Here is a 57671-nt window from a genome sequence, read left to right on the forward strand (position 1 = left end):
CCGTTTCCTGCCGGTTACAAAATCAATGCCCAAGGAAATGTTGCCGATAATTGACACTCCCGTGATCCATTATGTGGTGCAGGAAGCCATTGAATCCGGAATCGATGACATCATATTTGTAACCGGGCGTAACAAGCGGGCAATCGAGGATTATTTTGACGGCTGTCCTGAACTGGAGATGCATCTGCAGGCCCGGGGCAAGTATGATATGCTGGAAATGGTTCAGGAGATCTCTTCCATGGTGGATATCCACTACATCCGCCAGAAGGAGCCCATGGACTGGGGGATGCCATAATGACCGCTCGCAAGCATGTCAGCGGGGATCCTTTCGCAGTGCTGCTGGGGGATGATATCATTGTCAATGAAAAACCCTGCACACGTCAGTTGATCGATGTCTTCCGCAAATACGGTCGCTCCACGATCGCGGTGGAGGAAGTGCCGCAGGACAAGGTCAGCAGTTACGGGATAATAAGCGGCAGTCCTGTGGATGACCACCTGTATGCCCTGGATGATATCGTGGAAAAACCTTCTGTGGAGGAGGCTCCCTCCAATATCGGTGCCATCGGGCGTTACGTCTTCACTCCGGAGATCTTCGATTGCATAGAGCAGACCTCCAAAGGTGTGGATGGCGAGCTCCAGCTGACCGACGGGATCCGGTTGCTCAATGATTCACAGAAGGTTTATGCGCACCAGTTTACCGGCCAGCGTTATGATTCCGGCAATAAGGTGGAGTATGTGAAGGCTGTACTGGATTTTGCCCTGAAGGATGAAGGGATGAGGGACGATATTCTGGGGCATTTGGAGAAGCTGGGCTGAAGCGGTTATTGATTTTATGGAATGTATTCCCTGCAGCACATCAGGACCTTTGTGCTAAAAACCTCATTTTCTCATTCCCTTTTTTTGAAATCAAAAGATAGGCTTCGGCAAGAAGTAGCAATCCAATGCAGACAATTGTGGATAATCAGGGGATACTGCCCTCCAAAACCATCAGTTGAGATGTGTTTGGACAATATGCTCGCATATGCCCACACAATAACAAGGCCATAGGCAACACCCCTGTTTTTCAGTAAAGCTATCGGGAGGTGTTGTTAAGTTCAGGTGCTCAAAATTAGCTAAGTACTGTAATTAACTTTTAGATTTTTGCTAACCCAAATGAAGTCACAAAAAAATATAATATTAATTATGGCGTAAACTGCTTCTGTGGAGAATTACACTTCACCAAATGTATTTATATAGCATGCAACCAGAAACGCATGTACTAAATTGGGGTATAACATGTCAGAACATGAAGAACTTGAACATGAAGAATTACTGGACAGTATGAGCAACAAACTGGGTTTCACTCCTCAAATCCTGAAAACATTGGGTGAGATCGATCCGCATTTCCTGAAAAAATACAATCATTGCAATCAGAAACTCCTATCCGATGGTGCGCTGCCTGCAAAGATGAAAATTCTTATGGCACTTGCAGTGGTGGCATCCAAGCAATGTGAACGATGCACGGTTGTACAGATGCAGAGTGCCTTGAAAAACGGGGCCACTGCTGAAGAGATTATGGAGACCATGGAAGTCATATCCATAACCTCGGGTGCACCCGCTGTAGCTGCCTGCAGGGATGCTTTGAAACTTCTCAAGGAATAATCCCGAATTATTCCGGTTTTTCAATTTTTACGGGGGTACATTTGAATGAAAGTTTTGGTTTTTGGGGCTGATGGTTTTGAAGATCTCGAGTTGTTTTATCCTTTGCACAGGTTGAAAGAGGAATGTATCGATGCGAGGGTGGTATCTGTTTCCCGTGGGACTATTGAGGGTAAACATGGCTATCATGTTGAAGCGGACCTGTCTTTTGATGAGGTCGATCCCAATGAATACGATGCACTGGTAATTTCCGGTGGCAAGGGGCCTGAGATAATGCGGCTGAATGAATATGCGCTGGATATAGTGAAGCATTTCATGAATGAAGAAAAACCTGTGGCTGCTATCTGTCACGGCCCTCAGCTTCTGATCTCCGCCCGGGTGCTGGATGGTCGCAAGGCCACCTGTTGGCCCGGTATCAGGGATGACCTGATCGTAGCAGGTGCAGATTACAGGGATAGTGAAGTAATAGTTGATGGCAACCTTATAACTTCACGTCATCCGGGTGACCTTTTCGCCTTTGGACGTGAGTTGCTTGGTTTGATTAAAGGATGAAATAAGGTTTCCGGGATTCCCGGATCCTGTTTTTTGCTATAATTCGTCTAATTTTCAGTTTGATTTATTGAATTCGAAATGTTGTAGGTTTGTAAATCTGTCTGAAAATAATTAACTATATATTAAAATAATATCTTTTTTTAAATTCTGTCGGTCATATTTATATATACCTTTCTTCATCACCCCGGCTAATAAGTGATCATTATGAGTAATGAGAAAAACAACCTTAAATCGTTGAAGAATAATGGTTTTCTGCCCCAGAAACAGGACCACAAATTTTCAATGCGTACACATCTTGTTGGCGGGTATGTAGAGGCAAACCAGTTGCGTGCCCTTGCCGATGCTGCAGAAAAATATGGGGCAGGGCATATCCATATTACCTCGCGGCAGGGTGCGGAGATTCCTTTTGTGGATTTGGATGATGTTGCAAATATAAGTGAAGAGATGAAATATTCAGGTCTCTTTGGCGGGGCAAGTGGCCAGAAGGTACGGGGTGTAGTGTCATGTCAGGGTAACACCGTCTGCAACCACGGTCTCATTAACTGTCCTGAACTGGCTGCAAGAATCGATGAGATATATTTTGGAACCTACGTTCCCAAAAAATTCAAGATTGCAATAACCGGCTGTCCTGCATCCTGCATGAAACCTCAGGAAAATGATTTCGGTATTATGGGGGTGGTACGACCTGAATGGGTGGAAAACAATTGTGTGGCCTGTGGCCTCTGTGAAAAGGTTTGCAAGGCCGGTGCCATAACCATTGATAACGGCCAGGTAGACATCGACAGTAACAGTTGCATATATTGTGGTGAATGCATCACTTCCTGCAAAAAAGATGCAATCCTGGGAGTAGAATCCGGTTACACTATATTTGTAGGAGGCAAGGTTGGACGCTTCCCTCGCGCCTGTGACAAACTCATAGAATTAACCGATGAACAAAGCCTGTTCTCTATTCTCGAAAAGACGCTTGCCTATTACAGGAAATACGGACAGGATGGAGAACGTTTTGGTGACCTGCTTGACAGGCGGGGATTTGCTGAATACAGGGATGCGGTCCTTTAATTCCATTATTTTTTACGGGCGACACCACTCTTTATAGCCGCATCTGCAACAGCCTTTGCCACAGCAGGGACAACTCTCCTGTCAAGAGGATTGGGTATTATGTAATCTTCTTCAATGCCGTCCTCTTCTACAATTGCAGCAAGGGCATTAGCGGCTGCAAGTTCCATCTCCAGATTGATCTGGATGGCCCTGGTGTCCAGTGCACCTTTAAAGATCCCCGGAAATCCCAAACAATTGTTGATCTGGTTGGGACAATCAGATCTTCCGGTTGCCACTATACGAGCGCCTGCTTCAAAGGCTTTAAGGGGCATGATTTCAGGTATGGGATTTGCCATAGCAAAGATAATGGCGTCATTGTTCATGGAAGCAACCATATCTTCTGTAAGGATTTCGGGAACAGAAACGCCTATAAATACGTCAGATCCAGCTACGGCGTCAGTAAGACTTCCCTTTTTTTCTTCAGGATTTGAAAATTCAGCGATTTTCACTTTTTCAGGATTCATCCCCTCTGTACGTTTTTTGCGAATAATTCCATGTCTGTCACATACAAGCAGGTTTTCAGATCTCACTCCTGTATGAAGGAGTTTTCTGGCAATGGCCATGCCGGCAGCACCGGCCCCAGATATAACGAGTTTAATCTCGTTGATTTTTTTGCCGGTAAGTTTAAGTGCATTCAGCAGGCCTGCGATTGTAACAATTGCGGTTCCATGTTGATCGTCATGTATTACGGGTATTGGCAATTCCTTTTTGAGCCGCCTTTCAATTTCAAAGCAGCGGGGTGCACTTATGTCTTCGAGATTGATCCCTCCGAAAACCGGGGCGATATTTTTGACAGTTTTAATAATTTCTTCGGTGTCCTGGGTATCAAGACATATCGGGAATGCATTAATTCCTGCAAGTTCCTTGAATATGATAGCTTTACCTTCCATCACAGGTAAACCTGCAGATGCACCGATGTTTCCCAGCCCCAGAATAGCTGAGCCGTCTGTTATGATTGCGACGGTGTTCTCTTTCAGTGTATATTTATATACATCATCATTGTTTTCAGCGATTCGTTTGCAGGGCTCGGCAACACCGGGAGTATAGGCAATGCTTAAGTCCCGGGTATTGTCCAGACGGACTTTACTTGCCACTTCAAGGACACCATGATGTTTTTCGTGTAATTGGAGGGACTCCTCTCCCAGTGAGTCATCGGCTTGTATGCACGATTTTACTGTCAATTTTTTCAACTTTTACTCTCCTTTATACTGCTTAATTCCCGGATTTATAATTATGAAAGTTATCTACTTATAATCTCGCTAATGTGAATTTCACCCAAAACACCTAAGTAAGGTAGACAACCTCGGTTGGCTATGAGATGAGTGAGAACTCGTTTTTATACAACACTGAGTTGATATATTGTCAATAAAAGATGGCGACACAATAAAGATCGATTATACAGGCACTCTGGATGATGGCACAGTTTTCGACAGTTCCGAAAATCATGAGGAGCCTCTTGAATTTACTGTAGGGGCAGGTCAGGTTATTCAGGGATTTGACGATGCTGTCAGAGATATGGAAGAAGGTGAAGAAAAAGAGTTCAGACTTGAGCCTTCTGAAGCCTATGGTGAATACAAAGATGGTCTTTCCCAACCAGTACCTAAAGACAACATTCAGTCAGATATTGACGTTGAAGTTGGAATGATGTTGCTGGTAAAAACACCAGATGGCCAGGAACTTCCTGCAAAGATTGTCGAAGTGGGTGATGAGGAAGTCATACTCGATATGAATCATCCCCTCGCCGGTAAGGCATTGAATTTCAATATACAGGTCAAAGAGATATCAGCCTGATATCTCTTTTTATCTAATTTCCTAATTCCTTTCCTGAAATTACTGCTGACTGATTAACGTTTTTTATCGATATTTTCTACCTAGGGAAGGCTCTGGAAATGTATCGCTTAGGTAGCAAAATATTATGTGAATCAAATATAGGTATAATTTTCTGGAAAAATATGAAAAAAGGAGAAGAGGGGATTATTCCCCTTTTACCTTATCTCTCAGGAACTTGTGCAGAATTCCACCGTTTTTGCAGTAGTCCACCTCTATATCGGAATTGAGGTTTACAGTTACATTGAATGTGACTTCTTTTCCATCTGGATTACGGGCTACAACCTCGAGTTTTCCACCCGGTTTCATTCCTGAGATGCCCTTGATGGTGTAGGTTTCATCGCCTTTAAGCCCCAGGCTTTCTTTGCTTTCGCCTTCCCTGAACTGCAGAGGGATTACCCCCATTCCTACAAGATTACTGCGGTGAATCCTTTCGTAGGACTGTGCGATCACAGCTTTGACACCGAGCAGTTGTGTGCCCTTGGCTGCCCAATCACGGGAACTGCCTGTTCCATATTCCTTGCCTGCAATTACCACCAGAGGTATGTCATTTTCCATGTATTTCATGGCAGCATCATAGATTGGCATCTCTTCTCCGTCAGGTAGGTAAACTGTCCATGAACCTTCCTTACCAGGTACAAGCTTGTTTTTCAGGCGCACGTTACCGAAGGTTCCACGCATCATTACTTCGTGGTTACCCCTTCTGGACCCGTAGGAATTGAATTCTTCTTCCGCTACACCGTGTTCCATCAGGTACCTGCCTGCTGGATAATCTGCGGGAATCGAGCCTGCAGGTGAAATATGATCGGTGGTAATGCTGTCATCCACAACCACAAGTGCTCTTGCATCCTTTATGTCTTCCATATTCCCAATATTCAGCGGGAAATCCTGGAAGAAAGGAGGTTCCTGGATATAAGTGGATTCATTGTTCCAGTCATAAAGCAGTCCTTCCGGTGCATCGAGTTCCTGCCAGCGTTCAGTTCCCTGAAATACATTGGCATATTCTTTCTCGTACATTTCTGGCTGCACATATTTACCACAATACTGCTCGATCTCACCGTTTGCAGGCCATATATCCTTCAGGTAGACTGGTTCACCGTTCGGGTCACATGCAATAGGTTCTTTTGTGAGGTCAATATCCACCGTACCTGCCAGGGCAAAGGCAACCACGAGCATAGGGGATGCCAGGTAATTGGCTTTTACATGGGGACTAATCCTGCCTTCGAAATTCCTGTTTCCGCTGAGTACCGATGCGACAGTCAGGTCACGGTCCTCAATTTCCTTTACTACAGCTTCGTGCAGGGGGCCACTGTTCCCAATACATGTGAGACAGCCGTAGCCCACAAGGTGGAATCCCAGGGCTTCCAAATAAGGTACAAGGCCGGCTGCTTCCAGATAGTTCATTACCGCTTTTGATCCGGGTCCAAAACTGGTTTTCACAAATTGTTTGGCCTTAAGCCCTCTTTCAACTGCCTTTTTCGCAACCAGTCCGGCACCGATAAGCACTGAAGGATTTGAGGTATTGGTACAGGATGTGATGGAAGCAATGGCAACAGAACCATGGTTTAGGTCGGCTTCTTCTCCTTCACATTTGATCTTCATGATCCCGCTGTGGTCGGGATGGATTTTCTCCACAACATTATAACCCCCCTCTTCAAGCCAGCGATTGTAATCCGGATCGGTCTCGAAGTCTTCAGTTCCCTTCTTCAGGGAGTATACATCCTTCATTGTCCTGTGGAAAACTGCGGACATATCACTGAGCACAATGCGGTCCTGTGGTCTTTTCGGACCTGCAAGGGAGGGCTGCACCGTACCCATATCAAGTCCAAGAGTGGATGTATATTCCGGAACCGGTGCATCACGTTCTGCAAACAAGCCCTGCTTCTTGCAATATTGGAAAACCATGTTCACATGTTCTTCACTGCGTCCGGTCATGCGCATGTAATCCAGTGTAACTTCGTCAACAGGGCAAAATCCCATTGTTGCGCCGTATTCCGGACCCATGTTGGCAAGGATTGCCCTGTCAGGCAGGGAAAGTTTCCTGTAACCGGGACCATAGAATTCCACGAATTTACCTACAACACCGTGTTCCCTGAGCATCTGGGTTACTGTGAGTACAAGATCTGTGGCTGTGATTCCTTCTTTCAGTTCTCCTCTTAGTTCAAAACCCACAACTTCAGGTATTGGCATATAGTAGGGCTGGCCAAGCATAACCGCTTCGGCCTCGATCCCACCGACACCCCATCCCAGGACACCCAGACCATTGATCATTGTTGTATGGGAATCGGTTCCTACAAGAGTATCGGGATAGGCGACAGTTTCGCCGTTTTCTTCCCGCAGATGTACCACATTTGCCAGGTGTTCAAGGTTTACCTGGTGGATTATGCCGCTTCCCGGAGGTACTACGTTGAAATTGTCAAAGGCATTCTGTGCCCAGTGCAGCAGTTCGTAACGTTCCCTGTTTCTCTGGAACTCATGTTTCTCATTACAGTTTCTTGCATAGGAAGTGCCGTAACAATCGACCTGTACTGAGTGGTCTATAATAAGATCTGCAGGAATTACAGGGTTAATTTCTTCCGGATTTCCACCAAGTTTTTTCATTGCAGACCTCATTGCGGCAATATCCACAACCGCAGGTACGCCTGTAAAATCCTGCAGGATTACCCTTGAAGGAATATATGGGATGTCTGTTTTTGGTACATTGCCGGGTTTCCAGCCTGCAAGGTTTTTTACATCCTCTTCGGTTACAACCTTGCCATCTGTATTCCGTACCAGATTTTCCAGTAATACCCGGATGGAATAGGGAAGAGAAGTAATTTTGCAAAGGCCATTTTCCTCAAGTTTATCCAGACGGTATATGGTACTTTTCTTACCCCTGGTATCAAGAGTATCTCTTGCTTTAAAAGAAATTGAATTATTATCCATAATTGGCACCTGTAAATATAAATCCGTTAAACGAATTTGCGCGTGGTCTTATCAATCTGTTATCTGAATATTGTTCGAGACAATGTGCAAAGTCAGCCCGATATCCTTCCAGTGGCAAAAACTGCCGTTGCAAGTTTGGGAGGGTGTCAAGCTATTTGTAGACGACCGGAGTAAAAATCTACATTCGGATATATAGGTTTACCCCTTTTTACACATATTTTTCATATGCCTTTCTCTATCTTCTCGGCAATCTCGAACCACTATTAGGTCACATCGATCATGATAGTTTTCCAAAAAAAGTAAGAAATAATAATCGGTGTTTTCCTGTATGACCAACCGATTTTCTATTGTGCTTTTTCACCAGATGTACAGGAGTTTCAGTTTTTCTCATCCTCGAATTCAATGTACCGGTGACTTCCATCGCAGAATGGTTTGTTTTTGGAGCCCCCGCATCTGCACAGGCAATAGTGGTCCTGGGTCTCAGGTTCAGATCCATCAGTATCCTCAAGTTCAATATTTCCCACCACATTATAGGCATTGTCCTTCCCGACGAATACTTCCGCATCATGAGGGTAATCTTTGTGCAGCTGTCCATCCATTGTGTAGCTCAATGCTCCGGATGGGCACATCCTGATAACCCTCGCAATCTCTTCCGGATCTGCGCCGTCAGGGTCTATCCAGGGTTCAACGCCTCTTCTGAAAACCGAAGGCAAATTGTCGGTACAGTGGCCCATATGGGAACATACCCCTCGGTTGTCATGGATTGTGATTGCCTTTCCTTTGTAAGTATCCATTTTGTCAGGAACACGATCTTCTTTCTTTTCTCCTGAAAAACCGTTCTTCATGTGAGTGCCATCACAAAAAGGCTTGTTTCCGGACCCTCCACATCTGCACATTGCAATGGTAGGTTTTGTTTCAATGAATACTCCTTTTGAATTACGCAGGGTGTTGAGATTGCTTACAATGTATGGGCCGTCTTTTGATACTTTTATGATGGTTTTGTCTTCTTTATCCATTAATATTCCCCTTGCATAGGCTTTTATCCTGAATAGCTTAAGTAATTATTGCAAAAATAATGTCGTTTTATTCAATATTTTCCTGCAAATTTAGCGATTGATCTGTGCAGTCCATGGATGCTGAAATCCTTCCCCAGATACATCATGGGACATTTTCCCTTGATTATCGTTATATCATGGTCCCTAATATCCTCGATTCCTGGAGTTTCGGTGCGCCAGTGTATCCAGAAATTAGAACATCCTCTGTTTTTGAGGGCCTGCACAAAGTCTGCCGGATCGGATGTTGTGATTCCCAGTACAGCATTTTCTACATTATCTGGTATATCATCAACACTTTTAACGTCTCCTTTATCGGGGTTAGCTGATAAATCAAAAATATACACTTCTTTTCCTCTTTTATGGAGTTCATCTATGGTGTACTTCATTGCCGGTTTGGTATTGTCAGTTATTACTACAAAGGATTGCTTTTCCCAGAAATCTTCCCTGTCGTTGTTCATGGAAATCCCTCCCCTAAGATAATATTGTACTTCTGGTTTATAACAGATACCGGTTTTAGATGTACTGCTATGTATTATATTGGAGTAAATTAGACAGGATAGTGGAAAACAATATTGATGTTTATCTGTGCTTTCTGTTAACTTGGCTGCAAATCCAATCATATATTGGAACTGTAGACTGGAAGGGGCCTGATGATTCTTGTTTTGTGGTTCATTTACAATTACAACTAGTTAATATATTTCAGTCTTTATTTTGATCTGTTCAATTGGATTTAAATACGTTGAATGCATATAGGTCAACGTTGTGATTGCATAATTTATTATCAGAAATTGGGTTTGTTTTGAGGAAAGTTTGTATTAATTCCGCCTTCTGATTACTAAAATAAAATTCCTTCATAAAATCTAAATGAGGTATCAATCTGGCTTATAACAACTATAATAAAAAAAAGAATAAGAATAAACAGCAGAGCGAGGGTGCACAATTTACTAAAGTCCGGACTCCGCGTAAGGACCGGAATGAAATTGTTGCTACAGTATCCAGAATGCTTGGAGGCAAAAGACTCGACCTTCAATGTATGGATGGCGTTGTAAGAATGGGAAGAATTCCAGGTTCCCGTAAAAGACGTATGAGAATACGGGAAGGTGATGTTGTTCTTGCAGTACCGTGGGATATTCAGGATTCAAAAGCCGATGTCGTCTGGAAATACAGAAAGCAGGAAGTCGCCTGGCTTCAGAAAAAAGGTTATCTGAAATAATTTTCACTTAATGTGTTGCATGGATGGAGTTTTTCCATCCATTCACGCAATACAGTTTTAAATTGGATCACGTTTGGGTTTGCCTGGATGTTTTTATCTTATCTGGTTTTGAGCAAAATAACTTGTTCTATTTATGAATATCGACCATAAACAATATATTTTATGACTATTATCTCTTGATAAGGAGTATTCACTATAATGAGTGAAGAATGGAAAGATCAAATTACTAATCAAATTAACTCTCTTGAAAAGCTCGAAGAAATAATCAATCTGACTGAATCTGAAAGGGAAGCCATAAAAACCCTTGATACACACTGGGGTACTACACCTTATTTTGCTTCCCTTATGGACAAGGATGATCCGGAGTGTCCAATCAGGAAACAGATTGTCCCATCCCTTCAGGAAACTCATAACAGGTATGGGATGAAAGATTACCTTGTCTGGAAAGAAAACAGGGCCACCGATGAAGTACGCCCTGATAGTATAGCCAGGCAGTATAAGGACAGGGTCGCATTTACGGTTTTCCAGAAATGTGGTATCTATTGTCGCCATTGTTTCAGGAAAGAACTGGTTGTGAATCATGATCTGAAACTGGATTTTAATGTGGACGATGGTATTGAATGGATTCGCCAGCATCCTGAGGTTCGGGATGTTCTGATAACTGGTGGGGATCCGCTTCTTTTATCGGATGAAAAGATTGAATATATTATTGGAAGTCTTCGGGATATTCCCCATGTTGAGATGATTCGTATTGGCTCACGTTTGCCTATAGTTTTGCCTCACAGGATTACTGATAATCTGAAAAGGATACTGGGTGGATATCATGATGTACCAATTTGGCTGAATACCCAGTGCAATCATCCCAAAGAGATTACTGATAAAACAAAACGTGCGGTCTATGATCTTGTATCTGCAGGTGTTAACGTAGGTAATCAGGCCGTATTGCTGAAAGGCATAAATGATGATGTGCAAACCATAAGGGATTTGCATCAGAAATTATTGACTGCAAGAATCAGGCCATATTATCTGTTCTACTGTGAACCTGCACCGGGAATCGATCATTTCCGTACTCCGGTAGAAAAAGGTGCGGAATTGATACGCGATGGTCTGCGTGGGCACACAACAGGACTTGCTCAGCCAATGTATGTAATTGCAACCAACGTTGGTAAAATTCCTTTGATGCCGGATTATTATATGGTAGATAAAGATGAGGAAAAATATATTCTCAGGAACCATCGGGGTGAATTAACGGAAATCCCGAACATACCCGAGTAAAAAGAAAATGTTTCTTCAGGTTATACGATGTCAGTTTGCTGGCACCAATGATCTATACTATTTATATATTTTTTATAATTATCGGTTTTTAACTTATCAATAAGTTCTTTTTTCTTTTCAGTTCAAATAATTTTAATCTAGGGTCTTCCTACGCGACAAGTATATATGTTAAAATTGGTTTGTAGCACTCACTCCAAACGGGAGGGATTCTGCTTGTATCCCTCTCCCAGTTCATTTACAGTTTCTCATCATTTTCTACGCTTGCCAGGACATTCTCTATTCTGTAAATTATCCAGGGGTTAAATTTATATTTCATTATCCTATTTGTTCGATAAATTGACTATTTGGAATATGAAATATGCTGTGGAGTTGTTGTTAATTGGAAGATGCTCATTCATCTATGAAAGAACTTGCAGCACTGAAACTGGAATACGATATCTTATCCAGAAAACTTATTTATGGTGCTGTGGAAAAAGTTTTTGATGACAAGTCCGAGCCGTTACCATATTTGAAAAATCGCAATCATGCAATCCTTATTCTCGGCCGGGAAAAGGAGATGATGCCTTCTACCCTGGCCAGGTTCCTGAACCTGAAAAAAAGCAGTGTGACAAGCATTATTGATTCTCTTGAGAAGGAGGGTCTGGTAAAAAGGACAGCAGATCCTATGGATCGGAGAAAAATATGGGTCTCACTAACCTCCTCTGGTTACAGGTATATAGATGTTCTTGAAGGCTGTGTGGAGAAATTAGTCGATGTCATGCTTGAAGGGCTTGAAGAGGATGAAGAGGATGAAATTGACGAAATGCTGCAAAGTATGCGTTCGGTAGTAAATCTGGAACGAAAAATAGCTGACAATGCTTTAAATACTTAAAATAATTGATAAAAATGAATTTTTTTGTGGGTAATGAATAAGTTATATATAGAAGAATTACATGAATCAGCCCCAATATGTAGTCAAGTACTCGTATACAAAATATACAGCATATTTGCGTATATAAATATCTCTCTATAAATTAAAAGGAGTGTTTCCCTATTAAAAACATCTTTGAGAAACTGGGTATTTTCGTTGAGGACCATGCGATTGCCATTGTGATAATTGCAATGTTACTTGTTCTTGTTTCATTTGAAGGTGCTCAGCTGATCAAGATGGATTCGGGTACAGAAACATTTGTGGATAAAGATTCGCAGCTGTACCAGAATTATGATCATCTTTACCTGAGTCTTTTTAGTAAGGAAGCCATCGTTGTTATGGTGGAAGGGGGTGATGTAAGGGACAGGGCTTTGCTGGAAGCGCTCGATCGTCTGGAAAAGATGTCGTCTTCGATACCGGGTGTGCTGAGTACACAAAGTGCTTCTTCGGTTGTAAAGGAAGCCAACAAGCTGGAAAACGGCAGATTTGAAATTCCTCAAAATGATGAACAGTTGTCCGAATTGATTCCTTATATCCCATCGTCCCTGTCTCCGGATAAAACTCATACACTTGTTTATATTGAAATGGCAGGGGATACCAGTGAGGTCCGAAAACAGGAAATTCTCAATGAAGTTGAAACTTCGGTAGACCTGGCAGAGATCCCTCCTGGTTACACTTCGATTGTCACCGGTGACCCTGCATTTGAGATAGGGATGAATAAGGAAATGATGTCCAGCATGGGCGTCTTACTCTTGCTCTCTGTCTTTTTGATGATCATTGTTCTCTATCTTGTATTCAAACACGTAAGATGGAGATTGATGCCCCTTGCAATTGTGCTTCTGGGAATAATCTATACATTCGGTGTAATGGGTTATCTGGGTATACCCATGACAATGGTTTCCATGGCAGCATTTCCGGTACTTATTGGTTTGGGAATCGATTATGCCATACAGTTTCATAACCGTATTGAGGAAGAACTGGAGAGGAGTGATACTCCCCGGCAAGCTGTTATCGACACGATCAAACATACCGGTCCGGCTGTCATGATTGCGCTTATAATCACATCACTGGGCTTTGTTTCCCTTACAACTTCCACAGTACCTATGGTGCGGGATTTTGCAAAACTCCTTCTTATTGGTGTGGTTATGTGTTTCCTGTCCTCTCTTTTTGTAGGTGTGACTGTTATATACGGGCTTGATACATTTGCAAAAAAAAGACAGGAAAAAGCAAAAAAACATCGTGTAGATTCTCTTCGTCACAGGCTTATCACCCGCAGGTTCAAAAAACCTCATAAAAAGCAAACCAGCACTGATTCAGGTGGCTTTATTGATAATACCCTGCGTTCGGTTGCGACTTTTACGATGAAACATCCCGTTCCCGTACTCATCATTGCAGGTTTGATCTGTGTAAATGGTCTCTACACCGATACCTTTGTCCCAATCCAGACAGACACTGAAACTTTTGTGCCGCAGGATATGCCTCCCCTCATAGACCTTCAGCATCTAAGGGATATTGCAGGTGGGGATGATGAGATCAACATAATCATAAAGACTTCAAATGTTGCAGATCCGGACCTTTTACATTGGGTCGATAAATTCAGCCGGCATGAAGTTGAGAATCGTAAGAATATCTATGGAGCCACAAGTCTGGCTACCCTTGTCAAATCGAATAATGGTGGAGTGCTTCCGGATTCAGAGGAAGGGGTAAGGCATGTTCTTTCAGAGATTCCTGATTCTGCAAAGGAGCAATACATCAGTGGCCAGAATATAATGGTTGTCAACCTCAACATTGGTGATGCTATGAGCAGTCTGGGAATGGAAGGTATTGAAACTCTTGCCAACGTTATTGAAAACGACATTCAGTGGCTTGCTCCTCCGCCAGATGTAAGCGTGACAATCACGGGAAATTCTGTTGTGTTTATTGATGTCATAGATGCCCTTACATCTGGAAGAATTTTCATGACATACCTGGGTCTTGGAATGGTTTTTGCCGGTCTGCTTGTAATATACAGAGATTTCCTGAAAGCCTTTGTACCCGTCATAACTATGTTTATGGTTATTGGGTGGACTGGAGGGCTTATGTACTATCTGAATATGGAATATACACCGATGACCGCGACCCTCGGAGCTCTGATACTGGGGGTTGGTTCGGAATATGCGGTACTTATGATGGAGCGCTACTTTGAAGAGAGGGAAAAGGGTGCTCTACCTGAAGCAGCCATGTGTGAAGCCAGTACTAAGATTGGTAAGGCTATCGTTACTTCCGGGTTGACCACATTATTCGGTTTCATGGCACTGGTTGCTTCTGCTTTTGGTATTATAAGCAGTTTTGGTATCATTACCGTAATCGATGTTGCCCTTGCTCTGATTGCTACATTTGTCATATTCCCTCCCGTAATTGTGACCCTGGACAAATGGAGGGAAAAACACAGAGCAAAAAAAGCAGGGCATAATCTGAATTCATCTGCAAATAATCTTCAAACAGGGGCTGATATCACATGAGTAGAACCCAATATAATATAAAGAATTTCAGAAGACCACTGGTCTTTCTGTCCCTGGTCTCAGTAATACTGCTTGCAACTCTATTTATTGGTGTAACTACGGCCCAATCGAAAGAGTACATTCCCCCGACTTATGAATATACTACAAATTATTACCGGGGGTATGGTGAACCGGAAATTCACGCTTCAGTAGTAGGGGACACTTATTTTGATCGGGGTGAAACAGCCAATGTCAATGTTATTCTCTCTAACAGGGGTATTTTGCATGGCTTGAAATCCGTCACAGACGTGAAGGATGATAAGACCAAACAAGCCCTTGCCATGAAAGAGATGGAATATGAAGCAAAACGCACAACTGCTTACGGTATAAAGGCAAGTCTCGTTTCCCCTACTGATTATATAGAGATCGATTCTTCGACCAGTGGCCAGACCCTGGAAAAACTGGCTCCCGGAGATTTACCCTCGCGTCCCATGACATTCACAATTGAAATTTCGGATAATGCTCCAGCAGGAGACTATATACTCTTTCTCCCTGTAAGTTATGAATATCAGAAGGATGTCCGTATGACAGGTGGCCGAACTATTCAGCTAGGTCTACCTGATATGGATCATGCTACCTATTATAATAATTCGAATATAACTCTGCAAATACCGATCCATGTGGAAAAAGCAGCAGAATTTGAAGTCGTTGATGTCGATGGAGAGCTGGTTGCCGGTGGAGAAAGCCAAATAGTGGTGACTTATCGCAATGTGGGAGAATTGACCGCGGATGATGCTATTGCCAGGGTGGTTGTCATGGATCCTCTCAGTACCGGCAGTTCTACTGCATTGCTGGGTACTCTTAAACCGGGCGAAGAACATACAGTTTCATTTAATGTGAATTCAGACGCTATGGCTGTTGTCAAGGAATATGCAATAGATAGTGAGATACGTTATATAGATGAGGATGGCAATTACGCATTCTCTGATAACATGAAAATAAATGTGCCAATGCAATCATCAGATGGATGGATTGATATCACCCAGATTTCACTTATATTAACTTTTTTGGTAACCATGTATCTGGTAGTTGACAGTATCCGTAAAAAGAAAAAAATAACTCTTAATGGAGAGGAGTGAGCATGAACAACAGAAATTTAATGATAGGAATAATTGCACTGGGAATATCCCTGATGTGCCTGATTCCGGCCTCAGCTGCCGGCTTCACCCCGCAGAATAATGCCTTGCCTGATTACTTTGATTTTAGTGACAACTACTACACTGTATATGGCGGTCCCGATGTAAGCGCAAACATCGTTGGTGACAATGAATTTTACCGTGGCGATAGTGTCACCCTTAATATTAATCTTATGAATAAGGGGGTGATTACAGGCTTTAAGTCTGAAGAGGATGATGACCCGATAGATAAACTTGATCAAAAACTACAGCAACAGGAACAATCCTATGAATCACAACGGACAACTGCGATTGGTATTGTGGCAATTCTTACTTCCCCTGATCCCAATGTAGAAGTAAAATCCGGCCCTCAGGAAGCCGGTTCACTGGCTGCCGGTGAGCAGACTACCTCTCCTATCATGTTTAATGTGGAATTTTCGGAGAATGCACCGTCAGGAGAATACCCGCTGACTCTCAATCTTTATTATGGCTATCAGAAGAATGTACAGGTTTCCGGTGATAATGAAACAAGTCTTGGTGTCACAAATATGGATGTGGGGCTATGGTATGATGTGGGTTCCCAGAATGTTACCATTCCCGTATATGTGAAAAAGGAAGCACAATTTGAGGTTACCAATGTTTCCGGGCAGCTGAATATAGGTGAAGAAGGAATGCTGCATGCTACCTATACCAATACGGGTAATGAACCCGTAAAGGATGCCATTGTTCGTATAAGTGCAGCTGATCCCTTCAGTACTACGGATGACCAGGCATATCTGGGGGATATGGATGTCGGGGAAAGTGCCGTTGCGGTATTTAAGATAAAAGTAGGGGATACTGCGATTGAAAAACCCTATGCCATAAACAGTGAAATCAAGTATGAGGACACTAAAGGTCATGACAGGGTTTCAGACAATGTGAAAATCAAAACACAGGTATCGGCTTCATCCAATACCGATGCAAATGGATTAATGTTACCCGTGGGTTTTGTGATTGCAGTATTGGTTATAGGTGCTATTGTGTTGTATATAAAGCGTAAACCACGTCAAAAACCAGAAGAGTGATGTCTTTATCACTCCTCCCCTTATTTTTGTACAATCCTGTTTTGACAGCAACATTTTTACGTAATTAGAATTATTAAGTGTTTCACGTTCAATTTCATCTTATATCAACTACATTTCTACTTTAGTCCCAAAAGGGAGGGAAATTAAAAATTGAGTCAGCCTTGTGTTAATATTGGCATGGTAGGTCATGTCGATCATGGAAAAACCACTCTTGTACGTTCATTATCCGGTGTATGGACTGATAAGCATAGTGAAGAACTGAAAAGAGGTATCTCCATCCGTCTGGGTTATGCAGATACAACTTTTATGAAATGCCCCACCTGCCCTGAACCGCGGTGTTATTCAGTAAAGAAAGAATGTCCACACTGTGGCGCAAAAACAGAACAGGTCAGAACCATATCCTTTGTAGACTCTCCTGGTCACGAAACACTAATGGCTACGATGCTTTCAGGTGCAGCCATAATGGATGGTGCTATTCTTGTCATTGCCGCCAATGAAGAATGCCCCCAACCCCAGACCAAGGAACATCTCATGGCTCTTGACATCATTGGCATCAAAAATGTTGTCATAGTCCAGAACAAGATTGATCTTGTAAACAGAAAAGATGTCATAGAGAACTATAAACAGATAAAGGATTTTGTTAAAGGCACCGTTGCAGAGAACGCCCCCATAATTCCTATTTCTGCACAGCAGGATATCAATATAGATGCACTTATAGATGCAATGGAAAAAGTGATTCCAACTCCTACCTATAAATTAGATAAGGATGCACGAATGCTCATTGCAAGATCATTTGATATAAACCGTCCAGGCTTGCCTATTGACCAGATATCAGGTGGTGTTATTGGTGGTACCCTTACGGAAGGCAGATTGAAGGCTGGTGATGAGCTGGAAATAAAACCAGGCAGGAAAGTTGAAAGTGAAGGTGCCATTCACTGGGATCCTATTCATACCAGGGTAACTGGCATTATAGCAGGTACGACTTCCGTTGATGAAGCAACTCCCGGCGGTCTTCTGGCAGTAGGTACTGAGCTTGATCCGGACCTGACAAAAAGTGATTCTCTTACCGGGCAGGTAGCAGGTATACCCGGGACATTACCCAGTACCCATCATTCCTTCACCCTCAGGTTAAAACTTCTTGAACGTGTTGTCGGAGTGGATGATGAAGGGGAAATTGGTCAGATCAAGACAAGTGAGCCCCTGATGTTAAACGCCGGCACAGCCACAACTGTGGGTATTGTAACGAGTGCCAGGGAAGATGTTGCGGAGGTCAATCTTAAAAGACCTGTTTGTGCAGACATTGGTTCAATGGTTGCCATAAGCCGCAGGATTGGTTCCCGATGGAGATTGATCGGTATCGGGGTAATTGAGGATTGAATGTTATTATTGACACAAACGGGCTGATGCTTCCAGCACAATTTGGTGTGGACATTTTCACAGAACTCAGGAGACTGGGTTTTGACCAATTCCTTCTGCCCACAGCGATCCTGCACGAACTTGATGGTCTTGTACGAAGTTGTCGGGGTAAGGATAAAATAGCTGCGAAAGTAGCTATTTCATTATCCCAAAGATGCGATGTTATAGAAGGTGAAGGATTTGCTGATGATGTAATTGTCCGTCTTGCACCTGCTTACGACGCAGCTGTATTGACCAATGATATTGGATTACAGCAAAGGTTGAAAGAAAAGGAAATTCCTATTGTAAGGCTGAGGCAAAAGAACAAACTTGATTTCCTGTAATCTGAATAATAGCACAATGGTTTATAAGGGATGAGAAGTTCTGGTATTCTTATATAATGATATTGCGGAGATAATTATATGTACAAGAGGATGAAGCTTGTTGATACAGTTCGGGTCGCTCCCAGTCTCCTTGCTGATGATGTAAGGGTCAGTGTCAAAAATGCTCTCAAAACTAAACTTGAAGGGCGTGTTGACAAAAAGATCGGTTCTGTTGTAGCGATCACTGATATTGATGAGATTGGTGAAGGTCATATTCTTGTAGGAGATGGCGCAGTCTATTATGATGTTACTTTTGAAGCGATAATGTTCATACCGACGCTGCAGGAAGTAATCGAAGGTGAAGTTGTTGAAACCGTTGAATTTGGAGCTTTTGTCAGCATAGGTGCAATGGACGGTCTTCTGCATGTTAGCCAGATCACAGACGATTTCATGTCCTATGATGGAAAGAATGGCCGGCTGATCAGTAAGAACCTAAGTAAAGCTCTTTCCGAAGGCGATCGTGTAAGGGCTCGCATAGTGGCTGTGAGTATCAATGAAAGGGAGCCGCGTGATAGTAAGATCGGTCTGACAATGCGACAGCCTGCCCTAGGTAAGCTGGAATGGCTCGATGAACAGAGAAAACCCGCTGTAGCAAATAAATAATCAGGAGTTTTAGTATGGTTGAATCTGTTTGTATGGATTGTCACAGGCTTGTTTCAGGTCAGGAATGTCCGGTTTGTGGCACCACTAACCTTAGTAAGGACTGGAGCGGACTTTTGATTATAGTGGACCCTGAAAAGTCCGAAATCGCAAAAAAGATAGGGGTTACGATTCCTGACAAATATGCTTTGAAGGTGCGATAATTTGGGTGGAACGATTTCGATACCCGCATCCCTGCGTCCTTTGTTACGTAAAAAATTTGGGGTTCTTTATAAAGGAACCGGCGAAGAAACCGTTGGAAAAGTAGCCGGGGATCTTGGTGAGCCCATAAAACTTATATCTGTAGGTGATGTTACTACGTTCCACTTGCTCAAATCGAACATTATTCCAGATATACTTGTAATCGATGACAAAACTCATCGGCAACCTGCTTGTGAGCAGATGATCACAGGTACAAAACAGTCAGGTTTCAAGGAACTGGTTGTAAATAATCCCGCCGGTTCAATTACCGAAGAACTGGTGGACGCACTTGCAAAAGCACTGGATTCAAATCGGCGATTCAGGATATTTGTGCAGGGAGAAGAAGATCTTGCATCTCTTCCTGCAATAATGATGGCCCCTGTAGGATCCGTCGTTCTCTATGGACAACCTGACGAAGGTATGATGTTTGTCCGAATTACTGCTTCCAAAAAGGAAGAGATGACAGAACTAATTGACAAGATTATTGATCAACAGCATTGTAAAGAAGAATTATACACTATGTGGAGGAAGTTGTATGGATATCAGCATAATTGAAGAGAAGAACAACACTCTTCTAAATAGAAAGGAACTGAAGTTCAATGTGACTTTTGAGGGACCAACACCTGCAAGAAATGACGTTAAATCAAAACTTGCAGCCATGCTGAATGTGCCTATTGAACTTCTTATAGTCCAGGGCATGAGAAACATGTTCGGTAAACAGGAATTATCCGGTTATGCCAGGGTCTATGAAGATGCGTCCCGCATGAAAGAAGTTGAAAAGGGATATAGCCTCAAAAGAAATGAGCTTCCGCAAAAAGAAGCATCAACTGAAGAATAAGGTGGTTACATGGCTGTAAAAGAGTATTATAAAGTAGACGGCGATAATATCGAACGTACCAGGCAGTTCTGTCCCCGTTGTGGCGAAGGTGTATTCCTTGCCGAACATAAGGACAGGTTGACCTGTGGTAAATGTGGCTATACTGAATTCAAATAAATATCTTCACTTTTCTTTTTCTTTTTCTTTCCTATAATTATCCAGAGCTATTTTTATAGTATTTTGCAGGGACTTTTCCTCAAAAGGCTTTATAAGATAGCCGTAAGGTTTTGTTTTTTTTGCCCTTTGGCGCATTTTTTCATCCGAATAAGCTGTAAGGTATACAACAGGGATGTCCATGGCGCCATATATTGTTTCAGCTGCTTTAATTCCATCAATCTTACCTTTCAGCATTATGTCCATAAGTACAAGATCCGGAAAAGTGATCTCAGCTTTTTGTATAGCTTCTTCACCTGAAGCTGCTATGCTGGGTACCCTGAAACCCATTCCTTTGAGCATTTTTTTAATGCCAAGGGCTACTATATTTTCATCTTCTACCACGAGAATTTTTTCACCTGACATCTTCGCCCTCTGTTATTTCTTGGTTTTTTTCCTGGAAAGTAATTTCAAACCTTGTACCATTTGATGTGTCTATTTCTATTGTTGCATTGATCTGTTCTGCAAGTGTATGGACAAGCAAAAGGCCAAGGGAATCTGTCTCTTCGAAATCAATTTCATCCTTCATTCCGATACCATTGTCACTGACAACCAGTTTGTGATGATCATTTATTTTTCGAAGCTCAATTATTATAGTGCCTTTACCTTTATCGAAAGCATACTTTAATGAATTGGATACAAGTTCATTAATAATTATTCCGAGTGGAACGGCTGTATCCATTCCCAAAAATATGTTTTCCACATTAATTTTTATATCTACTTCACTTTTATCAAGTACATAGGATTGGGACAGATAATTGATAAGATTTTTGCTATAATCTGCAAAATCGATGCTTTCCATGTCCTTTGACTGGTAAAGTTTCTCATGTACAAGAGCCATTGTGCGAACTCTGTCCCTGCTATTGTTGAAAGCATCCAGCACGTCATCGTCCCTGAATTTTTCAGATTCAAGGTACAATAGTGTGGATATAACCTGAAGATTATTTTTTATCCTGTGGTGTATTTCTTTTTTTCTTATATCTTCAATTTTAAGAAGGGCTTCTTCAGCTTGTTTCCTTTCATCGATATTAACGATTACACCCTGGAGATATTTGACATCCTGGCATATACCTTCCAGGTCAGAAACCTGGCTGTAAATGTCATTATCTTTATTAATCATATTATGTATGATTTCATGCTGCTCTCTCTGGATGAAGGTACGCTCATCAACCCATCGGGTTTCACCGTCTTTTGTCAGTATCCTGTACTCTATATTGAACTGGGTTTCCTGACTGGCGCATATTTCTCCTAGTTTAGTTTCAACCTCGGGCAGGTCATCCGGATGTACAATATCTCCGTAATCAAGGCCATTCGGTCCGAAATCTTCCGGAGAATATCCAAACTGGGATATATTCTTTGATACAACTTCAACAGGCCAGTTCTTTTCTGCTTTCCATTTAAAAACAATTACCGGGCTGTTGTTGACAACTTTTTCCATCTCTTCTCGTAACTGGCTGGCATTTTCAAGAGCATTGAGTATATCGTTCAATCCCTCAGGTATTTCACGGAAATCAATATCAACGTCGGTTTCGGCCCTTTCATCAAGTTTCCCTCCTACTGCAGCATCAGATATGTTCTTAAAGTCGTTCACTATTTCATTTATCGGGCCTGTCACCGATCTGGTAATCAAGATCGCAATAGCTCCCATGAATATCAATGATATTGAGGAAATCAAAAGTAATCTATTCCTGAGGTCCGTTACTCCTGCAAGCATCTCATCCTTTGGTACCACCAGGATAAATGCAAAATTTGAAGTCTTTATAGGTTCATAGAACATGACCACATCTTTGCCGGTGATGGGATCGATTGTTTCAATATAGCCGCTTTTGCCGAGTTTTATTTCATCAGCCATGCGTGTAATTTCCGGTACACCGTAATCATAGAGGGTTTTTGCTCCCACAAGTTCTTCATTTGTAGGATGGGATATGAGAATCCCCGTATTCCCGGTCATAATCGCATAGCCGGTATCAAAGGCTTTTACCTTGTTTACTACACCATTCAAATGATTCAGGGATACATCGACACCACCGATGCCAATAAACTCACCCTTTCTCATAATGGGTGTGACATAGCTTACAATGAATACACCCTCATAGTAATAGGGTTCAGTAACTATATCCCGTTTTAATTTTTTTGGGAGCTGGTAATATACGGACGTTTCATAATCAAGTAATGGGTCAAGTGTTATATTTCCCTGTATCCTGTTCCAGTAGGGAATAAATCTCCCGGTTTCATCATGGCCGGTTGTATTTACATAACGACTATCCATCCCATCAAATGCATTGGGTTCAAAACAGACATAGGTTCCCAGCAAGTCAGGATTTTCTTCCAGCAGCTTGAGCAAAATATTGTTTACTTCTGTACGGTTTTCTGAATGATACTGTGAAAGGGAATGGGCAATAGCTTGCCCCGTAGCCTGATTTGATCGCATTTCAATATCAAACTTATTGGCATAGTTTTTCGCTTTCTGTATTGATTGCTGGTATGCAAGGTCCTCTTCCTGGGTTGTCACTGTTGAAATGATCACTGCAGTGGATGTAATCAGTACCACAACCATCCCCATCAGGATAAAAAACACAAGTTTGGATTTTAGTGGTACATTTTTCCATGCCATTTCAATCATTCAGTTCGGGCAAATCCCAGTCTATCAGAGTTGATTTCTGGCGGAAGTGCTTATATAATTCAGTTCCCCATTGAAGTGCACTTGCATCAAAACTCATTATTTTCTTGTGATCGTACATATCGTTTTTATTGAAGAGGCAGAGATAAATGAACCTATCTGTTACAACGGATGTAAGATTAACTTCGTTGCAAATATAAAGATTGGTATGGTCTCTTTCAACAATGTGGCGGAATTTATCAGTATGTTCTTCTTTCATCCGCTTGTAAATTGGCTCAGTAAGTATGAGATCTATCTGAACGCCGTTATTTGCCAGTTCATAATATAGATCGGGATACAGAGGATGGAAATAGGCCATTATTGTCATAACTTTATTAGACTTGATAAGATTCTTGCTGAATTCTTCGGGCAGATCAAAAAGGTGGTTCATATCCGGCTCTATTACCATACATTCCCCTATATCACCCAGCCGTGAATCAAGTTCTTCCGGAATTGAACTTAAATCCCGGGTTGCCCAGTAGTCGTTATTTTCCTCTATAACTCCCAGGGTTTTCAACAGTGGGACCATATTTTTCACTATAATTTCCCCTATATCCGAAAGCCGATAAACCCTGTCCTCTTCAATAATCAGGTTTTGTTCCCTGAGTATTTTTATCTGGGGCATCATTGCTTTTGATGTAACATTAAGGGACGTTTTGATCTGGTCTATATTTCTGGGTCCTTCCATTAGTAGTAAAAGAAGCCTTTTCCTTTTTTCAGAGAGCCAGATAGTATCACTCAATGATGATTGCATACATTCACCTTTTAGTTAAGGGGATTAAACTTCTTTTTTAATATTATTTATATCATTTCAGAACAAGGTCCATTAAAACGAGGTTATGTATTTTAAAACCGTTATAATTTCCCATACCACTGGTAATTACTTATGCCCCTTGACAAACCTCATAGGGTTCGCTCATTCATCTATCTTTCGCAAATTCGATGCAATTCAGGCTATATACAATTCATATCCTCTTTTTCATGTGAGTAAACCGATTGAATCGGTGGTCTCAGGATCTCTATGGAAAGGAGGTTGTAACAACGACAAAAGAAGAATTATACAAAGAATTGTCTGACGCTATTGTAAGTTGCAAGAAAGACCAGGTTCTTGCTGCTGTCGAAAAAGCCCGTGGTGAACTCGAGGCTCCCGACATCATTGAGAATGGTCTTGCAGCAGGTATGAACGAAGTCGGTACCCTTTTTGAAAGGGGCAAGTTATTCCTTCCACATGTCATGATGGCTGCAGAAGCCATGCAGGCCGGTGTGGATGAGCTTAAAGATGATATGCCTGAATCATCCGAAAAGGCTGCCAGCGTAATTGTCAATGGTACAGTAGAAGGAGATGTCCATGACATTGGCAAATCCATTGTATCCACCATGCTCCAGACATCCGGATTCGAAGTCTATGACATCGGCCGTGATACACCTGTAGCAGATTTCATTGCCAAGATCAAGGAAACAGACGCAAACATGGTCGGCATTTCCGCACTAATGACCACCACTCTCCAGGGCCAGAAGGAAGTAATCGAAGCCCTCGAAGAAGAAGGTCTCCGTGACAAGGTAAAAGTCATGGTAGGCGGCGCACCTGCAACCAACTCCTGGGCCAAAAAGATCGGTGCAGACTGCTATGCAGAAAATGCAACTGAAGCTGTCAACAAGGCAAAGGAACTTCTCTTATAAGGTGATTATTTATGGCAAATGAATATTTCTTAAGAATGGGAGATGGTGAAAGGATCTCCATGACCAGGGAGCAGATCATTGCAGACCTCCAGGAAGGTACTGCAGATGCAGCAGACCTTGGTAACATTCCTGAACTTTCCGGGGATGAAATCGACAAGCTCGCAGATATCATTATGGATCCCAACCGTATAGTCAGTGTCGAACCAGGTATGGAAATCCCGGTTACCCATGACATTGGAACTCTGAGGATCGATGGTGACCAGGGTAACAGTGGTGTAGGAATTCCATCCAGCCGTCTTGTTGGCTGTATGATGCACGAGAGAGGTTTTGGTGCTGACACAATGGAACTGGGTCATATCGACTACAGTTTCAAACCAGTCAAACCGGTTATTGCCCAGGAACAGCAGGCAATGGAAGTCTGCCAGGAAAACATGACGATTCCACTTCTCTACGGCGCAATGCCAAATCTTGGTCTCTATTACACCCCAGATGGTCCATTCGAAAACCCTGGTGACCTCCTGAAGGCTTTCAAGATCAACGAAGCCCGTGAATCCATCGAGCATGCAGGTGACCATGCAACCCGTGACATGACCTGGATCATGCAGCACCTGCAGAAAGTAGGCTGTGACGGTGTCAACTTCGATACCATCGGTGCAGCAGGAGATGGTGACTTTTATGCTTCCCTTTATTCTATCAAGGCACTGCGGGAAGAATTCCCTAACATCTACATTGAAGCAGGTATGGCCGGAGAATGTACTCTTGGTATGCACGGTGAACTTGAGTTTGAAGGTAAGGCTCTTGCAGGTCTATGGCCACACGAGCAGGCACCCCTTGCAGAAGAAGCAGGTGCAAACGTGTTCGGTCCGGTCTGTAACACCAACACCAGCAAGTCCTCCGCATGGAACCTTGCCCGTGCAGTAACCTTCACCAAAGCTACGGTTGAAACTTCAAACATTCCCTGTCATGTTGATATGGGTATGGGTGTCGGTGGTATCCCGATGTTTGAGACTCCACCTATCGATGCAGTAACCCGTGCCAGCAAGGCAATGGTTGAGATTGCCGGTGTCGATGGTATATAGATCGGAGTTGGCGACCCAATCGGTATGCCAATCTCACACATCATGGCTTCCGGTCTTACAGGTATGCGTGCAGCAGGTGACCTTGTTGCCAGGATGCAGTTCTCCAAGAACATGCGCATAAATGAAGCCAAGGATTATGTTGCCAAGAAACTTGGTGTACAGGCACTTGACCTGAGTGATGAATATGTCATGCGGGATATCCGTGAAGAACTTGATATTGGTGTACTTACATCCGTGCCAGGATGTGCCAAAGGTATAGCATCCAAGATGAATATTGAGAAACTTCTCGATATTGATATCAACTGCTGCGATAAATTCAGGGATATCACTGGATAAATAAAAAGACCGGGAGTTTCCCGGTTTTAATTTATTATCTCTATAATACATTTCAATAAAAAGGAGCGTGGTGTTTCTTATGAGCGAAGAAAAAGGTGATGCAGGAGTTGATCTGCATCATGCGGAACAATGTAGTAAAGTCGTGTGCGATGCCAGTGAACTGGAACGTACTATTGACTGGAAACAGGGACTTGCCATCGCACTTGGTGTCCCGCTGTTGATACTGCCTTCTCTGGGATATTTTCCTCTTTGGGTATCATCAGCTGCAATAATAGTTTGGGGTCTTTCTGTATTCCAGGGCTTTATGCAAAATCTTGCCTATGGTGAACTTGCAACAGCTTTTCCCCATGCATCGGGTCTTCCCGGATTTGCACAAAATGTGTTTAAAACAAAAGATTACACGGGAAAATTCGATAAAAGTAAATTGATAGGTGGTTTCAGTGCCTGGAGTTACTGGTTTGCATGGAATCCTGTACTTGCGATATATGCCATCCTTGTCGGTAGCTATGCGTACAATCTCTTCCCCATACTTGCAGAAACATTTACTGAATACCAGCTTTCTCTGGTTGCGGGAATAGTAATATTCGGTGGGCTTATCCTTGTAAATTACCGTGGTCTTGAGGGTGGTGCACTTGCAGGTTACATATTAGCAGCCCTTTCACTGTTGCCTCTTATTGTCATTACTCTGGCACCCTTTGCAACCGGTGATGTGGTAATGTCTAATATTACAAGTCAGTGGCTTCCGGCAGATTGGGCATGGGATGCTCACCATATATTGATACTTCTTGGTCTCTTTGCAATGGCCCAGTGGAGTGCCTGTGCCTGGGAAACAGCGGCTGTCTATGGCCCTGAATACAAGAATCCGGGATCTGACATACCAAAAGCTCTGTTTGTCTGTGGTGTAGTATGTTTCTTCTCTTTCGTACTTGTACAGGCAGCAGTAATTGGTGTACTTGGTGTTGAGGGCACAATAGCCGAGCCGATCTCTCCAATGATCCCTGTGGCACAGGCTGCCTTTGGGTCTGCGGGAGCAATAGTTGCGATTGTCATGCTGATTGCGGCAATGGTACTAATCATTCAGACTGCTTATCTTGGTTCTGCCAGGGCAATGCACTCAATGGCTACTGAAGGAAATCTGCCAAAAGTTTTTGGTAAACTAAATTCCTCCGGTACCCCCATTGTGGCAATGGTAGTAATCGGTATTTTCAACTTGTTGTTGATATCCATGGGTACACCTACTGCAATCCTTGCAGCATCTGCTATTGGTTACACATGTGCAAACGGTATCAGTCTATTTGCCTATGTAAAAGCCAAATTGAACCCTGAAATGGCCGCACTAGACAGGCCTTTCAAGGCACCAACAGGCTGGAAGAACATTGCATTGCTATTTGGTCTATTCAACATCCCCCTATGTCTTGTGGGTGTAGTCTATCTTAACAGTCTTGAAGTCGGATGGACTTCAACCTGGGTAGGATTCATAGTACTGGCAATTTATCTGCCACTTTGGTTCTACTCCAGGAATGAGGCATATAAGGAAAAGGAAACAATCAGTGCTGTCAGCCTTGTTTCAAATATCTCCTCCAGTAAAAAGAAGTGAATGGGATTTGTCGAAAGCATTTCCGGGTTTCTCCTAACCGGAAATGCTCACTCCTATATTTTCTAGCTGTCTAAAATCCCATTCTTTTAATTTTTTGTTTGTTTTTATACACTATTTTTTATTTTATTCCTTCTGCAAAAATACATATATATTCCATATAGTTTTCACTTTGCATTCATACCAAAACTGAATCAGAGCGAAAAACATGCCAGACATTGAGGATATGATTATCGGGCTACTTCTCACAAGTTTCACCGTTGCACTTGGCCTATATCTTGTAACATCCGGCTCGGAACTTTATATTCCACAGATGGAAGAGGTCATGATGGGAACGGTTCTTGTTTTTGTAGCAACCGGTTATAACAATTTCCTGCGAAATCCCTGATATAAAGACAAAAACTCTATATCATAACTGATCTTTTTCTACCCATGGATTCTAATTACCCTGTACCTGAACTTGTAGTAGGTGTAAGGGATGAAGGTACCCTTTATGCATGTTCACAGTATGCAGATGCTGTATATTTTTCCGTAGATCGGCTGAGCCTGCGTTCTCGCGCAAAGACGATTACTGTGGATAATCTTTCAGGCTTTGTAAAATCGGTACGAAAAAAAGGGTTGAAAGCCTATCTTGTTGTCAATTCTGTCATATATCCTGAAGACGCTTTTGATTTATCGGCTATCCTCAACGTTGCTAAAAAAGCAAAAGTGGATGCAATCGTAGCCTGGGATCCTGCTGTGATATTACAGGCATCTTCTATGGGACTTGATATACATATTTCCACACAGGCCAATGTTTCCAATGCAAATACGGCAGAATTTTATGGTTCTCTGGGTGCAAGCCGCATTATTCTATCGCGCGAGCTAAGTCTTGATCAAATAAAACAAATCAGACAGAATACTGATATTGAACTGGAGGTTTTCGTTCACGGGGCTATGTGTCAGGCGATTTCCGGTAGATGCTATCTTTCGGCATATCTTCTGGGTAAATCCGGTAACTGTGGTCAATGTACCCAGCCGTGTAGATGGGAATGGACACTCAATGCGGATGACGGGTCACAGGTGCAGGTGGGTGGAAAATACCTGCTAAGTGCCAGGGACCTGTGCATGATTGAACATATTCCCCAACTTGTGGAAGCCGGGATAGATGCCTTCAAGATTGAAGGACGATTACGTGACTCAAGATACATTTCTACTGTATCCCGATGTTACTCAGAGGCTCTGGAGGCCTGCAGAAGCGGGGAATTTGAAAGCAACAGGGTACCTGAATGGAATCAACAGCTTTGTGCTGTTTATAACAGAGGTTTTTCTACAGGTTTCTATTTCGGCATTCCTTCCCGGGAAGGTTTCATTGTGGAAAAAGACATGAATGTTTCGCAAACCCACAAAGAACTTGTAGGTGAGGTTGTAAATTATTATAAGAATCAGAGTGCTGCATATGTGAAGCTTACTGATTCTGGCCTTAATATAGGTGATATGATTCTGATTGAAGGGGAAAATACCCATCTTGAACAGCATGTATCTTCCATGCAGGTGACAGGTAATACTATTAAATCAGCTGAAAAAGGTATGGATGTGGGGCTTGCGGTAGATGGCAGGGTCAGGCCCAATGATAAGGTATTCAGGATAGCAGATCCTGATACATCCGGGAATGAGTGAAATGGATCAATTCATGAAAGAAGCAATAAATGAAGCCATGGCCAGCCGCGATAAAGGTGGCATCCCCATAGGCTCTGTACTTGTGAAGAATGGAAAAATTATCGGAAGAGGGCATAATCTCAGGGTTCAGGACGACGATCCACTTGCACATGCGGAAATTTCCTGTATGAGGGATGCGGGCAGAATTGGAAGTTATGCGGATACAGTGTTGTATTCCACCCTTATGCCCTGCTACCTGTGTGCCGGTGCTGTGGTGCAGTTTGGTATTAAAAAAGTGGTTGCCGGGGAGTCAGAAACCTTTGAAGGAGCACAGGATTTCCTGCGTAGCAAAGGAGTTGAGGTGGTTGACCTGGATATATCTGAATGTAAAATGTTGATGAAGGAATTTATTCTGGAATATCCTGAGCTCTGGAATGAGGATATAGGGAAAAGTGCGCCATACTAACAAATATATAAATATATGCTAACTATATTGTAGCGTCTCCTGTGGTCTTAATTTTGCAGGAAATTTGTTTTTAAGGGGATGAAGGTTCAATGCCAGCACCAATTGCGGAAGAACTTGCAAAAAAACAACAGTCAATAAGTGTAGCCGAATTTTTCGAAAAGAACAGACAGATACTGGGTTTTGATTCGGCCCCCCGAAGTCTTATTACTACTATAAAGGAAGCGGTGGATAACTCTCTGGATGCCTGTGAGGAATCAGGGATACTACCTGATATTATGCTTCATATCAAACGTTCGGGTAAAAGTGGGGTCGTTGTGATTATTGAGGACAATGGTCCGGGTATTGTGAAAGATCAGATTCCGCGGGTTTTTGCCAAACTGCTTTACGGTTCCCGCTTTCATGCTCTCAAACAGAGCAGGGGTCAGCAGGGTATCGGTATCTCTGCAGCGGTCCTCTATTCCCAGCTGACAGCAGGCCATGCTACCAGGATTATTTCAAAGATAGGCTCCCAGTCCCCGGCTCACTATTATGAACTGATGATCAATACCCGTACCAATGATCCCGAGATATTGAAAGATGAAATAACCGAATGGGATCGTCCCCATGGAACCCGGGTGGAGATGGAAATGGAGGCTACCTATGTAAAGGGGCGCCGCCAATCGGTAGAGGAATATCTCAAGGCCACAGCCATTGTAAATCCCCATGCCCGCATAAAACTCATTGACCCTGAAGGTGATGAGAGGATATTTGAAAGGGCCACTGATAAAATACCCGAACCTGCAAGCGAGATCCTGCCGCATCCCCATGGCATTGAACTGGGTACGCTCATGAAGATGTTGCGTTATACCGGCAGACAGAGACTTGCTCCATTTCTGAGATATTCCTTTTCCAAGATAGGGTTACTCACAGCAGAGGAAATCTGCAATGCTGCCGGGCTTGATGAGGATATGGACCCGCACACCATTGAAAGGGAAGGTGCAAAACGTCTTCTGGAAGCTTTCCAGAAAGTAAAAATCATGTCTCCTCCTACGGATTGTCTGTCTCCTATCGGGGAAGAGTTGATTTACAAAGGTCTGGAGAAAGAGTTCAATGTGGACTTTATTGCAACTACCACACGTACTCCCTCAGTGTATTCCGGTAATCCTTTTGTCGTGGAAGTTGGGATTGCTTACGGAGGCAACCTGCAAAAGGATGACAGGGTCAATATAATGAGGTTTGCCAATCGGGTTCCTCTTCTGTATCAGCAGGGAGGCTGTGTGACCACACATGGCGTGGAAGCTATCAAATGGAAACAATACGGTCTTAACCAGCCGGGTGGGGGGCTGCCTATCGGTCCTTTGGTATTGCTCATACATGTGGCCTCCACAAATGTACCTTTTACATCTGAATCCAAGGACGCTATTGCGGACATCCCCGAAATCCAGGATGAGGTGGAACTGGCTCTCAAAGAAGTAGGAAGGAAACTAAATCGCTTCCTTAAAAAGAAAGGTTCCCTTAAAAAACGCAAGGAAAAGGAAGTTATCATTAACAAGGTATTGCCCAGGATGGCGGAAAAACTGGCAGAAACCCTTGATAAGGAAGTACCGGATATCAATCCTGTTGTTGCCAGGGTAATGGGCAACCTGCTTGTTGACAGGCAATTCGATGATGGTAATGCCAATGTATCCCTCAGGACAAAGAATTTTGGGAGCAAGAAAATAGAATTCAAATTACATGAGATGTTGCCTTTCCAGATCGAGGCAACCCCGTCACCCAAAGTGGTCAGTATGGGCAATGATTATGATTACATATGGAAAATTGTTCTCAGGCCAGGTGAGGCTTTTGCCGTGAATTACCGGTTACCTGACCCATCGGATCTGGATTCTATAAAAGAGCCACCTATTGTTGAAGGGGTTGAGGAAGAGATTGTTACAGGTGCCAGAGCGATAAAGGGGGTTGTATAATGGCTAAGAATGAACACCGTAAGGAGCATGACAGGCTTGCAGAGCAAAGGTTAACGGGTCTTGCATCGGAGTTGTATTCGCATTTTGTGGATGGAAAGATTCCTTATGTGAATATGCCCAGCAGAACCAAGAACAATATTGAATTTAATGAAAATAGTGATGTATGGGTGTATGGCGGCCGGGAGAGTGAAAGAAGTGCCAAGACCGTCAAAGGTGCATTCCAGTTATTGAAAACCTCTCATGTGCTTGATTTTCTTTTAAAGAACCATATCGGGAATAACCGTGGTTCAACTTTGAGGGAATTATACTATATTTCCGAGAACTGGGATATTGCCAAGTTCAAGGAACAACCCGAAAGTGATCGTCTGGTTGAGGACCTTGAGATTATTTCCAGTCTCCAGAGGGAATATTTCCACATGCGTCCCGAAGAAGACGGTGCTACACTTTTTGGTCCCCTGCAGCTGCGGGAAGAGACCAAGCGAGGGGACCGTGATATCCATTGCCAGGAGGATGTGGGTGAAAGTGGTTATCAGATCCCTTTCAATGTGGAGAATATCGATTTCATAGATCATGATGCCAAATTTATAATAGCGATTGAGACCGGTGGTATGTATGCCCGTTTGATTGAGAATGGTTTTGATGAACTAAATGATGCTATACTTGTACATCTCAAAGGCCAGCCCGCTCGCTCGACCCGGCGTATGATCAAGCGTATGAATGAGGAGCTGGGTATTCCAGTTGTGGTTTTTACTGACGGTGACCCCTGGTCCTATCGTATCTATGCTTCAGTTGCATACGGTGCCATCAAGAGTGCCCACCTTTCCGAGTTCATGGCAACTCCTGCAGCCAAGTTTGTCGGAGTGCAGCCTTCGGATATCGTGGAGTATGAATTGTCCACCGATAAATTGACCGATAAGGATGTCGATGCCCTGCGCAGTGAACTTACAGACCCGAGATTTGAAACCGATTACTGGAAAGAACAGATTAACCTGCAGCTTGATATTGGGAAAAAGGCAGAACAGCAGGCCTTTGCGGGCAAGGGTCTGGACTTTGTCACAAAGACATACCTGCCCGACAGGCTTTCAGATATGGGTATAATTTAAAGAAAATCATTCAAAGAATTTTGTGCGTTGCAGCAGTTCGTCAACACTCTTTTTTGTATGGAGGCCTTCCAGCATCCTGTCCCTGTCAATCCACATATCAGCCGCACTCTGAAGGCCGCTTGTTTTATGGGGGACATAATTAATGCCTTCATCAGGTGTGGCCAGACGGTCGGGAAATCCCATTTCCCCTATCTTCCATTCTTTCACGGACACCTGTGCCTCTGTTTTTGTTTGCTCGGTTTTCTCTTCTGACATGGCATCCCTTTTTGCATTTCCCTCAATATATAACTTACCTGGGTTTGCATCAGTAAACTTAATATTCCTCACTTCCCATTAGCGCAAAGGAGTTATTGCAAGTGACGCTGGTTCTTGGCATAGAGGGCACCGCATGGAATCTGAGTGCGGCTGTTGTTAATGAAGATGAAGTTGTCTGTGAGGTGACGCATACATATAAACCGGCAACTGGGGGCATTCATCCTAGAGAAGCGGCTCAACATCATGCCCGGTTTGCTTCCTGGGTGATGTCCAATCTTTTCGACGAACTGGCAGATAAAAGCATAAGTCCCAATGATATTGATGCAATCTCTTTTTCACAGGGTCCGGGTCTGGGTGCCTGTTTGAGGACCGTGGCAACTGCTGCCAGGGCTCTTTCCCTCTCCCTTGAAATTCCTCTGGTGGGGGTGAACCACTGCGTAGCCCATGTGGAGATTGGTAGGTGGAAAACACCTGCAAAGGACCCTGTGGTTCTCTATGCAAGTGGTGCAAATACCCAGGTACTGGCCTACAGGCGAGGAAAATACCGCGTATTCGGGGAGACTCTGGATATTGGTGTAGGAAATGCCCTTGACAAATTTGCCCGCAGCGCAGGCCTGTCCCATCCGGGTGGGCCGCAGATTGAGAGGTATGCAAAGGATTCGGTGAATTACGTAAACCTGCCCTATGTGGTAAAGGGTATGGATTTCTCTTTTTCCGGGCTTTCAACTGCAGCCACAGATGCCCTGCAAAAACATACGCTGGAGGATGTTTGTTATTCTCTGCAGGAGAATGCTTTTGCAATGCTTGTGGAGGTGACCGAGCGGGCACTGGCACATACAGGTAAGACTGAGGTGTTGCTTGGTGGTGGTGTCGGTGCGAACATGCGCCTGCGGGAGATGCTTGATATCATGTGTGATGACCGTGGTGCATCTTTTTATGTTCCTGAAAAACGTTTCATGGGAGATAATGGTGCTATGATCGCCTGGCTCGGTCTTCTTATGTATAAGGCAGGCGATACAATAGGGGTCGAAGATTCTCATGTAAATCCCAATTATCGTCCTGACATGGTGGATGTGACATGGCTGAAGGAGTAAATGAAATGGTCAGGGATGGTGCAGAGGCAAAGGTCATCCGGAAGAATAACCGTCTGGTCAAGAGTCGTATCCCCAAACGCTATCGTGTGCGGGAATTGGATGAGCGGATACGCAGGGAGCGCACCCGTGCAGAGGCCCGTCTGATATCACAAGCCCGCAGGGCCGGGGTGGCGACACCTGTTATCTATGATATTTATAATTCCACCATTGAGATGGACTACATTGAGGGTAAGCCATTAAAATATGTCATCTCTGAAGATTTGTGTGAAAAACTCGGGGAACTCGTGGGCAGGCTCCATGCTGCAGGTATAATTCACGGAGACCTTACGACCTCGAATATCATCTGGGATGGAAGCAGGATGTGGCTTATCGATTTCGGGCTTGCTTTCAGTGCAGAGGACCTCGAATCCCGTGGTGTAGATGTTCATGTGCTCTTCCAGACCCTTCAAAGTTCCCATCCCAACCATGAGGCACTCATAGATGCCTTCTGCAGGGGTTATTATCGCACTCTTGAATCTGCGAAAGATGTACTGGAGAGGGTTGTTGAAATTGAATCGAGGGGAAGATACTCCTGAGTAATCTTTATCATACATTTTTGTTCTTGTACAGTCATATATAATCTATTAATAGCCCATAGTGTGATACCATGCACAAAATCGTATTCGTTACCGGTAACAGCGGCAAGTTCAGGGAAATCAAGGCAATCCTGGGACAGAGGGGGATTGAGGTCCTCCAGAACACTGATGGTTATCCTGAGTTGCAGGAGGATGATCTGGAACCAATCGCAGCCGAGGGTGCCCGCTGGGCCTGTGAAAAACTGGGAATGCCCGTGATGGTTGACGATTCCGGACTTTTCATTGATGCCCTGAATGGTTTTCCTGGCCCCTATTCTGCCTTTGTGGAAGATAAGCTTGGCAATCCCAAAGTCCTGAAATTAATGGAGGATGAAGAAAATCGCAGTGCTTATTTCAAATCCGTTATTGGCTACTGTGAGCCGGGTAAAGAACCCCTGACGTTTACCGGTACTGTTGAAGGCAACATCGCCTATGAGGAAAAAGGAGAAGGCGGTTTTGGCTATGATCCTATCTTTCTGTATGGTGCCCGGACATTTGGTGAGATGGGAGATGAGGAAAAGAATAAAGTATCCCACAGAAAGCGTGCTGTGGACAGGTTTGTGGAATGGGTTGACTCAAATTTATGATTGGAGAAGTATTGCTCGTGCCGGTGCCCCGTCACACCCTTTTATTTTTAGTGGCAGACAGACAAATCCATAATAACCCGGCTCAACCTTTTTAAGGTCCAGATTCTCAATAATATTGATTCCTTTTCCAAGCAAAATCCTGTGGTTATCCAGTCCTTCCCCGGAATCCATCGACTCAGAATCGATACCCACAGTCAGGAATCCTTTTTTTACAATCCATTCTGCAGCATCCGGGAGTATCTTTGCAAATTTTTGGTCTGATGATTCAGTTTTCAGCAATATGATTTCACTGCTTTTGTCTTTGAAGGAAAAAGTTTTTTCCATTTCATCATTTCCAATTTCGGTTTTCCCGGAATGATCGATCAGATAAGCCCTGCCCACAAGAGAGGCTAATTCCAATTCATCCACTGTGCGCCCACTCTCAAATATGTGAGCAGGAGCATCGATATGGGTTGCAGTGTGACTTCCCATTTCGAGTTTTGAGACACTGTATCCACAGGATTCGATGGAAGCAACTCTCTCGACAGTAACTTTTGGATCCCCCGGATAAACCCTGGTTTCAGGACCGATGGATTGTGTAATATCAATAATTTCCTATGTCATTTCAGATAAAAATCCTTGAATTTTCCAGCACCTGCTCTGCTTCATCCTTTTCAAGACCTGCTCCCATTGCCACTTTCAATGCAGTACTTGTTGTTATCAGGTCTGAAGGATGGTGAGAATCGGTATCCACTACCATTGTCGCACCGCTGAGTTTTGCGATTTTGGCAACATGGCCATTGGTGCGGTTATGTCCGCCTCTTGCGGTAATTTCCAGGCATACATTGTTATCCGCTGCAATTTTAGCTTCTTCTTTAGTGATAAATCCGGGATGTGCCAGGATATCTACATTCGGACATTGTGCAGCTGCACGGTTTGTGCCGGGCAAAACTGGTTCTACCGGACTTTCCCCGTGTACAACAACAATTTCGGCCCCCAGTTCTCTTGCAAGTTTTGCAAGGGATGCTATTTTTTCAGGGGGGACATGTGTTATCTCAATTCCGGGAAGCACCTTTATGTCCATTAGCTCTTCCAGGTATTTTGCCTTGGTAACACAGTTGAGGATGTGTTCTACATTGGTGAAATCGGCATGGTCTGTTAGGCCGATTGCCTCATATCCGAAGGTTTTTGCCCTGCGGACCTGCTCACTTGGAATAAGTTCTCCGTCGCTGAATATTGTATGTGTATGCAGATCTATCATGATAATTCCTGTTGTGTTTTGTACAAAGTATTTATTGTTTGCATTGATAATATCTTCTGTGATAGATGTCCATATTTTTATATCATATGCATGGAATGGATATCTAAATAATTCTTCATGTTGGAGATAATGAATGATGAATAATAAGTCAGGGATTCGCAGGTTGGTTCTGGATGTTCTGAAGCCACATAATCCTTCCATAGTTGAACTTGCAGGTGTGTTGGGTGATTTGGAAGGAGTTGATGGTGTCAATCTTAGTCTTTATGAAATGGATCAGAAAACCGAAAATGTAAAAATCACCCTGGAAGGGCTTGATCTTGACTATGAACTTATCCGTCAGGAAATAGAGAATATGGGTGCCGTGGTCCATAGCGTAGATGAGATTGCAGCCGGTAAAAAAATCATCGAAGAAGTGGAGACTCACCAGGATAGGTGATTCTCATTTTTCTTCTTCAGGACTCTCAAGTCTCTGTATAACATCTGCAAAAGCAAAATTGGGTTTTACATCTCTTACCTTTATGCGCACTTTTTCTCCTTTTTCAGTGTCACAGATGAATACTACAAACCCTTCCACAAAAGCAGTACCGTCGCCGCCGGATCCTATTCTTTCGATAACAACATCATATTCCTCCCCTCTCCTGATTGGTGCGGTAAGGAATTTTTTGCCTACGACGTATATTTCGGCACTTTCTGACCTTGAAGCCTCTGGTGAATGGGCCCGGACATAGGTAAATTCACCTCTTACTTTATCCAGGTATTCCTTGAACATATCTCCCTGGAATACTTTTACAACAAAATTTCCCTGGGGTTTAAGGATGCGGGTTGCACATTCAAGTGCTGATTCGGCCAAAGCGATGGAGCGTGCATGATCCAGGTTCCAGTTTCCGGAAAGATTGGGTGCAGCGTCACAGATAACAGTATCAGCTCCTTCTTCTCCTACTGCTTCCTTGATCTGATTTGCAGTCTCTTCCCGGGTAATATCGCCACGAATAATGGTTATTCTGTCCATTGGCTTGATGCGCAATATGTCTACACCGACAACTTTCCTTTTCGTCAGTTCTCTTGCGACTTCAAGCCACCCACCCGGAGCGGCTCCGAGATCTACAACATCACTGTCTTCCCTGATAACGTTAAATTTCTTGTTAATCTGCTGGAGTTTGTAAGCTGCCCTTGAGCGATAACCTTCGGCTTTTGCACGCCAGTAATATGTATCTCTTCTATGCCTTGCCATTGGATTGCTTCCTTCATTATATAAGTATAAAAGGTTATGCCTCTTTAAGTTCCTCTATCCGCGCACTCAATGAGAATATATTTTCTTCTATCTCAGTGAGTGCATCAGGGACCCATGTGTCAAAATCGTAGTAAATATTCACAAGGTCCATGTATTTTTGCTCCAGCTCCTGTATGTATTCAGGTTCTGCAGGGATCTGCACTTCATTGATCAGGTTCTCCAGATGTGTGGCCCTCATCTTCAATCTTCTTTTAAAGCGTGTTGCTACTTTTCCCATGTCAAGTTCTTTTTTTTCGTAACCAAGCAAATCGAGTGCATCACTCAGTTCCTGTGGGTATTCAGGAAACGCATCTGGCCCCAGAATAAAATATTCTGCCCCGTCTGTGTTTTCCACTCCTATTATTTCTTCACAGGTTACGGTTTCCAGAAAATGTCTGGAGCAGGCCTTTTCGCACATCTTGAGTATATCTTCTTCTGTAGGAGGTTCATCGTCCCTTGAATAGGTGATTTCCTGGGCAGTGCAGGTAATCTCGTGTACCGTGGCTGCTCCCAGTACATCAATTATCCCGGAAAGTTCTTCAATTGAAATCATGATTATTTCTGTATCATTTTATGGCTTAATAATGTCATGCCCGTGACGTTCAAGTGGTTGTCAGGCTATTTTTAAATAATTGGATGGTTTACACTCTTCCATAACACAGGCGAAAATCATGCATTCTACACTATGGATCAAAGGAACTAAAAGTAAATCCCTTGAGGGTAAGACCGTTGTGCTGGCAGTTACTGGTAGTATTGCAGCCGTAAGGGTTGTGAAACTGGCACGTGAATTAATACGCAACGGTGCAAATGTCTATGCTGTGATGAGTGAAGCGGCCACGCGTATTCTCCATCCTGATGCATTACATTATGCTACCGGTCATGAAGTGATTACGGATATAACCGGAGGAGTGGAGCATGTGGGAATGTGCGGTATGCAGGGTATGGCAGACCTCTTATTGATAGCTCCGGCAACGGCGAATACTATTAGCAAAATCGCAATGGGAATTGATGATACGCCTGTAACGACTTTCGCAACCACTGCTATAGGTAGCGGGATGCCCACAATAGTTGTACCTGCAATGCATCAGTCCATGTATGACCATCCTGCGGTGCATTCCAATCTCGAAAAGCTTGGAAGTTATGACATCAGTTTAGTTGGCCCCCGTGTAGAGGAAGGGATTGCCAAGATAGCTTCAAATGATGATATTGTCCTGGCAGTTGAGCGGCAACTTATGGGGAAAAAACTTGCAGGCAAGAAAATAGTGCTGACATCCGGTGCAACTGCCGAAGCCATTGATCCTATCCGTATACTCACAAACCGGGCTTCCGGCAAAACCGGTCAGGAATTGGCCAGGGAAGCCTTCCGGCGGGGCGGGGATGTTACAATAATCCACAGGAATGAACTGGATGTGGATGGTATAAATGAGGTTTATGCAGAAAGTGCAGCCAGTATGCTGGATAGTTGCATGGAAGAAATAGGCAGGGGTTGTGATGTATTCATAAGTTCGGCTGCGATTTCGGATTATACACTTGATTCTTCAAGATCCAAAATAAAATCAGGTCAGAACCTCATTCTTGAAATGTATCCCACTGAAAAGATATTGCCACAGGTACGAGGCAATCATCCCGGTATAGTGATTGTGGGTTTTAAAGCTGAAACCGATGTTGGTGAAAAAGAGCTTGTGGGAAGTGCGACCCGTATGCTTGAAAAATACGGTCTTGACATGGTTGTTGCCAATGATGTGGGGGCAGGGGGAATGGGCACCTCTGATAATTCCGTATATATCCTTCAGGACGGGTCTTCAGCATCTCATTATAGTGGTTCCAAACGTCACCTCGCATCTGTAATAATGGACCGTCTTGAGCAAATCCTGTTGTGAGGGTTTCTATGGATCCAAAACAAAAATGTGTAACATGCTTTGCTCCTGGACATATAACGGGTTTTTTCACAATCCATGAAAACGATGACCCGGCCTTGAAGGGCACTACGGGTTGTGGTGTAGTTCTTAACAGAGGGGTCACTGCAAAAGTAGGTGTGGGGCCCGATATTACAGAGACAGAGATATTCCTGAGTGGTTCAAGGAAACAAGCACCTGTAACTTCTCATCTGGTTGCCTCTCTCACCTGTGAACCTGTAAGGATAGAATCTCATGCTGATATCCCCGTAGGCTGTGGCTTTGGTGCTTCCGGTGCAGGTGCACTGGCAACTTCCTATTGCTTAAATGATCTTTTCTCATTGGGCCTGACTCAAAATGAACTCGTGGAAGCTGCTCATATTGCCGAAGTTGTAGGGGGAGGTGGACTGGGCGATGTGGAAGCCCAGGCACACGGCGGGATTGTCATCAGGAAAAGACCGGCTCCGATTACAAAAGGAGGCCTGCTGGATCGTATCGTTTCTTCCTCTTTTAGTGTACACTGTGTGGCTCTGGGTAAATTGTCTACAAAAACAACCCTTGACGATTCATCTATGACTGGAAAGATCAATATTGCTGGCAAAACCGCAATGAATAACTTGCTACAGAATCCGACAATTGAAGAATTTATGCGCCAATCCCGCAGTTTTAGTTTTGAACTGGGTCTTTTGAGCAAGGGGGCAAAAGACATTATCGAGGCTGTGGAAAATGTTGGTGGATTTGCTTCACAGGCTATGCTTGGAGATGCGGTTTTTGCTATTGCTGGCCCGGAGTGTACCGATGCTGTCATCAGGGATACGATAAGTGAATTCGGTACAGTATTTAGCAGTACAATTGCAGGTACTTATTGACATCTCTGCAAATTCTATCTTTTTCTTTCATATTGACATAAGAATTATTGCAAAAAGGGCGGATATCACTCCTAACCACTGTCTGGGGGCAAGTTTTTCTTTTAGTATAAAATATGCAAGCAATACCGTGATACCCGGGCTTAATGAGGATAGAATTGTGGTAATATCCAGTCTGCCTGCTTCTGAAGCCAGGGTAAAGAATGTACCTCCTCCGGTATTGAAAAGTCCTGCAAGAACAATTACAGGCAGTACGTCAATGGAAGGGGGTTTCACTTTTACTGATCCTGTCAGTGTGACAAAACCTACAAACATCAATAAGGCTGTTCCTCTGGCAAAGGCCAGTGGCCAGAATATGGCAGTTTCACTGAAATTATCTATGGATATAAAAAAGAGTCCAAAGCCCATTCCCGCTAGAAAAGGATACTTCAGGTCATTTATTTTGATTTTTGGCCCGCTGTCCATACTGACAATAAGCCACACTGCTATAAAAGCGAAAATGAATCCTGCAATTCGCAGGATTTCCGGAAACCCTTCATAAAATGCAGAGTAAATTACCGGGACAATGGCCGATATCACTGCAGCCACCGGGGCAACTATACCCATTTTTCCTTCAACCAATCCCTGATAAAGGGCTAACAATCCGGATGTTCCAAAAAAACCTGCCAGACATCCCCATACCAATTTACTTAATGGGGGCAGATTCTCTGAGAAAACAAATGCAAGTATGGGAAAAAGTACAACTTCCACAATCTGGGTTACCAGAACTACTGAATATACGTTAGTGCGCCTTGAAGCACAACCACCGGTGAAATCCCCCGCCCCCCAGGAAACGGCAGATGCAAGGCCAAAAAAGATTGCCATAAGTTCAACAGGGATCATTTTGGATTCTCCGGTTCATTTGTGGATTCACATTGGCTGATTGGTGTATGTGGTGTTAAATCTGCGCTTTAGTCGATAGATTGAAGTAGTCTTCAGGTGAGATTATTCATAAAATTAGCTGCAGATAACCACGTCTGAATCTCATATCTGGATTTCCTTGCAGGATTGCAATTTGATATTTTGTATCCGGAGGCATTTAATGACAGGCATCACACTAAAACAAAGATTTTTAGATTCCCTTGCAGGAAAGGATGTTGACAGGGTACCGGTCTGTTCGGTTACCCAGACAGGTACAATTGAACTGATGGAAGCCACGGGCAGCCATTGGCCGGAGGCACATTATGATGCTGAAAAAATGGCTGCACTGGCTATAGGTGGGTATGAGGTGGCCGGTCTGGAAGCCGTACGTTATCCTTTTGACGGTACGGCCATAGCCCAGACCCTGGGATGCACAATAAAGGAAGGAACTTTTGATTCACAGCCATCTGTTCTTGACAATCCCTGTAGCAATAAGGAGGATGTAGGGAAATTCAATCTCCCTGATAATTTCCTGGAAAGCGAACGCATATCCACCATACTGGATGCCACGAAAATTATCCGGGAAAGGGTTGGGGAAGACATTCCTGTTGTTGCAGGCATGCTTGGTCCTGCTGCGATTGCTATCTCTCTTGTGGGTGCAAAGAATTACCTTATGTGGTCCCTCACGGAGCCGGAAATTATGCGTGAACTGCTCGGTATGGGTGTAGAAGTATGTGTGAAATATTCAAATGCCCTTTTCGAAAGGGGTGCGGATGCAATCTGTATGCCGGATTCCGAAGCAGGACCTGATTTGCTACCTCCAGATATCTTTGAATCCCTGGTTCTTCCGGAATATGGCAAAATCTGTGCCGGCACTGATGGGCCAATGATATTGCATATGTGCGGAGATGCCACTGCAATCCTTGAACCTATGGCTTGTTCCGGATTTGAAGGATTGAGTATTGAAGAAAAAGTGGATGCCAAATATGCCAAAAGGATAATTGGGGACAGGGCTTGTTTAATAGGCAACGTCTCGCCTGTAGATATCCTCCTTTCGACTCCTGCGGAAGAAGTGAAAAGACAGGCTAAGATGTGTCTTGAAGACGGTGTGGATATTCTTGCCCCGGGTTGTGGACTTGCACCATATACTTCGCTTGAGAACCTGAAAGCCTTCGTGGAAGCAAGGGACGAGTACTATAAGGGTTTAAATCCCGAGTTATAAGAAGGTGCAAATACCTGTTTTTCTTTTGAAGCAACAATTAATTGGTCGATTTATATTTGTTCTGATTATTGAGGTGTAAAAAATTGACTGGCATTCCCCGAACACATCCTCGTTATCATTCCCTGATTGCAAGGGAAAATATTGTTGAAGGTGTGAATAAAGGTATTACGAGTATGCAGGGTCTTGTGGCTCAGGGCAGAGGTGAATGTTTTGACTACCTGCTTGGTGAAAGGACTGTTCCTTCGGCTTTACTTGCAGAAAAGATAGCTTCTGCACTGCTTCTCCTGGCAGATAGACCGGTCATTTCGGTAAATGGCAATACATCGGCCCTTGTCCCTGAAAAAATGGTTGAGCTTGCATCTGTCACAGGAGCATCCCTTGAAGTCAATCTCTTTCACCGTACCGAGGAGAGAGTTTCTCGTATAATCTCTCATCTGGAATCCTTTGGTGCGACCCGTGTGCTTGGGGTACGAGGGGATGGCAGGCTTGATCTTGAACATGCCCGGGCTATTGTGGACCAGGAAGGAATCTACAGTGCAGATGTGGTTCTTGTTCCCCTGGAGGACGGGGATAGATGCCAGAAATTGGTGGAGATGGGTAAAACTGTTATTGCAATCGATTTGAATCCATTTTCACGCACATCAAAGACAGCCACCCTTACGATTGTGGACAACGTGAGCCGTGCGATGGTAAATCTAATCAGTTATTCCCGGCAGTTTGGAAACTGTAGTCATGAAGAGCTTGAGGAAATTGCAGGGGATTTTGATAACGCTACATTTCTCAGAGAAGCTGTTGGAGAACTAATGGAGAATCTTAAGAATCAGTGAAGGTGATCATTTATGGATATTATTGAAATTACAAGAGATTATGTGTCAGATGTACTCTCCGATGAACCCGGTAGCCATGATATGGGTCACGTGGAGCGGGTCGAATCCCTTTGCATGTATATAGGGGAAAAGGAAGGGGGAAATCCTGATGTATTGAGGCTTGCTGCCCTATTGCATGATGTGGGTGTTGTTCGCGAACATGAGGAAGGCGGTGATCATGCATTGTATGGTGCTGAAATCGCAGGTTCTTATCTGGCTGACAAAGAAGTTGATGAAAAGACCATTGAACATATTGTATCCTGCATACGTACTCACAGATTCAGCCGGGGTATGGTTCCCGAATCAATCGAAGGGCAAATTTTACAGGATGCGGATAGGATTGATGCCCTGGGTGCGGTAGGTATTTTCAGGTCACTGGTTTCAATGGGGGCTTTGCGAGGCTTAAAACATGCCAATGGTAATGTGAAGGAAAGTTCCATGAATGCCTATGCACAAAATCCTTTTGAAGGTTTTGAAGAATATATGGAAAGGAAGCCTTTTAAGATAATGGATCGTCTGAACACACATACTTCCAGGGATATTGCAACAGAGAGGCTGAAAATTATGGAAACTTTCCTTGAACAGCTCAAAAAGGAAGTTTATTGATATTGGAGGGGTTTTATGGTTGATATTTTGATCAAGAACGGTCACGTCCTTACTATGGATCCTGATTCAGGAGATCTCAAAAAAGGGGAGGTTGCCATTGAAAATGGCAGGATTGTCTATGTGGGGCTCTCTTATAATGGCAAGGCAGACAAAATAATAGATGCAAGCGGTTCGGTGGTCATGCCCGGTCTGGTAAATACCCATAATCATGCAGGAATGACACTTTTAAGGGGTTATGCCGATGATCTGCCCCTTGCAGAATGGCTTGAGGATTATATCTGGCCTGTGGAAGAAAAATTGGGGCCGGAAGAAATCTATGCAGGGGTTAGGCTGGCATGCCTGGAGATGATAAAATCCGGAACAACCACCTTTGCTGACATGTATATTCATGAGCAGGCAGCTGCTCGTGCAGTTGAGGATTGTGGTATGCGTGCAGCCCTTTCCTATGGTATGATTGATTTTGGAGATCCTCAAAGGGCAGCATCTTCCCTGTTAAAAGGCAGGAATTTTGTAAAGGATTTCAATGGTGCAGCCAATGGGCGCATATCTGCTATGTATGGTCCACATGCCCCTCATACCTGCTCTCAGCAATTCCTGCGGGATGTGCGTAAGCAGGCTCGCAAGGATGGTGTAAAAGTTCATATCCATGTGCTTGAAACCGAAGCTGAACTGAACCAGATGAAAGAGAAGTATGGCAAGTGTTCGGTCAACATGCTTCATGACATTGGTTTTTTTGACAGTGATGTACTTGCTGCTCATTGTATCTGGCTTTCAGAGGGAGATATGGACATTTTGGCTGAAATGGGAGTTCATGTGAGTCATGATCCAGTGAGTAATATGAAAATGGCAGCAGGGATCGCACCGGTGCCAAAGCTGCTTGAAAAGGGTGTGAATGTATCCCTGAGTACGGATGGATGTGCTTCAAACAATAATCTTGATATGTTCGGGGTAATGAAAATGGCCGCCCTTCTTCATAAAGTTGACAGTATGGACCTAACTGTCATTGATGCCCGGAAAGTGCTTGAGATGGCCACTGTAAACGGGGCAAAGGCACTTGGAATTGAGGCCGGTATGATCAAGGAAGGCTACTATGCCGATTTGATTGTTGTGGATATGAAACGTCCGCATCTCACTCCATTGTATGATATCGATTCGCATCTTGTATATTCGGCTCTTGGTAGTGATGTCACAACAGTGTTGGTGGATGGAAAAGTGCTCATGGAAAACGGTCAGGTTCTATGTATGAATGAATATGAGATAATGGTGGAAGCTTCTAAAGCTGCGAAAAAGACTGACAGTCAGCATCTGATTGATGTTCTGGGTTTGCAGGATTATTCAGATGATCAGTAATTTTATCCACTATATAACTTTTAATATTGAACGTCTGTGGCTACAATCAGGTGGCTCTCTTTCAATACCTACTCGCAATATTTGGCTAGAGATCCATAAAAACAGATTCTATTTATTATTTTTGAAGTGAAATATATATCTGCTTTCTTATATTCTGTAAAAATAATTTAAAAACCTTCAATTTGGAAACACATATATAGTATGGCGTAGTATGTGATGTCAATCAATTACGATTAAAATTATGGTGGAATTATTATGTTCGTGGTAAACAATGATTTCCATTGATCCTCGAACTTCCCACTATATTATGCTATAGGGATGTTACAGTGTGGAATTATCCATTCTTGACATTTGATTGCGAATTCAAATCTAAATGTATGTCCGTTCATCCGGGCCTTTAACGTATCCGTTCAATCGGACCCTTAGTGTATCCGTTCAATCGGACCTTTAAGATAAAACAGGAGTGTGAAAATGAGCAAACTCAAATATGACCACGTATTTACTTCAGAAGCAGTCGGGGCAGGGCATCCAGATAAGATATGTGATCAGGTGTCTGATGCAGTTCTGGATGCATGTCTGGAAGTTGATCCTGACAGTCGTGTGGCATGTGAAACACTTGTAGCCCATGACCTTGTGGTAAATGCAGGTGAAATTACCTGTAAAGGTATGGAACAGATTGATACAGAGAGTATAGCACGTGAAGTTGTTCGTGATATAGGGTATGATCATAAGGACCTTCTTTTCTGGGACAAATCCTTTGAATACATCTCAAAAATCCACGAACAATCCCCTGATATTTCTATGGGAGTTACCGAGGGCACTGGGTTATATGAAGAACAGGGTGCAGGGGACCAGGGTATGATGTTTGGTTATGCTACCAATGAAACAGATGAATATATGCCTGCTCCAATTGCATTTAGCCACAGGTTACTCCGGTATCTGGATTCTATCCGTAAGGAAGGTAGGGTGTCCTACTTAAGACCGGATGCCAAATCACAGGTTTCAGTGAAATATGTAAATGGAAAACCAGACCACATAACAGCTGTAGTTATATCACAGCAGACTGACGACATCCCACTTGAAACAATTCGTAATGACATGGTAGGATTTATCAATGAAGTCCTTGAGCCAACCGGCATGTTGAGGTCAGACACCGAGTATTACATAAACCCAACCGGTGCATTCGTCCTGGGAGGTCCCTATGCGGATGCAGGGGTTACCGGACGTAAGATCATCGTGGACACCTATGGAGGAGTAGGCAGCCATGGAGGAGGAGCTTTCTCGGGTAAGGATCCGTCCAAAGTTGATCGTTCAGCAGCATACTATGCAAGATATGTCGCCAAAAACATAGTTGCAGCAGGTCTTGCTGATAAATGTGAAATCCAGGTAGCCTATGCCATTGGGGTCGCAAAGCCTCTCAGTATCAATGTTGATACCTATGGTACAGGTGTAGTAGAAGACCAGGAAATCCAGGATGTACTGGAATCCGGTGAAATATTTGATTTCAGACCGGCAGCCCTGATAGAAGATCTGAATTTATTGCATCCTAAAGGTTGGTCATACAGGCAGGCATCTTCTTATGGTCATTTTGGCAGGAATATATTCCCCTGGGAACAACTTGACAAGGTGGATAGCCTCAAAGGAAAATTCAATCTCAACGTAGTGAAATGATTTTTGTCTAAATCACAATAGTCGCTGTTTAGATCGAGACTATGGATTTAGAAGTATATTTGGAATATTAGCATTGCTTAGAAGATGATTAATTACTGGTGAAAATATGGTTACAAATAATGATTATAAAGTTAAGGATATTGGACTTGCTGACTTGGGTCGCAAGCAGTTAAATATAGCGGAACAGGAAATGCCGGGGCTTATGGCCACACGTGAAAAGTACGGGCCTATGAAACCACTCAAAGGAGCACGTATAAGTGGCAGTCTTCACATGACTGTCCAAACAGCAGTTCTTATTGAAACACTGGTTGAACTCGGTGCAGATGTGCGCTGGGCATCATGTAATATATTCTCGACCCAGGATGAAGCAGCAGCCGCAATAGCAGAAGCTGGTGTACCGGTTTTTGCATGGAAAGGTGAAACACTTGATGATTACTGGTGGTGCACCAAACAGGCATTGACCTGGCCGGATGGTAAAGGCCCCAATCTCATTGTGGATGATGGTGGGGATGCAACCCTGATGATGCATCGTGGCTATGCAGCAGAAGATGATCCTTCCATCCTTGATGAACCTACAGACAACAAGGAACTTATAGCCCAGAATGAAGTGCTCAAAAAATCCCTGAAGGAGGACCCTCAATTCTGGCATAAGGCAGTTGCTGATTGGAAGGGTGTGTCCGAGGAAACAACCACCGGTGTGCACAGGTTGTATCACTGGGAAAGGAAGGGAGAACTTCTTGCACCTGCTATAAATGTCAATGATTCTGTAACCAAAAGTAAATTCGATAATGTTTACGGATGCAGGGAATCTCTTGTGGATGCCATTAAACGTGGTACTGATGTGATGATTGCAGGTAAGGTCGCAGTAGTCTGTGGCTATGGTGATGTCGGTAAAGGCTCAGCAGCAGCACTTGCCAATCACAAAGCAAGAGTGATTATTACAGAAACCGATCCAATCTGCGCACTGCAGGCATTGATGGAAGGATACTCTGTTATGACTGTTGAGGATGCACTACCCTACGGGGATATTTACGTGACCACAACAGGAAACTGTGATGTCCTCACAACCGAACACATGTCTAACATGAAAGACCAGGCAATCGTCTGTAATATAGGCCATTTTGATAATGAGATTCAGGTTGATGCACTTAACAAGATGGATAATGTGAAAAAGGTCAACATCAAGCCACAGGTAGATGAATACCAGTTCCCGGATGGGCATTCTATATATGTGCTGGCAGAAGGCAGGCTTGTCAATCTGGGTCTTGCAACAGGTCACCCGAGTTTTGTCATGTCCAACAGTTTCACAAACCAGACACTTGCACAGATCGATCTCTGGGAGACCCCAAAGGAAGTGGGTGTTTATCGATTGTCAAAAGTGCTGGATGAAGAGGTCGCAAGGTTGCACCTTGAAAAACTGGGTGCTAAATTGACCAAGATGTCACAGGAACAGGCTGAATACATCGGTTTCCCTGTTGAAGGGCCGTACAAACCAGAACACTACCGGTACTAAATAATTAAGTTATGGATGTTTTGATGAGGGCTGCCAGGGTGGGAGTCCTTATTTTATTTCACTTAATTCATTCTGTATTCATGAATGCATGAGCCAGGCGAATAGCAACAATCGACTGTATTTGTAAATATACTACATAAATAACAATAGGAGGATCTACATGAACCAATATGAAAAACAGGATTTTGGAGAGAATCCAATAGAAGTAAGGGAATCTGACCATTATGAGGAAGAGTATGTTCCTGGATTTGTTGATAAATGGGACGAACTCATCGATTGGGAAAGCCGTGCCAAGAGCGAAGGGGACACTATCATAAACATCCTGAAAGAAAGGGGTGTTAAGAAAGTACTCGATGTGGCAACAGGCACCGGTTTTAACTCTGTTCGTTTACTTGAGGCAGGTTTTGATGTCGTAAGTGCAGATGGCAGTGCAGAAATGCTTGTCAAGGCCTTTGATAATGCCCGTGATCATGGGTATTTGATGAGGACCGTTCAGGCTGATTGGAGATGGATGAATAAAGATATCCATGACAAATTCGATGCTGTTATATGTCTGGGTAATTCATTTACACACCTTTTCGATGAAGACGACCGCAGAAAAGCTCTGGCTGAGTTTTATACGCTGTTGAAACATGATGGTGTATTGCTTCTTGACCAGCGTAACTATGATGCCATACTGGATGATGGTTATTCCAGTAAACATGCCCATTATTACTGTGGTGATACTGTATCAGTCTATCCGGAACATGTTGATGAAGGGCTTGCCCGCTTCAAATATGAATTCTCGGATGGTTCTGTCTACAATCTCAATATGTTCCCCTTGAGAAAAGATTACACCAGGCAACTTCTGCATGAAGTTGGTTTCCAGAAAATAAACACCTTAGGGGATTTCCAAGAGACCTACAAAGAGGATGAGCCTGATTTCTTCCTCCATGTTGCAGAAAAAAATTAAAAAATATGGGAAGATGAATTCAACATGTCTGAAAACCAAAAAACCGCAGTAGATAAAGCACAGGAATACTACAACAGCGATGACGCCGACAATTTTTACTTTACCATTTGGGGCGGCGAGGATATCCATGTTGGTCTCTATAATTCAGAAGATGAACCAATATTTGACGCCAGTCGACGTACAATTGAAAGGATGGCATCAAAAATAAGCAATCTGGATAAGGATAGTAAGATTCTGGATATCGGAGCTGGTTATGGTGGAGCTGCCAGGTATCTGGCCAAAAAATATGGATGTCAGGTAGTTGCTCTTAATTTGAGTGAAGTAGAAAATGAACGCGACCGAAAAATGAATGAAGATCAGGGTCTTGACCATCTTATAACAGTTGTTGATGGTAGCTTTGAAGAAATTCCCTATCCCGATTTCTCTTTCGATGTAGTGTGGTCCCAGGATGCAATCCTTCATAGTGGTAATCGTGAACAGGTTCTCAAAGAAGTTGCCCGTGTGCTGAAAAGTGGCGGAGATTTTGTATTTACTGATCCGATGCAGACTGACGATTGTCCGGAAGGGGTCTTGCAACCAATACTGGACCGTATCCATCTGGAATCTCTCGGTTCACCCGGTTTTTATCGGGAATCTGCCAAAAAGTATGGTATGAAGGAAATTGAATTTGAGGAACATGCTTCCCAGCTGCCGACTCATTATGGAAGAGTGTTGAAAGAAACTGAAAGCCAGGAAGATGAGCTCTCCAGGGTAGTCAGTCAGAACTACATCAATAATATGAAACAGGGTCTCAATCACTGGGTACACGGTGGTAATAACGGATATCTTACCTGGGGTATATTCCACTTACGTAAAAAATAATTGGAATAATTACCTTTTTTTATTTTCATATGGATGGTCTATAATTCAAACTAGAATCATAATTTAGGAGTACATATAAATGGACAAAGCTTTAATTTGTGGATCTTTTGCTTTTGATAATATCATGGTTTTTAATGACCAGTTCAAGAATCATATTTTGCCGGATAAAGTGCATATATTAAATGTGTCATTCCTTGTACCTGAACTGCGTCGTGAGTTTGGAGGTTGTGCGGGAAACATAGCCTATAATCTCAAATTACTAGGTGGTAATCCCCTCCCGATGGGGACGGTTGGTACAGATTTTGAGGATTATGCAAAATGGATGGATGAGAAGGGTATCAACCGGGAACATGTGAATGTGGTTGATGGCACATTTACAGCACAGGCTTTCATTACAACAGATATGGATGACAACCAGATAACTGCCTTCCATCCCGGGGCAATGAACTATTCTCATAATTATTCAGTACTTGATGTAAATGATCCTGCAGTGGGCATTGTATCACCGGATGGCAGGGAGGGTATGATTCAGCACGCACGGGAATTTGTGAGTGCGGGTATACCTTTCATCTTTGACCCCGGTCAGGGCCTGCCTATGTTTGATGGTGATGAATTAATGGAATTCATAGAGCAGGCTACCTGGTTGACAGTTAACGACTATGAGTGGCAATTGATTCAAGAGAGGACTGGCAAGAGTCAGGAGGAGATATCTGCAAAGCTCAAAGCTCTTATAGTTACAAAAGGTCCGGAAGGTTCATTGATCTATAAAGACGGTGAGGTAATCCAGATTCCTGCTGCCAAACCAGCTGCTTTGCAGGATCCCACGGGTTGTGGGGACGCATATCGTGCTGGCTTGCTCTATGGTCTAACAAATGACCTGGATTGGGAAACCACAGGACGGATTGCATCTTTGATGGGTGCTATAAAAATTGAACACCAGGGTACCCAGAACCATCACTTTAAGCTAGCAGATTTCAAGAGACGTTTCAAGGAAGCCTTCGGTACGGTCTTTTAAACAAAATCGGACTAATTTCAGGTGGAAGAAGTTCTGGTCTATTACACCATAATTTCTTCTTATTTTGTTTATTTGGAGCTATTTGAATGGGGTTGCTTATGTTGCAATTACACATGCAAATGATTTGGGAATTTTGGGGTTATTTGCATTTTTGGTTAATTTACAAGTGCGGGTTGCAATATTGCAATCTGTCGTGACGTCTGTGGTTGCATTAATAAGGTTTAAGTATTTTACAGACAAAGTATATTCATTCATCAGTTTTTGTTTTTCCCAAATATTGTCGGTGTTTCCTTTGTGTGGGATTAGAAATTGTAAATAGTTTTTCTATAGAATCATTATCAAATGAGGTATTGTATGATCGATGAGGGACTTATTGAATCTGGTGAACAAAAGATCGAGTGGGCCAGGAATCATATGCCTGTTCTTTCTATAATCAGGAAGGAATTCGAAGAAGAAAAACCTCTGAAAGGTCACAGGATAGCAATGGCACTTCATGTAGAGGCAAAGACCGCCGTATTGGTAGAAACCCTTGCTGCAGGAGGCGCCGAGATTGCTATTACCGGTTGCAATCCTCTGAGTACGCAGAATGATGTGGCTATGGCTCTGGATACGAAGGATAATATCGATTGTTTTGCAAAATATGATTGTTCCAGCAAGGAATATTACGGCTCTATTGACAGAGTACTTGATATTGATCCGGATATAACCATCGATGACGGTGCGGACCTGATTTTTAAGCTTCATACGGAAAGGACCGAACTCCTTGATTCAATACAGGGTGGGTGTGAGGAAACTACCACAGGAATCCATCGTCTCAAGGCAATGGAAGCGGAAGGAGCCCTGAGGATGCCGGTAATTGCCGTAAATGACGCTATGACCAAATTCCTTTTTGATAACCGTTATGGTACGGGGCAATCTTCCTGGGATGCGATCATGAGGACTACCAACCTGTTAGTGGCGGGTAAGACCGTTGTCATTGGTGGCTATGGCTGGTGTGGTCGTGGTGCTGCGATGCGGGCTTCAGGTCTGGGTGCAAATCTCATTGTGACGGAAGTGGATCCAATACGTGCTCTTGAAGCAAAAATGGATGGCTTCAGGGTCATGCCTATGCAAAAAGCCGCTCTTTATGGTGATATCTTTGTGATGACTACTGGGAACACTGATGTACTGAACAGGAATCATTTTGAGTTGATGAAAGATGGTGCAATACTTGCCAATTCCGGGCACTTCAATGTGGAAATAAATCTGGAAGATCTTGTTGCATTGTCTTCTTCAGTAAGGGATGTCAGGAAAAATATCAAAGAATATACGGTAGGCGGTAAACACATTAATGTTCTTGCCGATGGCAGGTTGGTAAATCTTGCTGCAGGCGATGGTCATCCGGCTGAAGTGATGGATATGAGTTTTGCGAACCAGGCCCAATGTGCGCGTTATATTGCCGAGAATAAACTCGACATAGGGGTGCATGCGGTACCTTATGATCTGGATGTGCGTGTGGCCAGGCTGAAACTGGAATCTCTTGGTGTCGAAATAGACTCATATTCCCCCAAACAGGCAGAATATATGGGTGGCTGGGAATGTGGAACATAAACAGCTAACTTTGTAAAGTCCGGAAATGATGCTATATATATCTTGTTTGTAGTAGTGTTCTACTGCTTCTTTATTTTCCGCAATTATGGTTCATTTTTATGCGTTGGAGGCATTTGATTTTCGGTAGAAGTGCCCTCTACAATAAACCTTATATACAATGCCACTCATGTATTGGCGCTGCCTAAGGGTGGTATAAATGGTGTATGCAGCAAATATTGTGGGCTCGTAGCTTAGTCAGGCAGAGCGTCTGGCTTTTAACCAGACGGTCTAGGGTTCAAATCCCTACGAGCCCGCCACAAAATTATGGGAAACATTTACCTGCAGATTTTTTAGGAGGATATTATTTGAGTAAGTTCAGCCTGCTTGATCATGAATTCATTCCCCGTCATGAAATTATTGATGAGGATGAAATAAAATCTGTTCTTAAAGAGTATAATATTGGTAGGGAACATCTACCTAAAATCAAGATAGAAGATCCTGTTATTAAAGAAATTGGTGCTGAAGTGGGAGACGTAGTAAAAATTACCCGCAAAAGCCAGACTGCAGGAGAGGCCCCCTATTATCGGTATGTAATTGAATGACATGCATGACTAATATTCGCCGGGTTTATGTCCCGTTCATTGATTTTGTTCTCACGCTTACATTCGCATGCGCTACGTTGTTTGCCTGAATATTCTATATTAACTTAAAAGAAGGTGCTAGCATCGCTTTGGATACCAGTTTTCTGTCGGAAGCCTATTTCACAAGGGATAAAATCGTACAACACCACATCGATTCATATAACAAGTTCTTAAACAGCGGTCTTCAGAAAGTTATCGATGAACAACATCTCATCGAAACTGACATTGAGGATATATACGTCAAGTTAGGCCGCATCAGAGTTGAGAAACCGGTTGTCAAGGAGGCGGATGGTGCAATTGAAAACCTCTACCCCAATGAGGCCAGACTTCGAAACCTTTCTTATTCTGCTCCTCTTTTCCTCGAAATGTCCGTGGTCAAAGGTGGAGAAGAATCCGAACCAAGGGAAGCCAAAATTGGGCAACTACCGGTTATGATCAAATCCGAGATCTGTAATCTTGTTGGAATCGATGATGAGGAAATGATCGAACACGGCGAGGATCCGCTTGATCCAGGAGGCTACTTTATCGTTAATGGTACCGAAAGGGTAGTTATGACCCTTGAGGATCTTGCACCCAACAAGATACTGGCCGAAATCGGAGAGCGTTACGGGGATCGCATAGAAGTTGCAAAGGTTTTCTCCCAGCGCAGAGGTTACAGGGCACTTGTGGTGGTTGAAAGAGGCAGGAAAGCCCTGCTGGAAGTTTCTTTCCCCTCCATCTCCGGAAGGATTAATTTCATCACTCTTCTCAGGGCTCTTGGTATTGAAACAGATGAAGATGTCGTCAAGACGGTTTCAACAGATCCGGAAATAATGAAGTTCATGTTCGAAAACCTCGAAGAGTCGGAAGTAGATACAGTAGAAGAGGCGGTTGAGAAGATTGGTATGAGGGTGGCCTCCGGTCAGGCAAGTGAGTATCAGGTCAAGAGGGCAAATTATGTTATTGACAGGTATCTGCTTCCTCATCTTGGTAATGAGCCAGAGGACAGGATTGCAAAAGCCCATTTCCTGGGTCGCATGGCCGAATCATGTTTTGAACTGGCTCTTGACCGTCGTAGTGCGGATGATAAGGATCACTATTCCAACAAGCGCCTGAAACTAACGGGTGACTTGCTGGAAGATCTCTTCAGGGTGGCTTTCAACCGCCTGACACGTGATGTCAAATACCAGCTTGAAAGAGCAAACATGAGGAACAGGGAATTGAATGTTTCCACATTGGTCCGGGCAGATGTCCTTACCGACCGTCTCCAGCATCCACTTGCAACAGGTAATTGGGTTGGAGGAAGGAGTGGGGTATCCCAGTTGCTTGATCGTACTGATTATATTTCTACACTTTCCCACCTCAGGCGAGTAATATCTCCTCTCTCCAGGGCACAACCTCACTTTGAAGCCCGTGATCTGCACTCTACTCAGTGGGGCAGATTGTGTCCCTCAGAAACACCAGAGGGTCCCAACTGTGGTTTGGTGAAAAATTTCGCCCAGATGGTGGAACTATCCACAGGGGTGGATGATTTCGATAAAGTGAAAAATGTGCTTTATGGTCTTGGTGTGGCACCGGCGCAGCTTCATGTGCCTGAAAAGATCCTTAAGTATTCCAATGAGATTGGAACTGATGCAGAGGAACATGAAATGCCAGTAGATGATTTGATAAAATCCCCTGGTTATCAGGATATTACTGATGATAGTGGTAAGAACCCTCTTGGTAAAGAGGGGGTGATTCTTGGTGACTGATGCTAAAGTATTCCTGAATGGTGAACTAATAGGCACACATCCTGATCCCGTCAATCTTGTGGAAGATATTCGCAAGCAGAGAAGGGCCGGTATGCTTTCCAGACAGGTAAATGTAGCCCTTTATGAAGATATTCATGAAGTGATCATCAATTCCGATATAGGGAGGGCAAGAAGGGCGCTTGTAGTAGTGGAAAATGGCTTGCCTCTTGTTACTGAAGACCATATTGATAAGCTCAAAAGCGGAGATTTGACGAGTGCAGATCTCATCAGGCAGGGTCGTATTGAATATCTGGATGCCGAAGAAGAAGAAAATTCATATGTGGCTCTCTATGAGAGTGACATCACTCCCAAACACACACACCTTGAAATAGATCCCTCTCTGATTCTGGGTATCTGTGCAGGTATGGTCCCTTATCCGGAACATAATGCATCCCCCAGGATTACTATGGGTTCGGCTATGATCAAACAATGTATTGGTGTGTCCACTTCCAACCTGAAACTCAGGCCTGATACTCGTGCACACGTGTTACATTACCCCCAGAAAGCACTCACACGTACGCAGACATGTGAATCAATTAACTTTGATGAAAGGCCTGCGGGTCAGAACTTCGTTGTGGCTGTAATGTCCTATGAAGGTTATAATATTGAAGATGCACTGGTTTTTAACAAAGGGTCCATTGAAAGAGGCTTGGGTAGGAGCCACTTCCTCAGGACTTTTGAGGGCGAAGAACGTCGTTATCCCGGTGGGCAGGAAGATAAATTTGAGATTCCCGATTCGGAATTCAGGGGTGCACGTAGTGCGGAAGCCTATGCGAACCTGGATGTTGACGGGCTTGTCAATCCGGAGACCACAGTTGGGCCTAATTCAGTATTGATCGGTAAGACCAGTCCTCCGCGTTTCCTTGAAGAACAAACGGATTTCGGTATCACCGTAGAACAGAGAAGGGAAAGTGCAATCACCATGCGCTCCAATGAAAAAGGTGTGGTTGATACTGTTCTGCTTACTGAATCCATTAACGGTACCAGGCTCACCAAGGTAAAGGTCAGGGATCAAAGGATTCCTGAGATTGGTGACAAGTTTGCTTCAAGGCACGGTCAGAAAGGAGTAATCGGACTTATAGTTCCATATCACGATATGCCCTTCACAGAATCCGGAATGGTTCCGGATCTGGTAATCAATCCTCATGCAATCCCTTCACGTATGACAGTTGCACATGTTCTGGAAATGATCGGTGGTAAAGTAGGATCTGTAGAAGGAAGACGTATCAATGCAACTGCCTTTTCCGGAGAAAAAGAAGATGACCTGCGTGCAGGTTTACAGAAACATGGTTTTTCGCACACCGGTAAAGAAGTCTTTTATGATGGTGTGACCGGTAAAAAGGTCCAGGCCGATATCTTTGTTGGTGTTATTCTTTATCAGAAGCTACACCACATGGTAGCATCCAAGATGCATGCAAGGTCCCGTGGCCCAGTTCAGGTTCTCACACGCCAGCCAACCGAAGGACGTGCCCGTGAAGGTGGTCTGCGATTTGGTGAAATGGAAAGGGATGTACTTATTGGTCATGGTGCAGCGATGACCCTTAAGGAAAGATTGCT

At 43.5% G+C, this 57671-nt stretch carries 56 protein-coding genes, 1 tRNA gene and 2 pseudogenes (1 of these 59 running past the window's edge); 46 read left to right on the top strand and 13 right to left on the bottom strand.

Annotated elements, in window-relative coordinates:
* The 4 genes and pseudogenes from galU to CI957_RS06570 form a co-directional block, all read left to right on the top strand.
* Positions 1-816 (top strand): annotated as a pseudogene (gene galU / locus CI957_RS06550) (UTP--glucose-1-phosphate uridylyltransferase GalU); the annotation flags it as partial.
* 459 nt (positions 817-1275) lie between these two features.
* Positions 1276-1641 (top strand): carboxymuconolactone decarboxylase family protein, encoded by a 366-nt coding sequence (locus tag CI957_RS06560; protein ID WP_013036943.1) that lies wholly within the window; start codon positions 1276-1278, stop codon positions 1639-1641.
* 45 nt (positions 1642-1686) lie between these two features.
* Positions 1687-2190 carry a type 1 glutamine amidotransferase domain-containing protein gene (locus CI957_RS06565; RefSeq protein WP_105460995.1) on the top strand — a complete coding sequence of 168 codons (504 nt, stop codon included), beginning with the start codon at positions 1687-1689 and terminating at the stop codon, positions 2188-2190.
* A gap of 204 nt (positions 2191-2394) precedes the next feature.
* Complete coding sequence (locus CI957_RS06570; RefSeq protein WP_164909051.1) at positions 2395-3249, top strand: 4Fe-4S binding protein; 855 nt, start codon at positions 2395-2397, stop codon at positions 3247-3249.
* A gap of 5 nt (positions 3250-3254) precedes the next feature.
* On the opposite strand, the gene CI957_RS06575 is transcribed toward CI957_RS06570, so the two are convergent.
* Entirely contained in the window at positions 3255-4478 is a 1224-nt protein-coding gene (locus CI957_RS06575; RefSeq protein WP_096713015.1) for an NADP-dependent malic enzyme, read from the bottom strand.
* A 169-nt stretch (positions 4479-4647) separates the two neighbouring features.
* On the opposite strand from CI957_RS06575, the gene CI957_RS06580 reads away from it, so the two are divergent.
* Complete coding sequence (locus CI957_RS06580) at positions 4648-5079, top strand: peptidylprolyl isomerase (protein WP_096713016.1); 432 nt, start codon at positions 4648-4650, stop codon at positions 5077-5079.
* Between the two features lie 183 nt (positions 5080-5262).
* Here the strand turns inward: CI957_RS06580 and acnA are convergent, their stop codons facing one another.
* The 3 genes from acnA to CI957_RS06595 all read right to left on the bottom strand — a co-directional run bounded on the left by acnA (position 5263) and on the right by CI957_RS06595 (position 9553).
* A complete protein-coding gene (gene acnA / locus CI957_RS06585) occupies positions 5263-8040 on the bottom strand; it encodes an aconitate hydratase AcnA (RefSeq protein WP_128754508.1) in 2778 nt (925 codons plus the stop codon).
* Between the two features lie 377 nt (positions 8041-8417).
* Positions 8418-9056, bottom strand: a complete 639-nt coding sequence (locus CI957_RS06590) for a CDGSH iron-sulfur domain-containing protein (RefSeq protein WP_128754509.1) — start codon at positions 9054-9056, stop codon at positions 8418-8420.
* 71 nt (positions 9057-9127) lie between these two features.
* Positions 9128-9553, bottom strand: a complete 426-nt coding sequence (locus CI957_RS06595) for a hypothetical protein (protein ID WP_128754510.1) — start codon at positions 9551-9553, stop codon at positions 9128-9130.
* A gap of 419 nt (positions 9554-9972) precedes the next feature.
* On the opposite strand from CI957_RS06595, the gene eif1A reads away from it, so the two are divergent.
* From eif1A to CI957_RS06660, 13 genes are all read left to right on the top strand, one after another.
* Positions 9973-10308, top strand: coding sequence for a translation initiation factor eIF-1A (eif1A, locus tag CI957_RS06600; protein WP_128754511.1), 336 nt, complete (start codon positions 9973-9975; stop codon positions 10306-10308).
* Positions 10309-10506: 198 nt separating this feature from the next.
* Positions 10507-11583 carry a KamA family radical SAM protein gene (locus CI957_RS06605; protein ID WP_096713020.1) on the top strand — a complete coding sequence of 359 codons (1077 nt, stop codon included), beginning with the start codon at positions 10507-10509 and terminating at the stop codon, positions 11581-11583.
* Positions 11584-11962: 379 nt separating this feature from the next.
* Positions 11963-12454 carry a MarR family transcriptional regulator gene (locus CI957_RS06610; RefSeq protein ID WP_241645981.1) on the top strand — a complete coding sequence of 164 codons (492 nt, stop codon included), beginning with the start codon at positions 11963-11965 and terminating at the stop codon, positions 12452-12454.
* A gap of 218 nt (positions 12455-12672) precedes the next feature.
* Positions 12673-14994, top strand: a complete 2322-nt coding sequence (locus CI957_RS06615) for an RND family transporter (RefSeq protein ID WP_277749688.1) — start codon at positions 12673-12675, stop codon at positions 14992-14994.
* Positions 14991-16112, top strand: a complete 1122-nt coding sequence (locus CI957_RS06620; RefSeq protein WP_128754512.1) for a COG1361 S-layer family protein — start codon at positions 14991-14993, stop codon at positions 16110-16112. Before CI957_RS06615 ends, CI957_RS06620 begins: the two co-directional genes overlap by 4 nt.
* A gap of 2 nt (positions 16113-16114) precedes the next feature.
* Entirely contained in the window at positions 16115-17212 is a 1098-nt protein-coding gene (locus tag CI957_RS06625; protein WP_128754513.1) for a COG1361 S-layer family protein, read from the top strand.
* 150 nt (positions 17213-17362) lie between these two features.
* Complete coding sequence (locus tag CI957_RS06630) at positions 17363-18589, top strand: translation initiation factor IF-2 subunit gamma (protein WP_128754514.1); 1227 nt, start codon at positions 17363-17365, stop codon at positions 18587-18589.
* Positions 18586-18951, top strand: coding sequence for a DNA-binding protein (locus tag CI957_RS06635; RefSeq protein WP_128754515.1), 366 nt, complete (start codon positions 18586-18588; stop codon positions 18949-18951). Before CI957_RS06630 ends, CI957_RS06635 begins: the two co-directional genes overlap by 4 nt.
* A 78-nt stretch (positions 18952-19029) precedes the next feature.
* Positions 19030-19593 carry a DNA-directed RNA polymerase gene (locus CI957_RS06640; RefSeq protein ID WP_096713026.1) on the top strand — a complete coding sequence of 188 codons (564 nt, stop codon included), beginning with the start codon at positions 19030-19032 and terminating at the stop codon, positions 19591-19593.
* Positions 19594-19607: 14 nt separating this feature from the next.
* Entirely contained in the window at positions 19608-19793 is a 186-nt protein-coding gene (gene spt4 / locus CI957_RS06645; RefSeq protein WP_128754516.1) for a transcription elongation factor subunit Spt4, read from the top strand.
* A 1-nt stretch (position 19794) separates the two neighbouring features.
* Positions 19795-20385 (top strand): GTP-dependent dephospho-CoA kinase family protein, encoded by a 591-nt coding sequence (locus CI957_RS06650; protein WP_128754517.1) that lies wholly within the window; start codon positions 19795-19797, stop codon positions 20383-20385.
* Positions 20366-20668 (top strand): 30S ribosomal protein S24e, encoded by a 303-nt coding sequence (locus tag CI957_RS06655; protein ID WP_128754518.1) that lies wholly within the window; start codon positions 20366-20368, stop codon positions 20666-20668. Before CI957_RS06650 ends, CI957_RS06655 begins: the two co-directional genes overlap by 20 nt.
* A 9-nt stretch (positions 20669-20677) precedes the next feature.
* Positions 20678-20824 (top strand): 30S ribosomal protein S27ae, encoded by a 147-nt coding sequence (locus tag CI957_RS06660; protein WP_013036965.1) that lies wholly within the window; start codon positions 20678-20680, stop codon positions 20822-20824.
* Between the two features lie 6 nt (positions 20825-20830).
* Here CI957_RS06660 and CI957_RS06665 read toward each other — a convergent pair whose 3' ends face one another.
* From CI957_RS06665 to CI957_RS06675, 3 genes are read right to left on the bottom strand one after another with little or no spacing between them, the layout of a single operon-like run.
* Positions 20831-21226 carry a response regulator gene (locus CI957_RS06665; protein WP_128754519.1) on the bottom strand — a complete coding sequence of 132 codons (396 nt, stop codon included), beginning with the start codon at positions 21224-21226 and terminating at the stop codon, positions 20831-20833.
* Positions 21216-23483, bottom strand: coding sequence for a histidine kinase dimerization/phosphoacceptor domain -containing protein (locus CI957_RS06670; protein ID WP_128754520.1), 2268 nt, complete (start codon positions 23481-23483; stop codon positions 21216-21218). The genes CI957_RS06665 and CI957_RS06670 overlap by 11 nt, the downstream gene beginning before the upstream one ends.
* On the bottom strand, positions 23476-24273 hold the full coding sequence (locus tag CI957_RS06675; RefSeq protein ID WP_128754521.1) for a winged helix-turn-helix domain-containing protein: 798 nt from the start codon (positions 24271-24273) through the stop codon (positions 23476-23478). The genes CI957_RS06670 and CI957_RS06675 overlap by 8 nt, the downstream gene beginning before the upstream one ends.
* Before the next feature lie 314 nt (positions 24274-24587).
* Between CI957_RS06675 and mtbC the strand changes: the two genes are divergently transcribed.
* From mtbC to CI957_RS06715, 8 genes and pseudogenes are all read left to right on the top strand, one after another.
* A complete protein-coding gene (gene mtbC, locus CI957_RS06680; RefSeq protein ID WP_128754538.1) occupies positions 24588-25199 on the top strand; it encodes a dimethylamine corrinoid protein MtbC in 612 nt (203 codons plus the stop codon).
* An 11-nt stretch (positions 25200-25210) separates the two neighbouring features.
* Positions 25211-26614 (top strand): annotated as a pseudogene (gene mtbB, locus CI957_RS06685) ([dimethylamine--corrinoid protein] Co-methyltransferase).
* Between the two features lie 79 nt (positions 26615-26693).
* Positions 26694-28211 carry an APC family permease gene (locus CI957_RS06690; RefSeq protein ID WP_128754522.1) on the top strand — a complete coding sequence of 506 codons (1518 nt, stop codon included), beginning with the start codon at positions 26694-26696 and terminating at the stop codon, positions 28209-28211.
* Between the two features lie 205 nt (positions 28212-28416).
* Complete coding sequence (locus CI957_RS06695) at positions 28417-28596, top strand: hypothetical protein (protein ID WP_096712965.1); 180 nt, start codon at positions 28417-28419, stop codon at positions 28594-28596.
* A gap of 44 nt (positions 28597-28640) precedes the next feature.
* On the top strand, positions 28641-29867 hold the full coding sequence (locus tag CI957_RS06700; protein ID WP_128754523.1) for a peptidase U32 family protein: 1227 nt from the start codon (positions 28641-28643) through the stop codon (positions 29865-29867).
* Entirely contained in the window at positions 29860-30312 is a 453-nt protein-coding gene (locus CI957_RS06705; protein WP_241645982.1) for a nucleoside deaminase, read from the top strand. Before CI957_RS06700 ends, CI957_RS06705 begins: the two co-directional genes overlap by 8 nt.
* A gap of 89 nt (positions 30313-30401) precedes the next feature.
* On the top strand, positions 30402-32255 hold the full coding sequence (locus tag CI957_RS06710; RefSeq protein ID WP_128754524.1) for a DNA topoisomerase VI subunit B: 1854 nt from the start codon (positions 30402-30404) through the stop codon (positions 32253-32255).
* Complete coding sequence (locus CI957_RS06715; RefSeq protein ID WP_096712962.1) at positions 32255-33358, top strand: DNA topoisomerase IV subunit A; 1104 nt, start codon at positions 32255-32257, stop codon at positions 33356-33358. The genes CI957_RS06710 and CI957_RS06715 overlap by 1 nt, the downstream gene beginning before the upstream one ends.
* Before the next feature lie 6 nt (positions 33359-33364).
* On the opposite strand, the gene CI957_RS06720 is transcribed toward CI957_RS06715, so the two are convergent.
* A complete protein-coding gene (locus CI957_RS06720) occupies positions 33365-33613 on the bottom strand; it encodes a hypothetical protein (protein WP_128754525.1) in 249 nt (82 codons plus the stop codon).
* A gap of 101 nt (positions 33614-33714) precedes the next feature.
* Between CI957_RS06720 and CI957_RS06725 the strand changes: the two genes are divergently transcribed.
* The 3 genes from CI957_RS06725 to CI957_RS06735 all read left to right on the top strand — a co-directional run bounded on the left by CI957_RS06725 (position 33715) and on the right by CI957_RS06735 (position 35908).
* Complete coding sequence (locus tag CI957_RS06725; RefSeq protein ID WP_096712960.1) at positions 33715-34707, top strand: bifunctional N(6)-L-threonylcarbamoyladenine synthase/serine/threonine protein kinase; 993 nt, start codon at positions 33715-33717, stop codon at positions 34705-34707.
* A complete protein-coding gene (locus CI957_RS06730) occupies positions 34692-35282 on the top strand; it encodes a Kae1-associated kinase Bud32 (RefSeq protein WP_241645985.1) in 591 nt (196 codons plus the stop codon). Before CI957_RS06725 ends, CI957_RS06730 begins: the two co-directional genes overlap by 16 nt.
* A gap of 71 nt (positions 35283-35353) precedes the next feature.
* Entirely contained in the window at positions 35354-35908 is a 555-nt protein-coding gene (locus CI957_RS06735) for an XTP/dITP diphosphatase (protein WP_128754526.1), read from the top strand.
* On the opposite strand, the gene CI957_RS06740 is transcribed toward CI957_RS06735, so the two are convergent.
* Both CI957_RS06740 and CI957_RS06745 read right to left on the bottom strand, forming a co-directional pair.
* Positions 35903-36499 (bottom strand): cyclase family protein, encoded by a 597-nt coding sequence (locus CI957_RS06740; protein WP_096712958.1) that lies wholly within the window; start codon positions 36497-36499, stop codon positions 35903-35905. The two genes, CI957_RS06735 and CI957_RS06740, sit on opposite strands and share 6 nt — an antisense overlap.
* A 13-nt stretch (positions 36500-36512) precedes the next feature.
* Entirely contained in the window at positions 36513-37148 is a 636-nt protein-coding gene (locus CI957_RS06745; RefSeq protein ID WP_128754527.1) for a histidinol phosphate phosphatase domain-containing protein, read from the bottom strand.
* A 133-nt stretch (positions 37149-37281) separates the two neighbouring features.
* Between CI957_RS06745 and CI957_RS06750 the strand changes: the two genes are divergently transcribed.
* Positions 37282-37584 (top strand): DUF211 domain-containing protein, encoded by a 303-nt coding sequence (locus tag CI957_RS06750; RefSeq protein WP_096712956.1) that lies wholly within the window; start codon positions 37282-37284, stop codon positions 37582-37584.
* A 3-nt stretch (positions 37585-37587) separates the two neighbouring features.
* On the opposite strand, the gene CI957_RS06755 is transcribed toward CI957_RS06750, so the two are convergent.
* Positions 37588-38379, bottom strand: coding sequence for a 23S rRNA (uridine(2552)-2'-O)-methyltransferase (locus CI957_RS06755; protein ID WP_096712955.1), 792 nt, complete (start codon positions 38377-38379; stop codon positions 37588-37590).
* Between the two features lie 34 nt (positions 38380-38413).
* Complete coding sequence (locus tag CI957_RS06760; RefSeq protein WP_128754528.1) at positions 38414-38971, bottom strand: hypothetical protein; 558 nt, start codon at positions 38969-38971, stop codon at positions 38414-38416.
* A 118-nt stretch (positions 38972-39089) separates the two neighbouring features.
* Here CI957_RS06760 and coaBC point away from each other — a divergent pair, with 118 nt between their 5' ends.
* Together coaBC and CI957_RS06770 are read left to right on the top strand one after the other, a co-directional pair.
* Positions 39090-40298, top strand: coding sequence for a bifunctional phosphopantothenoylcysteine decarboxylase/phosphopantothenate--cysteine ligase CoaBC (coaBC, locus tag CI957_RS06765; protein WP_128754529.1), 1209 nt, complete (start codon positions 39090-39092; stop codon positions 40296-40298).
* A gap of 8 nt (positions 40299-40306) precedes the next feature.
* Entirely contained in the window at positions 40307-41182 is an 876-nt protein-coding gene (locus tag CI957_RS06770) for a pantoate kinase (protein WP_128754530.1), read from the top strand.
* A gap of 27 nt (positions 41183-41209) precedes the next feature.
* Here the strand turns inward: CI957_RS06770 and CI957_RS06775 are convergent, their stop codons facing one another.
* A complete protein-coding gene (locus CI957_RS06775; protein ID WP_128754531.1) occupies positions 41210-42061 on the bottom strand; it encodes a DMT family transporter in 852 nt (283 codons plus the stop codon).
* A gap of 199 nt (positions 42062-42260) precedes the next feature.
* On the opposite strand from CI957_RS06775, the gene mtaA reads away from it, so the two are divergent.
* The 14 genes from mtaA to rpoB all read left to right on the top strand — a co-directional run.
* Positions 42261-43301, top strand: a complete 1041-nt coding sequence (gene mtaA / locus CI957_RS06780; protein ID WP_096712949.1) for a methylcobamide:CoM methyltransferase MtaA — start codon at positions 42261-42263, stop codon at positions 43299-43301.
* Between the two features lie 83 nt (positions 43302-43384).
* Positions 43385-44128, top strand: a complete 744-nt coding sequence (locus CI957_RS06785) for a 4-phosphopantoate--beta-alanine ligase (RefSeq protein ID WP_096712948.1) — start codon at positions 43385-43387, stop codon at positions 44126-44128.
* Between the two features lie 12 nt (positions 44129-44140).
* On the top strand, positions 44141-44773 hold the full coding sequence (locus CI957_RS06790; RefSeq protein ID WP_096712947.1) for an HD domain-containing protein: 633 nt from the start codon (positions 44141-44143) through the stop codon (positions 44771-44773).
* 15 nt (positions 44774-44788) lie between these two features.
* On the top strand, positions 44789-46123 hold the full coding sequence (locus CI957_RS06795) for an amidohydrolase family protein (protein WP_096712946.1): 1335 nt from the start codon (positions 44789-44791) through the stop codon (positions 46121-46123).
* Positions 46124-46594: 471 nt separating this feature from the next.
* A complete protein-coding gene (gene metK / locus CI957_RS06800) occupies positions 46595-47794 on the top strand; it encodes a methionine adenosyltransferase (RefSeq protein WP_128754532.1) in 1200 nt (399 codons plus the stop codon).
* A 106-nt stretch (positions 47795-47900) separates the two neighbouring features.
* Positions 47901-49307: an adenosylhomocysteinase gene (gene ahcY / locus CI957_RS06805; protein ID WP_128754533.1), complete on the top strand. Its 1407-nt coding sequence runs from the start codon at positions 47901-47903 to the stop codon at positions 49305-49307.
* Positions 49308-49467: 160 nt separating this feature from the next.
* Positions 49468-50259, top strand: coding sequence for a class I SAM-dependent methyltransferase (locus CI957_RS06810; protein WP_096712943.1), 792 nt, complete (start codon positions 49468-49470; stop codon positions 50257-50259).
* A gap of 24 nt (positions 50260-50283) precedes the next feature.
* Positions 50284-51120: a class I SAM-dependent methyltransferase gene (locus tag CI957_RS06815; protein WP_096712942.1), complete on the top strand. Its 837-nt coding sequence runs from the start codon at positions 50284-50286 to the stop codon at positions 51118-51120.
* A gap of 79 nt (positions 51121-51199) precedes the next feature.
* Positions 51200-52135, top strand: coding sequence for a carbohydrate kinase family protein (locus CI957_RS06820; protein WP_096712941.1), 936 nt, complete (start codon positions 51200-51202; stop codon positions 52133-52135).
* Between the two features lie 354 nt (positions 52136-52489).
* Complete coding sequence (locus CI957_RS06825) at positions 52490-53725, top strand: adenosylhomocysteinase (protein WP_128754534.1); 1236 nt, start codon at positions 52490-52492, stop codon at positions 53723-53725.
* Positions 53726-53944: 219 nt separating this feature from the next.
* Positions 53945-54021: transfer RNA gene (locus CI957_RS06830), tRNA-Lys, on the top strand.
* Between the two features lie 48 nt (positions 54022-54069).
* Entirely contained in the window at positions 54070-54306 is a 237-nt protein-coding gene (locus tag CI957_RS06835) for a DNA-directed RNA polymerase subunit H (protein WP_105460701.1), read from the top strand.
* Positions 54307-54434: 128 nt separating this feature from the next.
* On the top strand, positions 54435-56075 hold the full coding sequence (locus CI957_RS06840; protein ID WP_105460700.1) for a DNA-directed RNA polymerase subunit B'': 1641 nt from the start codon (positions 54435-54437) through the stop codon (positions 56073-56075).
* Positions 56068-57671: the 5' portion of a DNA-directed RNA polymerase subunit B gene (rpoB, locus tag CI957_RS06845; RefSeq protein ID WP_105460720.1), read on the top strand. The gene runs 211 nt beyond the window's last position; the window shows 1604 of its 1815 coding nt (coding positions 1-1604); the start codon lies at positions 56068-56070; the stop codon falls past the right edge of the window. The genes CI957_RS06840 and rpoB overlap by 8 nt, the downstream gene beginning before the upstream one ends.

This window comes from Methanohalophilus sp. WG1-DM (assembly GCF_004104135.1).
In the GTDB taxonomy this organism is placed as follows: Archaea; Halobacteriota; Methanosarcinia; order Methanosarcinales; family Methanosarcinaceae; genus Methanohalophilus; species Methanohalophilus euhalobius.

Bases quoted from the DNA above. Each gene is read 5' to 3' on its own strand.
- CI957_RS06560 (WP_013036943.1), top strand. From the start codon at position 1,276: ATGTCAGAACATGAAGAACTTGAACATGAAGAATTACTGGACAGTATG.
- CI957_RS06565 (WP_105460995.1), top strand. From the start codon at position 1,687: ATGAAAGTTTTGGTTTTTGGGGCTGATGGTTTTGAAGATCTCGAGTTG.
- CI957_RS06570 (WP_164909051.1), top strand. From the start codon at position 2,395: ATGAGTAATGAGAAAAACAACCTTAAATCGTTGAAGAATAATGGTTTT.
- acnA (WP_128754508.1), bottom strand. From the start codon at position 8,040: ATGGATAATAATTCAATTTCTTTTAAAGCAAGAGATACTCTTGATACC.
- CI957_RS06590 (WP_128754509.1), bottom strand. From the start codon at position 9,056: ATGGATAAAGAAGACAAAACCATCATAAAAGTATCAAAAGACGGCCCA.
- CI957_RS06595 (WP_128754510.1), bottom strand. From the start codon at position 9,553: ATGAACAACGACAGGGAAGATTTCTGGGAAAAGCAATCCTTTGTAGTA.
- CI957_RS06605 (WP_096713020.1), top strand. From the start codon at position 10,507: ATGAGTGAAGAATGGAAAGATCAAATTACTAATCAAATTAACTCTCTT.
- CI957_RS06620 (WP_128754512.1), top strand. From the start codon at position 14,991: ATGAGTAGAACCCAATATAATATAAAGAATTTCAGAAGACCACTGGTC.
- CI957_RS06625 (WP_128754513.1), top strand. From the start codon at position 16,115: ATGAACAACAGAAATTTAATGATAGGAATAATTGCACTGGGAATATCC.
- CI957_RS06640 (WP_096713026.1), top strand. From the start codon at position 19,030: ATGTACAAGAGGATGAAGCTTGTTGATACAGTTCGGGTCGCTCCCAGT.
- spt4 (WP_128754516.1), top strand. From the start codon at position 19,608: ATGGTTGAATCTGTTTGTATGGATTGTCACAGGCTTGTTTCAGGTCAG.
- CI957_RS06655 (WP_128754518.1), top strand. From the start codon at position 20,366: ATGGATATCAGCATAATTGAAGAGAAGAACAACACTCTTCTAAATAGA.
- CI957_RS06660 (WP_013036965.1), top strand. From the start codon at position 20,678: ATGGCTGTAAAAGAGTATTATAAAGTAGACGGCGATAATATCGAACGT.
- CI957_RS06665 (WP_128754519.1), bottom strand. From the start codon at position 21,226: ATGTCAGGTGAAAAAATTCTCGTGGTAGAAGATGAAAATATAGTAGCC.
- CI957_RS06670 (WP_128754520.1), bottom strand. From the start codon at position 23,483: ATGATTGAAATGGCATGGAAAAATGTACCACTAAAATCCAAACTTGTG.
- CI957_RS06675 (WP_128754521.1), bottom strand. From the start codon at position 24,273: ATGCAATCATCATTGAGTGATACTATCTGGCTCTCTGAAAAAAGGAAA.
- CI957_RS06690 (WP_128754522.1), top strand. From the start codon at position 26,694: ATGAGCGAAGAAAAAGGTGATGCAGGAGTTGATCTGCATCATGCGGAA.
- CI957_RS06695 (WP_096712965.1), top strand. From the start codon at position 28,417: ATGCCAGACATTGAGGATATGATTATCGGGCTACTTCTCACAAGTTTC.
- CI957_RS06700 (WP_128754523.1), top strand. From the start codon at position 28,641: ATGGATTCTAATTACCCTGTACCTGAACTTGTAGTAGGTGTAAGGGAT.
- CI957_RS06705 (WP_241645982.1), top strand. From the start codon at position 29,860: ATGAGTGAAATGGATCAATTCATGAAAGAAGCAATAAATGAAGCCATG.
- CI957_RS06710 (WP_128754524.1), top strand. From the start codon at position 30,402: ATGCCAGCACCAATTGCGGAAGAACTTGCAAAAAAACAACAGTCAATA.
- CI957_RS06715 (WP_096712962.1), top strand. From the start codon at position 32,255: ATGGCTAAGAATGAACACCGTAAGGAGCATGACAGGCTTGCAGAGCAA.
- CI957_RS06720 (WP_128754525.1), bottom strand. From the start codon at position 33,613: ATGTCAGAAGAGAAAACCGAGCAAACAAAAACAGAGGCACAGGTGTCC.
- CI957_RS06730 (WP_241645985.1), top strand. From the start codon at position 34,692: ATGGCTGAAGGAGTAAATGAAATGGTCAGGGATGGTGCAGAGGCAAAG.
- CI957_RS06735 (WP_128754526.1), top strand. From the start codon at position 35,354: ATGCACAAAATCGTATTCGTTACCGGTAACAGCGGCAAGTTCAGGGAA.
- CI957_RS06745 (WP_128754527.1), bottom strand. From the start codon at position 37,148: ATGATAGATCTGCATACACATACAATATTCAGCGACGGAGAACTTATT.
- CI957_RS06750 (WP_096712956.1), top strand. From the start codon at position 37,282: ATGATGAATAATAAGTCAGGGATTCGCAGGTTGGTTCTGGATGTTCTG.
- CI957_RS06755 (WP_096712955.1), bottom strand. From the start codon at position 38,379: ATGGCAAGGCATAGAAGAGATACATATTACTGGCGTGCAAAAGCCGAA.
- CI957_RS06760 (WP_128754528.1), bottom strand. From the start codon at position 38,971: ATGATTTCAATTGAAGAACTTTCCGGGATAATTGATGTACTGGGAGCA.
- coaBC (WP_128754529.1), top strand. From the start codon at position 39,090: ATGCATTCTACACTATGGATCAAAGGAACTAAAAGTAAATCCCTTGAG.
- CI957_RS06770 (WP_128754530.1), top strand. From the start codon at position 40,307: ATGGATCCAAAACAAAAATGTGTAACATGCTTTGCTCCTGGACATATA.
- CI957_RS06775 (WP_128754531.1), bottom strand. From the start codon at position 42,061: ATGATCCCTGTTGAACTTATGGCAATCTTTTTTGGCCTTGCATCTGCC.
- mtaA (WP_096712949.1), top strand. From the start codon at position 42,261: ATGACAGGCATCACACTAAAACAAAGATTTTTAGATTCCCTTGCAGGA.
- CI957_RS06790 (WP_096712947.1), top strand. From the start codon at position 44,141: ATGGATATTATTGAAATTACAAGAGATTATGTGTCAGATGTACTCTCC.
- CI957_RS06795 (WP_096712946.1), top strand. From the start codon at position 44,789: ATGGTTGATATTTTGATCAAGAACGGTCACGTCCTTACTATGGATCCT.
- metK (WP_128754532.1), top strand. From the start codon at position 46,595: ATGAGCAAACTCAAATATGACCACGTATTTACTTCAGAAGCAGTCGGG.
- ahcY (WP_128754533.1), top strand. From the start codon at position 47,901: ATGGTTACAAATAATGATTATAAAGTTAAGGATATTGGACTTGCTGAC.
- CI957_RS06810 (WP_096712943.1), top strand. From the start codon at position 49,468: ATGAACCAATATGAAAAACAGGATTTTGGAGAGAATCCAATAGAAGTA.
- CI957_RS06815 (WP_096712942.1), top strand. From the start codon at position 50,284: ATGTCTGAAAACCAAAAAACCGCAGTAGATAAAGCACAGGAATACTAC.
- CI957_RS06820 (WP_096712941.1), top strand. From the start codon at position 51,200: ATGGACAAAGCTTTAATTTGTGGATCTTTTGCTTTTGATAATATCATG.
- CI957_RS06825 (WP_128754534.1), top strand. From the start codon at position 52,490: ATGATCGATGAGGGACTTATTGAATCTGGTGAACAAAAGATCGAGTGG.